Origin of the sequence: Parashewanella curva (assembly GCF_003675895.1) — a bacterium.
Lineage (GTDB): Bacteria > Pseudomonadota > Gammaproteobacteria > Enterobacterales > Shewanellaceae > Parashewanella > Parashewanella curva.
Map to the genome: position 1 here is coordinate 1 of NZ_ML014778.1, position 57,671 is coordinate 57,671.

The window sequence follows — 57,671 nt, forward strand, 5'->3', positions numbered from 1 at the left end:
GGTTGGCACGAAGAACGATTTGCTTTTCAAAGTTAGAGAGTATGCACGACACTGTAATTGGTTTGTTAATCAATCGTGTAGAATTTGGAATTGATATTCATGCATATCACTAAATTAGGACACTACCGGCTAAATTTACTGAGCACTAGCTGAATTTTGAACAAAATTGTTTTATGGTAGATAACCATTTGTCACAAACAGAGACTTACTAATGAGTAACGGTAACAAACAAAGTTCCATTTCTGTGATCTCTGCCCTATTGTTAGCTTTGGGCATTGCTTGTGCAGGCTATTTTATAAGTGAAACCGTATATAAATCAAAGGTCGCATTGAATACGGCACAAGTAAAAGGCTTAGCGGAACGACGAGTCAAGGCCGATACAGCTTATTGGACAATACAATATAAGGTGAGTGGCACTTCTAAATCGAATATTAAGCAGATGTACCGACAATCAGAAAGTGACCAAAAGATCATTATTCAATTACTTAATCAAAGTGGGTTTTCCAGTGACGAAATCAAACCCGGCGTCATAGATTATCGAGCACAAGAGTTTAGAGATGAAAATCAGAAGCTAGTAGACACCAACTATTTCCTCACCGGAAAAATTGATGTTGAAACGGATAAAGTCAGATTAGTTTCAAAAGTCAGGGCCAAGCTCAATGCTCTAATTGCTCAAGGCTTAGATATTCAAAACCAAGAACCCAGCTACTACTTCACAAAGCTAAATAATATAAAGCCTGCCATGCTCAAAGAAGCTACCCAAAATGCCCGTTTAGCCGCTAACGAATTTGCGATAAATGCAGGTGTTAAAGTGGGAGGGATTCGAAATGCCAGCCAAGGCAGTTTTATCGTTAGAGATGTAGGACAAAGCTATGGCGACTCCCGAAAAATTGAAAAAGACGTCAGAGTCGTCACCAGTGTTACTTTCTTTTTAACAGATTAATAAATAAAAGACATGGAAGTATAATGAGGCAAAATTCAACAGAAAAACTCGCCACAATTTTTGCCGTTATTTTAGGAATTATTTATTTCACAGCGGGCATCAGTAAATTTTTTCACTGGTTTCCCCATATCATCGGCCCAATTTGGTTAATTGATGCTTTAGCAAAATATAACCTCGCTTTATTTGGCTATTTTATTGCACTCTCTCAAACCATAGTTGGAGCTTTGCTACTTACATACCGTTTCCGGCTTATAGGCGCACTGATGCTTTTGCCTATGCACTTGTGCATATTGATTATTCCCATATCGCTTGGTTGGCAAGGTACACCATATGTTAATGCGGTATTACTCTCAATGTTAATGTTAGTGATTTATGCGGATAAAAACAAACTATCAGGATTAGTCAGAAGCTCTGAAAATGAAACGACTGAAGTACCGTTTATTAGGAACTTCGCATTCAAATCCTATTCCATTAGCTTTATTGCAGTAACAGCTTTGGCTGTCTTACTAAAATATGGGCACCTTTTATTTGCATAAAATGCTAAAATCTCCCACCGATATTAAGAGAGCGATGTTGATAGGAAGGTTTTTTATGTCTGGAAAAGGCATTCATTGGTATCCGGGGCATATGCACAAAGCCCGCAAAGAGATTGAAAAGGTACTGCCACAGGTTGATTTAATCATTGAGGTGCTTGACGCTCGTATTCCGTATAGCAGTGAAAACCCGATGATCCAGCAACTGCGTGGTGATAAACCTTGCATCAAGTTGCTTAATAAAAGCGATCTCGCCGACCCAGAAGTTACTGCACAATGGATTGGATACCTTGAGCAAGAGCAAGGTGTTAAAGCCAGCGCCATTACTACTTTACAATCCGCTATGGTGAAAAAAATCCCCGATCTCTGTCGTAAATTAGTGCCTCACAGAGATACAGTAGAGAAAGATATTCGCACCATGATTATGGGCATCCCTAATGTCGGAAAGTCTACTATCATCAATACCCTAGCAGGACGTGTGATAGCTAAGACAGGTAATGAACCTGCGGTCACTAAAGCTCAGCAACGCATCAATCTTCGTAATGGTATTGTGCTTTCTGATACTCCCGGTATTCTTTGGCCTAAAGTCGACAACCCTGCCAGCAGTTATCGTCTAGCCGTCACAGGTGCGATTAAAGACACCGCAATGGAGTATGATGACGTTGCTATGTTTGCCGCAGAATACTTCCTTGAGGCTTATCCTGAGGAAATCTGTAAACGCTATAATCTTGATGAATTGCCAAGGCAAGACATTGAATTATTAGAAGCCATTGGCCGCCGTCACGGTGCTCTGCGCTCTGGTGGCACGATTGATTATCATAAAGCTTCTGAAGTTTTACTTCATGATTATCGCAGCGGAAAAATCGGCCAACTAACACTAGAAACGCCTGCAATGGCTGAAAAAGAAAAAATTGTAGTAGCAGAAATGATAGCGATTAAAGAAGCTGAGAAAAAAGCTAAAGATGAGGCTCGACGCAAAAAACATTCTGGGAAAAGACATTAATACTTACCCCATCTGTATAGAGCCTATATAGAGACACACTTTTGAGTGCATCAATTTATAAAGAATCCAATATTTCTATATTGATGCACCTCACACTCTAACTATACATGTAACCCTGATAACAAAATTTTATATTGATTAAGCTATGAGCACAATCAACTCTTAGTCTGTGATTGTGTATAAAAAGGATAGCCAAGTTGATTAAGAAGATCTGTCAAAACCACCTCTTCAAGTCTATGTAGTCCAACTTCTGTTTTCTCTACAGCCTTTGTTTTAAACTTGAGTTGTCCCTCTTCATTCAAGCAAGGCCTTAGACGTACTTTACAAGGTGCGTCAGCCAATTCCATTGTCACAGTATCTAGGTAATTTGCAAATATATATTGTACTGACCCATCATAATCACTCTCTTTAAACGGCGGAGGCACTTTACCATTTTTCTTGTCAATCATAACTCTGCACACTTCATCGACGTTTATTGCTCCCTGCTTTATTTTTTCAAACAAAAATTTTGCCACACTCTCTTTATCCATGGGTGTTGTTGCGAATACTTGCTCTCCAGAACCAACCCGAAGCAACGCCTCATCATCATTTAATAAAAATAGAGGATCACCTTGCGCGATTAACTTAAAACCTTCTACGTCAGCACATGAACTTAAACCCACCTTAGATAAATCTATAGAAATATCGTCTGCCTCAGGCTTTGAATTAGAGTAAGCAGAACAAACAACTTTATCATATGCCCGTTCAGGTAATGGCGAAGCTGCTGCTTCTACGGTTTTGATATCAAATAACTTAATCTGCTCTTCTTTTGATAATGCATCAATTTCATTTAACTTTTCCTGCAACTTTTCAGCATTCACTCTAGGAAAAAATAGCGAATAACATACAACCTGTGTCAACGACTCTACAACCTTACAACATATATATTTCGAATCTTTATATTGCTCGAATCCTAATCTATCAATAAACCTAACCGTTAACTGTGAACTGCTCTTCATTGTATGAAAGGTAATAGAATTAAAAAAAACGGCTTTTAGAAAACCCTCACTTGGACTTACCATATAATTGATTAATAAGGTTCCACCCAAGTGACAAAGTTCTCTTAAAATTCTCTTATTTTCTTGTCTAAAGTGAGTTTTATCTACGACAAAGTTTATGGCTGGTTCAAACATAGCTTGACTGCCAAATCTTCCCGCAACCGCCATTGCTGTAGAGGCTACTAACGGGGAACCTCCTAAATAAGCCATAATAGATAACGGTAATAGTGTGTCGATAGTAGCCTTTACTGCAACAGAAAAAGCTTTACTGTTGATTATAAGCTTTTGAACATCAGGCTCTTCTCCTTCAGGAACACCTAAGGCTAAATAAAAAGGTTTTAAAATTTGAGGAGCAGGGTATGGAGTAATAATGATTATTTGCCATTACAAAATCAACTTGATGATATTTTAGGCAAAAAAGCTAAACCATAACTGAATGAAGTATTGAAAATCACAAAGCCTCAGAAGTCCTCCACCACAACCACCGAAGTGGCAAAATCGGCCAGCTCACTATGGAAGCACCAACAATGGCTAAAAAGAAAAAGTTGAAGTAGCAGAAATGCTAGCGATAAAAAAAGCTGAGAAAAAAGCCAAAGATGAGGCTAGACGTAAAAAGCATTCAGGAAAAAGACATTAACTCTCTGGTAGATTGGCTTCATTTATAAAATAATGAAAACATCTTATGGCCAAGCCTATAGAAGTTATTGAAGTCACTGTTTGGTACAGCTACCAAGCAAGTTTTCCACAGAAAATAGACGCTGGAAACTTGCTTTATATAAAAGAATTGCTCCGCAAGGATAAAAATTGGGTTTTAATCAAGTTTAAAGTCAACCCTGTAGGGGGAGCAAAGAAATCAAAAAACCTTAACTTTCAAGTGGGCATTTTTCATGAAAAAGGTAAGTTCGAAAAGCTGGATTACGCTCCACAAAAGATAACTCACCAATTTAATATTACAGATGAGTTTCTTAGAATGCTCAATGCGAAAAGAAGATGAATCAATTAAAGACCTGATACTTGAATGAAATCTGCTATCAGGTCGTTGGTTTATTTAAAACTCGTCCTGTTTAAACTCAGCGATGGTATCGCCTTTAAACTGCTTTTTTAACTCAGACTTAGACAGCTCATTAATCTGTCCTTCTGAGCCAATAGTAAAATGATCAGTTTGTTCCAAGTGACGAGCTTGATATAGCATAACCACTTGCAACGCATGCTCACGCTGCTCTTCAGTTAACGCCACACCATTTTCCCATTTACCTAATTCCATCGCAGAGCGCATACGTTGGTACACTTCCTCTGGCATATCATCAATGATTTTATGCAAATCCATTAGACGCTCCTACGTTTGTGTAAAATGATTCGAACTCGAGTGATCAAATAGCCAATAAAGCCAAATGTGAAACACACTGCACCCGCATACATGCGATTGCCTTCAGCTGGCTCACCACCCCAAAACCAAATCACCACTCCGGCTACAAATAAGGTCATGGCAATAAAGCTATGAGTTTGAAGTTTACTGGCTTGATTGATTTTAGCGATATTCAATCTCGCTTCATTGTCACCCGTCAATTTAGCATCACAATGTTGACATTGCTTAGCCAAACTTGAGATCTGCTTTTTACAATATGGGCAAGGAATGAGTGCCATCTTATTTTCCTAATTTATTTACAACCGCTAGCATCGCCAACAATGATGCTTCACCAATATATACGCTTCGCTCTGGTGACCAGCCCATAAATGGATCTGGTAAGTTGTCATTATCTTTGAATGGCATTTCTAAAGTATTAGATAAACAATCAAAGGTATGTGCCACCCAGTTAGAAGCGACTGTTAGGTTAGCTTGACCAGGTTCGTCTTTGTCATAACCAAATTCAGTTTGAAAATCTGCTGAAGCCATTTGTAATGCAGATACAAAATCAGCTTGGAGGTTAGCTAAGCGTTCACTGTAATTTGGTACGCCTTCTGCTCCAGCAAGAAATACATAAGGCAAGCCTTCATCACCGTGTACGTCATAAAATAAATCCACACCTGTCTGCTTCATTTTTTCAGTAACGTAATACACCTCAGGGCTTTTTTCTAAACTTGGTGATTGCCACTCACGGTTTAGGTTTACACCCACAGCATTAGTACGCAAATGGCCACGAACACTGCCATCAGGATTCATGTTTGGTACAATGTAGAAGTTAGCTTTGTCTAATAAACTCTTAGACGTTGGGCAGTTTTGATCAAGTAAACGGTGTAGAAGACCTTCTACTGTCCACTCAGCCATAGTTTCTCCCGGATGCTGGCGAGCCGTGATCCAAATATTCTTTTTAGAAGCATCACCATCACCGACTTTCACTAGCGTCATATCACGACCATCTAGCGTCAAACCTAAGTGCTCTAATGACACTTCAGGATGTAGTTGCACTGAACTTAATAGGTCTAAATGACGTTCATAGCTGTAAGGAGCAAAATAAGCTATTTGGATGGCATCACATTGTAGTTCTAACTTAATGGTTAGCTTGCCATCTTTGAATTCAGTTGGAACACGGAACCAGTTATCACGGTCATAACTTGCAACGGCATCATACCCTTCCCAACCTTTTATATAAGAAGAAGTACCAGCGTTTAGGATATTGAACGAGTATTCACTACCCACTTGCCCCTGAAAACGAAAGTTAAACCACTGATAAAACTCACCACCTTCATCAGGGCGAATATTTAGCTCAATATTGTCTTTATTTTCAATGCTGATGACTTCAATATTGCCGCCATCGAAATTATCGGTAATACGCATACGTTTATTCTCTTTTAATTTTTAGCGAATATTATACCCGTGATGCTTCAATATGCACGGCTATATCACTGAACTTGAGCAATAGCCTTGCAAATAACCGGAATATTACTTGTGGTCATTCCAGCAACGCTTATTCGACCTGAGCCAACAATGTAAATGGCAAACTGTTCACGAAGTTGCTGAACTTGTTCTATATTCAAACCTGAAAAACTGAACATCCCCATTTGCTGTTTGATAAAGCTGAAATCTTGCTTCACCCCTTCAGCCATTAAGGTTTCAACAAATAGTTCACGCATTTGAGCTATACGAATACGCATTTCTGCTAACTCTTGTTGCCATTGTAGGTTTAACTCAGCATCACTCAAAATAGTACTCACAATAAGAGCACCATGAGCTGGAGGATTAGAATAGTTGGCACGAATCACACGCTTTATTTGGCTGTACGAACAAGCCGCGACATCAGAGTTTTCAGCAACAAGGGTTAATGCACCGATGCGTTCATTGTACAAACCAAAGTTTTTGGAAAATGAATTAGCCACAATTAGCTCAGGCACTTTAGCAGCAACAATACGTAAGCCTTGTGCATCGTCTTCAATGCCACGTCCAAAACCTTGGTAAGCAAAATCAAAAAATGGTATCAGCTCTTTTTCAAGACATAAGTCAGCAATTATTTGCCACTGTTCATCATCTAAATCAATACCTGTAGGGTTATGACAACAGCCATGAAGAAGTACCAAATCCCCAGCATTGGCATGTTGAAGATCGGCAAGAAAAGCGTCGAAATCTAAACCATGAGTGCCTTCGTTGTAATAACCGTAGGTTTTGACTTCAAGTCCTACCGTAGTGAAAATATTTTGATGATTTGCCCAAGTTGGGTTACTCACCCAAATAGTACGAGATTGAGTGTGGCGTAAAATAAATTCAGAGCCAATTCTTAATGCACCTGTACCTCCAGGGGCTTGCACTGTTACCGCACGTTTTTGTGCGATGACCTCAGCATTGTCACCAAACAACAAAGTTTGAACAGCATGATTAAACTGTTGAACACCTTCGATTCCCAAGTAGTTCTTACTTTTTTCTATTTCTAATAACTTAGCTTCTGCCCTTTTCACCACATTGAGAATTGGCGTTTGCCCTGCGTCATCTTTATATACTCCAACGCCAAGGTTTACTTTCGTTTTGCGAGTATCGGCTTTAAAGGCGTCATTCAAGCCAAGAATAGGATCCGCGGCCGCTTGTTCAATATGGGTGAAAATCATGGACTTTTCCTAAGAAAGGTAAAATTGATACTATTTTAACATCAAGAAAAAATGAGTTGGAACCTGAAAAGGTTATGAATGCAAAAAAGCCTCAACAAATGTTGAGGCTTTTTCACTTATGATGGTACCCGAGGCCAGACTTGAACTGGCACGCTGTTACCAGCGAGGGATTTTAAATCCCTTGTGTCTACCGATTCCACCACTCGGGCAAAACTGTTGTTTCAACGCTGAAGCACTAAAACTTAATTTCTCATAATAAATCTGGAGGCGCGACCCGGAGTCGAACCGAGATCGACGGATTTGCAATCCGCAGCATAGCCATTCTGCCATCGCGCCTTTCAAATCCAGTCTGGTTCTAACTTCACTTTCGTGCCGCTGTTCCCTGACTGCGAGATGCATTCTACGGTTTTCGACTTAAGAGTCAATCAGGATTTTATAAAAATTCAGAAAATCGCGTTCATTTGAAGATTAATGCATCAAAAGCTTTATTTTTTCATCAAGTTGTCGAGGATTTAGGCAGCCGTTGATAAAGTGCTTTTACGTAATCCTCTCTTTGACCTGTTTCTTTCAAGTATTTACTCATGAGATCTAACCTTTGAATGTATTCTGATTTATTCTTTGTTTTTACTTTTCTTGCTGCTTGAGCAATAACTTCTTCTCTTATAGCTTCTCGAGTAGCACTTATATCTGCGTGATACATTTGAACTCTAGTTTGATAGTCAATTTCTGAAAGGCTGTTCGTATCGTCTAATTGCTCTAGCTTACGCGGAGATATAGTTGGGACAACACTCATAGTTTCTGAGGGTTTTCGCCTTTTCTTCGGATTAATCGAACCTAAAGCAAATGGTGTTTCTTCGAGCGAACGAGCATCATCTCTATGCCTTCGAGAATACCTTAATGCTTGCAATTTGGATTCTTTAGCACATGGGTTCTGTGCATGAATTGATGCTGGTTTATAAAAAACCCCTAAAGCCTCTCCTTTTTTCTTTTTAAATTGAACTAAAGTTCGACTGGAAAAATGGCTAGGCAGGCTTTGCTCTCGTTGAAATAGACACTCCGGCGAAGTAGTGACTCGCTCAAGTTGATAAGAGGCTAACCTTCCCTGTCTGTGTGGTGGCGGAGAAAAAGGAAGGTTACCCCATGATGGGCCAGCTTGCTGAGAAGGTGATGTGGGACTTGCCATGACATCCTCCTTCAGATAAATTTTCAGTAAGTTGATTGTTCAACCTAACTTAGTTCATGACAAGTTAAAGTTTGTCAATATAGCTTAACCCCATGTTTTATAACGATCAGTTATTAACCTGATGCTGCTTGAAGTGTTACTTTCAGTTAGACATTACCACTGCATTTACCACTCTATGACTAATCAAATTGTCGCTGTGCCAAACAATTCTCAACAGTATGTGGAAACTGCAATGACTGTTGCTATCGGTGCTGCAGTTGGAGCAAGCGTTGGGACTGTTGTGGCTCCTGCAATGCTAACGGGGATGTTATGGGGTGCCGCTCAAGCTTATTTAGTCAGCCAAGTTAAGCAAAAAGGGTTTGAATTAATAAGTCATTTTTTTCAAAGTGTTGAATACTCACTGCCCAAACATACTGCAATACATTACACGCTTAATATGACCGAAACGGCTGTTCAAGGCGTCTTAGTTGGGTACTTTTTAGTTGAAAATACTTTGTATGGCGTCGTTGCAGCCACAGCTGGCATAGTCACAGGGAAAATATCAGTCCAAATCAGTGATGCAGCTATGACTAAGTTAGGGCTTTCAAAAGATAGCACAATAAGAACTGTTGCTAACTGTTTTACAGGATTAGCTGGCGGGTGTTTTGGAACTGTTGCAGCAAAAAAAGGATTAGATTTTTTCTATCCTAAAGACGCGACAGATACCCCTTCCGTAAAACCCTCTACAAGCTCGGGCTCATCAAATTCAAGTTTTAACTCTACTCAAGGTGAATGGCATGGCGGAGACACGTTTTATGATGCACCTGAACATCAGGGTTGGATGAATACCTCAACAAAATCCAATTCGCGTTTACCTTTCGGGCATCAACATTCAAAGCCTGATTTGGAAGGTATAAAAAGAGCAGCAAGGCAAGCTCTACCACCAATAAACCCTGAATGTGATTGCGCATATGATGAACCATCTATCAACATTAGTAGCAATCATAACCTTTTCACTGGCAATGAGCACGAGTGTAATGATGTTTTAATCTCTGGTAGATTCACAACTGTTACATATAGAGGTTATTCGGCAAGGTGTGCAAGAATTTTAACGAGAGATGACCCTTTAGTTTGGTTTCATGACGAATCAGGTGAAAAAGTCCGCTTGATTGCGAGACAAAGTGATGACTTTATATTCACAAGTGGCTCTTCAGCATATGATGGATATTTTGAAATCAAATTTAACTCAGAATTACACACTTCTGATAGCTCATGCAATAGATGCTATGTCAATGTTAATGAAAGAGGGCTTGCATGGCTATCGGATACATCAATGAATAACTCTTTCATTGAATTAATCAACGGAACTGTTGAAGTATATGGCTCTGCTGGCTTAAACGCTAAGTTAGTCCTCAGAGGTGGAACGTTAAAAATCCTATCTCAAAGTGCATTACAAAATGGCACTGTCATTTTGTGTCCAAATGGAAATATTGAAGGCTCAAACCCCAATTATCAATTGATGAATATAACGAACGAAAGTGACTGCCCCCCTCCTTATGCTCCACCATCAAAACAACCATCACCCTCAACAAGTGACATAAATATCACACCTTCAACCACATTAAGTGATAGTGCAAGTTCTACTTTCGAGTTTACTCTTGAAACAAGCTCAAAATCTGAGAGCATTACGATAACAATGGATCACAAAACTCAATTTGTAACAAAAACGTCTACTTCGAGTTATTCAAATAATCCCTCTCAGACCCCAAGTACAACTATATTTATGGAGCCTAGCACTAAGCCTGATCCGACTAATTCAAGTCAAGTAGCCCCCTATGTGGTTCCAGTCTCTATTATTGGAGCTACTGCTGGCATCGCGGTTGTTATTATCTTTGGAGGTTTTGTACTTTACTGCGTAATTGATAAGTGCCCCAAAACCAAAAACTACACTTTGCGAGTTGTAAAAGCCGTTCGAAGAATTGGTTATGATGACACTACTATGTTGCAAGGCGATGGAGATACAGAATCTATTGAATTGAATCAACTTAGAGACAGTGACGGGCGTTTCCATATTTCAATAAATCCAAGAGTTACAGTAAGTCCGACTATTACGATAAATCCAAGTTTCAACAATTACGGTACTGGCAACCTTCCATTCCCTGAAGATAAACGAACCGATTATCCTGGACATCGCGCTCACCCAAAAGCAATTTCAGATAGTACTAATTCAGAACATTATGATACTTAAATAAAAAAAGCGCCTCATTGAAGCGCTTTATCAAAAAAGAAAACTCTTAGCTATTAGGCAAAGAAAGCGTGGTTAAACCAAGCATCTTAGCCATTACACTAACAACTTGACAGCTATAGCCAAATTCATTGTCATACCAAACGTATAACGTTGCACGTTTACCTTCAGCAATAGTTGCTTGAGAATCAACAACACCGGCATAACGTGAACCCACTAAATCGCTTGATACGATTTCAGTCGATTCAGTGTAGTCAATTTGATGTTGAAGATCAGAATGCAGAGCCATATCACGAAGATAAGTATTTACTTCTTCTTTGCTGATTTCTGAGTTTAGGTTCAAGCTAAGAATCGCCATTGAAACATTTGGTGTAGGAACTCGAATCGCATTACCCGTTAGCTTACCTTCCATTTCAGGTAATGCTTTAGATACCGCTTTAGCTGCACCCGTTGATGTAATAACCATGTTTAGTGGAGCGCTGCGACCACGGCGATCGGCTTTGTGATAATTATCAATCAAGTTTTGGTCATTGGTGTAAGAGTGAATTGTCTCAACGTGACCGTTATCGATACCATACTTGTCATTTAGCGCTTTAAGCACTGGAGTAATGGCGTTAGTTGTACAGCTTGCCGCAGACATGATGGTGTCTTCAGGTTTGATGTCATCATGGTTAACACCATAAACCACATTTTTAATACTACCTTTAGCAGGTGCAGTAAGTAATACTTTAGAAGCACCTTTTGATTTTAGGTGAAGACCTAAGCCATCTTCGTCTTTCCAGATACCCGTGTTATCAACAACAAGAGCATTGTTAATGCCGTACTGAGTATAATCAACTTCATCTGGAGAGTTTGCATAGATAACTTGAATATAAGTACCGTTAGCAATAATTGCGTTGTTTTCTTCATCAATATATACAGAACCATTAAATGGACCATGTACAGAATCACGACGTAACAAGCTTGCACGCTTTTCTAGGTCGCCTTTACGGCCACCGCGAAGAACAATCGCACGTAAGCGAAGTAAGTTGCTGCTGCCGGTCTTTTCAATTAATAGACGAGCAAGCAGACGGCCGATGCGACCAAAACCATAAAGTACTACGTCTTTAGGTTCTTTATCTGAATCATTATTGATGCCTTGTGCAAGCTCAAGAGCCATGTAAGCTTCGATGTTGCTAGCATCTTTATGATTACGCCAGTAGTTTACTGCTAGTTTTCCGATATCTACTTTACAGTGTTTAATATCTAGCTTGCTTAACGCTTCGACAAAAGGGAAGCTCTCACGTAAACGAAGTTTGTCCCCCACAAAGCGGCGAACCAAACGGTGAGCTTTAATGATTTCGATGGTAGAAGCATTAAGAAGCGGCTTACCATACATTACTACTTCCACACCTTGGTTTCGATACAGCTTACCTAGTAAAGGCTGCATAGCTTCTGCCAGTTCGAAACGTTCTTGCCAACTTTTTAGGTGTTTATCAGCGTTCATTTAGTAATCCTTTATTTCACTTACCACCCTATCGAAGATAAAGCAGTGGAAATCTATAAATGTAGAGTTAGAGGGATTTGAGTTTACAGCCTCAAATTCGCGGCAATTGTAATGAAAACAAGCAGGATATGCCAGTCAGGCAAGGCAACGTAAGCATGTAATTTAATTATAAAAAAAGTCGAAAAAAGATATAAACGATACTTTTTTTAGTAATAAAACATCAAAACAACTTTATTAGATATTGATCTTTAATTTGCTCACCAAAAATCAAATGGTTACAAATTGATTTTGTAAAAATAATTCAGAGATTTTTTTAGAGGAAGTAAAAAATAGTTTTATTGAACAGCATGCTGTCAAGGGGGGGTTCAGTGTATTCATGATAAATACTCAGACACGTATTTTCTATTTTCATTGCAATCATGAGCAGTCATCGAGCATCTTCTGAACATAATAACTGGCAATTAGAGCACAATTCATCACAGTACTATCAACAAGGAATGCTACCACCTGCTCATCAACCACATTACTTTCATAGTAGTGCTCAAACTTATCAAGTAGAAACTAACAGTGAAGCTGCAACGGCTCCCTCCCCCGAAGCAGCATATCCCTTAGCACCCCAGCCTGCATTTTGGTTACAACAGCCTCCACAATCACATCAACCAGAATACCCTGTTAGATTTGAACATCCCGCTACTTATCCAGCTGTTACCTTAGTGCCTAATCAAAGAATGCTTACTATCAGCCAGTTACCTTTATTAAAAGAAGAAATTCAAGCATCTCATCTTGTAGAATACTTTAAACCTCAAATAGGCCTTATTGCATCTAAAGGAGCTATAAAAGAATTTATTAAAAAGCTAGGACTAACTAACAATTGGGAGCTACAGAGAATTTTAGCTAATGCCCCAGACAAAAACTTTTCAAAATGTACGGACCCTGCATCCTTTGAATCAGTATTAACTGAAGCAATAAAATTGTGGCAGAACAGAAGCGATCTTGGGTTTAAACACCTTGAAGATGCAATTAGATTTTGGGTAGAGAAAACTCAGCATCAGCAACCTCTTTCAGTTTATGCTTTGCTTGCTCAAGACCGTATAGCTCAAAAACTTCCACTTACACAACATCTGGAGGCACAAGTCGTAAGTTTGCACCATCAACTTCAGCAGTATCAATTTAACTGCAAGGCACTACAAGCCGAAAACCATAGACTGAACGAAACATTAAAGAGCCAAAGTTCTCACCGCAAATATAACTACACAACCTCTTCACTTGAAGCTGCTTCAGATAAAAATACGAAATTGGAAGATGAATTAAAGTCACTCTCAACTCAAAATAATCACTTAAAAACTGAATTAGGTCGATTGAAAAAAAACTTAGAACAAAAAGAGCTCGAATTGGAGGGGAAAGAAGAGCTAGTTCAAGAAATGAGTCAAAAAATGACGCGAATTCAACAAGACAACATCGAACTATTAACTCAAAAAACAGCAAGCATGATGCCTCTCAAAGAAACCAATATTGCTGCCAACAACAATCAAGGGAACATGGCTATTACAGTCAATACCTCAAATATAGTTGCGCCTTCAAAAAGGCAGTTAACAACCCCAGAAAAGAAACTATTGCAGCAAAAGGTAGACCAAGAAATCCTAGCTGAGTTTATGAGCCCATATTGCCAAAAAAAATACATCCATCGTGAGCTAGGGAGAAATTTTAGATTTACGGATGATCAAGTATGGGATGTAGAACACGACGAAACAAATAAAAGAACACCCGGACCTTACTCAAAAAGCCTCGACATAAGGAAATACGAAACATGGGAAGAATGCTTCGCTAGAAGGGCCATACATTATTGGGTAGAATCTGATGCTGGTTCGAAGAACTATTTAAAGTTTTTAACTGTATTTTCTCAAACAACGGGTGAAGATTACAACGAGCTAGCTTTCAAATTATTGCTTCATTTTCCAATTTAACGGCAATATAAGTGTCTTGCATAAGATTACCAATTTACGCTGTCTTCGATGCTTTTGAGCACTTCCTGTTCTGTGTTGTGACCAGTTTACTTAGATGGCTAAGCTTCACTGCTCACGCCTTGAACAAAAAGTGCTCGAATAGCACAAAATTTAATCCTAAAAGATCAACACGCCCTAGTAAAAATGACGAATTAAAGAACACCATTCTGTTAAGGGTGAGTTCAGTGTATTCATGATACACATATCGCTATGAATCCGAATTTTTTTAGTAATCATGAGTGCTGAACATGCATCGCTAGCCTATCAAGGCAGGCAATTGGCCCCCAATTTTCCTAATACTCATCCACAAGGAATGCTACCGCCTGAGCATCAACCACAATATATTCAGGGTGGCGCCCAAGAATACAATATAGAAACAGCCCCTCTTGCAGCATCGGCTCCGCCCCCCAGCGCTGTATCAACAACGGCTTCCAAGTCTGAATTTTGGGTACAGCAACCACCACAATTACAACTACAACAACCTGCATTCCAAGTTAAAGCAGGATATTACGATCCTTATGTTGCAACGTTTAATCGATCTTTTAGCCAAGGAATCTTTCCTATAACTCAGCTACCCTTAACAAAACAAGATGTTTGTGCATCTTCTCTTGCCAAACATTTTGAACCCCAGATAGGATTACTTGCTAAAAAAGGGTGGTTAAAGGAATTCACACAAAAGTTGGGGCTGAAAAATCATTTTGAACAAGAGAAAATCTTAGCCAAAGCCCCTGATAAAAACTATTCAAAATGCACAAGCCTCACTTCTTTTGAATCAGTATTAACTGAAGCGATAACACTGTGGCAACACAGAGGCGATCTTGAATTCACACACCTTGAAAATGCAATAAGATATTGGATAGAAAAAACTCACGACCACAAAGCTGTGTTAGTTTATTCTTTACTTCCACAAGACCGCGTAGTTCATAAACTCCCATTTACCCAGTACCTAGGAAGTCAAGTCGCTAGCTTGCACCAACAACTTCAGACACAGAATCAACAGCATCAATTTCACTACCAAGCACTGCAAGCCGAAAACCATAAGATAAACGAAAAGTTAGTAAGTCAAGAATCACCTCTTACATATAAGCATGCAACTAGTTCGTCTGAAACTGAAGCACATGGAAAGCTTGTAACTCAATTTATTGAAACAAGTCACCAAAGAGATGAAGAACTGGAAAGATTAAAAGAGGAAAATCAACAACTAAAACTTGAATTACAAAGCCAAAGAACGCGCTTAAAGAAACAGGAGCAAGACTCTGAGGCTATAGACAAGGAAATTCAAGAGTTGAAAGAAACAAATGCGAAACTACAAAAGGATAACTTTGAGCTTTTAACTCAAAAGATGTCAACAATGATGAATGCCCCACAAGCAAATATTGTTGCAAACGATAATCAAGGCATACTTTCAATTAATGTCAACTCAACTCACTCAAATACAGCTTCACCGGAAATATTAACAGAGAGTGAAAAGCAAAAATTAGCTAAGCAAGTAGACCCCGAAACGCTATGTTCTTTTATGGGCGCATACGATAAACATTGGTGGAAGTTAGGAGAAAGCATAGGCATGTATCACGTACTATATTCTATATCCACGAGTGATAAATGTCCCAGATTGGGAGAAAGCTATGCCTCATTACACTTCAGAACGCTTATGCAATACTGGGTTGGGTCACAAGCAAAGCTAAAAAGCTATAATGTTATTCTCAACGAATTATCCAGAATAACGGGCAAGAAATTTTATGATTTAGCTACAGAGTTACTGCGTTATTTATAAATTCTATTACTTCACTTTGTCCATGTAGAGGATCATGGTGTAGCGATAAAAATCACAAATCTTCCACTTACTGGCATGGCATGGTACTTATATCGGCTCAGTTGTTCATAGAATCGTTATATCAACTTCATTTCGATGAAATTATCAAAAAATGAGATTCTCGTTAAAAGCTTTCAACTATTATCACTTGCTTACCCAAATGTTGAGTTCAAAGTTTCACAAAGCTCGCCTCTTTGTAGTCTTAGAAATGATTTGCTTTATTTTTATTTTAGAGTGATATCGAATTCGCGGAAATTGTAATAAAAACAAGCTAGAAATTTCAGCCGACAACCAAACTTAACCACCTTGTTTTATTATAAAAAACCGAATAATTACAAACTGATTTTATCAAATAATTCAGAGGTTTTTTAAAGGGAATGTAAATGATATTTTATTGAACAACATTCTGTTAAGGAGGAGTTCAGTGTTTTCATGTTAAACCCTTCACTATGCCCTTTGATTTTTAATAGTTTTCATGAGCGCAAATCAAACATCAACTGACCATAATAGCCGGCAATTAGAGCACCATTCATCACAGCACTATCAACAAGGAATGTTACCACCTGCTCAACAACCACAATATTTTCATGGTGGTACTCAAGATTACTCTGTAAGTGCTACGCCTCTAGCAGCAACAGCTCCGGCTCCTTATGTCGGTTCACATTCTGCATTTTGGATCTCCCCCACAGCGCCCGAACCTACTTTTTTGGCACAGCAGCCGCATCAACCAGAATACCAAGTAAACACTGGACATTATCCTCCTTATCTTGCAGCGTTTACTCCACCCTATAGCCAAGGGATAATGCCTATAGGTCAATTGCCTTTAACGAAAAGTGAAATTTGTGCATCTTCCCTTGTTAAATATTTTGAACCCTACATAGGTTTTCTTACTTCTAAAGGGGCTTTAAAGGAATTTACAAAAAAGCTGGGCCTGAACAAAAATTCCGAACAAGAGCAAATTTTGGCTAAAGCCCCTGATAAAAACTATGCAAAATGCACTGATGTATCTTCTTTTGAATCAGTGTTAAATGAAGCATTAACACTGTGGCGACAAAGGGACGATCTTGGATTTACTCACCTTGAAGCTGCGATAAGATATTGGATAGATAAAACTCATAACCGACAGCCTTTGTCAGTTTATGCTGTACTTTCACAGGATCAAATGGCTCAAAAACTGCCGCTAACACAACACCTACAGAAACAAATAGTGAGTTTGCATCAGCAGCTTCAATCACAACATCAGTATCAACTTGATCAACTAGCTCTGCAAACCGAAAACCTTAGGTTAAACGAAACATTACAAAAGCAAAGCATTCCCCGAGTGTGTAGCGACACAGCCCCTTCATCCAAGGCTGGTTCAGATACAAAACTGAATGATGAATTAAAGATGCTTTTAAGTCAAAATGACAAGCTAAATGCTGAATTAACCCGAATGAAAGAATGCTTAGAGCTAAAAGAGCAACAACTGAAAGTTAAAGACGAGCAAGTTCAAGAAATGAGTCAGAAAATAATTCGTCTCGAAACAGAGAATATCGACCGATTAACTCAAAAAGCAGCCAACATGATGCTTTCACCATCTACCAATATGCAATCTCAAGAACACTGTCAAAAAAGGAAACGTCCCGATACAGAGAATATCGACCGAGAAACTAAAAAAGCTGCCAATATGATGACTGCACCGTCCACCAATATTGTTGCCGATCATAATCAAGGACATATGGCTATTACTGTCAATAACACACATATAGCGTCCCCCTCAAAACCACAGTTAACTTCAGAAGAAAAGAGGGTACTGCAGAATCAAGCAGACCAAGAAATTCTAACCGAATTTATCAGTCCATATTGCACAAAACGAAACTTCTTCGAGCCGTTAGGAAAAAACCTTAGACTTTCTAGCGATCAAATGTGGGATGTAGAGCACGATAGAGTAGCGAAAAGAACACCCGGTTCTTGGCCAGAAACCCTCGAAAAAAGAATATCTGAAACTTGGCCAGAATGCTTCGCTAGAAGGGCCATTCATTATTGGAGGAATTCAGGTACTGGTTCTAAGAGCTATGCAATATTCTTAAATGCATTTTCTAGAACAACGGGTAAAGATTACTACGACCTAGCATCCGAATTATTGCTTCATATTCCCACTTAGCCCAATTTAAGTAACCATATAACTGTCTGATAAAAACCCTTAAGAGGCTTATGGTCAAGTAGTTACCCACTTTAGTACTGGAAAATTTAGGGAGCATTCCCAATACCATTTTTGATTTGTTACGCTGTCTAGAAGTGATAAAAATCACAAATCTTCTCTTGCCGACATGATACAGTGCTTATCGGCTCAGTTGTTAATAGAATCGTCATATCAATTTTATTTTAATTAAATTATCAAAAAATGAGATTTACGTTAAAAACTTACAATCATTATCCGCTTTCAACCCCATTTTTGAGATTAAAACTTGACTAAAGCCCGTCTATTTGTAATTTTATAACCAATTTGATTTACAACTACTTTAGAGGGATATCGAATGACTATCCGCGTTGCTATTAACGGTTACGGCCGTATCGGTCGAAATGTTCTACGTGCTCTATACGAGAGCGAAAAAGATTACCCAATCCAAATCGTTGCTATTAACGATTTAGGTGACGCTGCAATTAATGCTCATTTAACCAAATTTGACTCTGTTCATGGTCGTTTCAACGCTAAAGTTGACCATGATGAAGAAGCCATTTACGTGAACGGCGATAAAATTGTCACTTTCCAAGAACGTGATCCAAGTAAACTACCTTGGGCTGACCTCAACGTTGATGTTGTATACGAATGTACTGGTATCTTCGCATCTAAAGAAGCGGTTCAACCTCACCTAAATGCAGGCGCGAAGAAAGTTATCATTTCTGCTCCAGGTAAAAACGTTGATGCAACTGTTGTGTACGGTGTAAACCACGACGTTCTAACTTCAGACATGACGGTTATTTCGAATGCGTCTTGTACTACTAACTGTTTAGCTCCATTTGCTAAGCCGTTAAATGACGAGTTAGGTATCGAATCTGGTCTTATGACTACGATCCATGCTTACACTAACGACCAACGTCTATCAGATGTTTATCACTCTGATTTACGTCGCGCTCGTGCAGCTGCATTATCAATGATCCCAACAAAAACTGGTGCAGCTGCCGCTGTTGGCCTAGTAGTTCCTGAGCTACAAGGTAAATTCGACGGGATGGCGGTACGTGTGCCTACTGCTAACGTATCTTTAGTTGACCTTTCATTTATTGCTTCTCGTGAAACCACTATTGAAGAAGTAAACGACATCATCAAACGTGCAGCTGCTCAATCTCCACTTTCAGAAGTACTTTCTGTAAACGAGCAGCCTTTAGTGTCGATTGACTTTAATCATGACCCTCATTCTTCTAACTTTGACGCAACTCAAACACGTGTTAGTGGTCGTCTAGTTAAAGTGATGTCTTGGTATGACAACGAGTGGGGTTTCAGCAACCGTATGCTAGACAACACTGTTGCTCTAATGAACGCAAAGTAATTATTTGACCTAAAATAAGGTTATTTTGAAGAAGCGCGACTGAGTTCGCGCTTTTTTATTTGGGCAAAATAAAGTAAAACTACCGTTGCAAAAACGGATAATAAGATCCCCGGCAATACTTTAAGTTCAGGTAATTGCCCTCCTAATATCGCCACTTCAATAGCAACAAGCACTGGGCTTAAATAGATATACGTGGTTACTTCAATAGACAGTAATTTTTGACTGGCTTTTTGGGTCAAATAGGAAGTCATAAGCGAAGTTGCGACTGCGATATAAAACAATACCGTGAAATCATGCGTCGACAATCGCAACCAACCTAACTCTACTCCCATAAAAAAAGCGGCTAACGAAGTCACAATCAAACCACCTAAAAGAGAACTAAAAGTCATAACAATAGCATCTTCACCTTTATGTAAAATCTTCATCGACAGTATATATAAGCTCATACAGACCACTGCTCCTAGGTAAATCCAATCCCCGGGATTTAAATGAAACCCTAAAATCAAATCGATTTTGCCTTTAAAAACTACCCAAGCCGTACCGATTGAGCCAATTGCGTATGCGAGTAATTCGTAACGATTAATTCGATATCGCCAAACTACAAAACTTAATACTGCCGTAAGAAAAGGTGTCAGCGTATATAAGGTGCCTGTATGTAATGGTGTGGTTTGTTTTAATGAAATAAACAAAAACTGAAAGTAGGCACTGTAAAAACCACCAATGATCATCCCTTTTAACCAAGTTTGTTTTAATTGCTTTCGGTATTTCGGCTTAAATAATACAAAAGGTGCCAAACAAACAACTGCAATCACAAATCTCAAAATATTGAGTGAGATAACGGAGTTATTGAGATCTAACATTGCGGTGGCAGGGAAAGAGCTAGCAATCAATACTTGCGATAAGACAAGAAGAAGATGTGGAGTAAAATGAGTACTTTTAATATTCAATGTAAAGAGTTCAATAACTTAATTAAAGTGATGGATACAGAGATTGATAACTTGGTTTTTCTTGTTGTGTATTATGGGTTTCCTTATGTTTATATTCAACATCAACGGTAGCTTCTAAACAACAAAAACCCTCATTTAAGACCACAAAATCAGCTAGCCACCTTGTGCTTTTTATTGGCTCATCGAGCCCGCCCTCTGCAGCCTTGCCTTCCCTATATTTAGACATTACCTCTAGCTTAAAGCAAATATCTCCGTTGATTTTTTTTGAAAAATTATACACAACAATAAATTATGTAGATATGAATAAGCATCATTCCGAATTGATCTAAAGTGATGAATTAGCTGTTGAAATCCTAGGTTTTGACAGTATTCTTTAATCGTAACATTATCAAAAAAAGATGTTGCTGCTTCCAGTTTTTCCTGAATGGTTCGACCGTCTGTTGTAAAAAAATGTTGATATGATATTCGTGCATTAGAATCATCAAACGTATATTCCGCTCTATTGAGATCAGTCTCAAATTTAGTTCTTAAATGTTCAGCATCTCGATTTTGGCAATATTCTTCGTGCTCAGAATCCAACCGTTGGGCAAGTTCAGGGATCTTCATTGATGCTAATTCAACATCTTTATGGCCATTCTGCATAAAGTGAAATTCTAAACATTTATGCCCCGCAGTCCTTTCTAGTTTTAGTTGGAACCAGTGGTGATAATTCGGCTGTAGTAAACTGATGAATTGGTAATAACTGTCCACTCTCATCTTGGTCGATACTTGAGTATTTTGGCAAGTTTGCAGATGTTCCCAGGCTTGTTCAGCTTTTGTTTTATCCTGCAAGTAGCAATTCAGATCACGAAAGTCTATGTGCTTAGTGGCATCAGTGCGTTGATTATTTAATCTAGTACTTGCTAGATAAGCTTCAAGTTGGTCAGCTGTGTCGCCTGTAGGAACAGTCATCATTACCCATAATCAAATAATGTTTCAGCCAGTATAGGGGATTTACTTTTGAGCTATTCCATAATTAACAAAGCTTAACTTCTAGATTAGAGGAATAAATTAGAGTTGTTACTTGAAGCCCTTGAGTTAGCATGACATCCTACCACTATATTTTCACAGTAAGATTAAAATCATTTTATGTTTAGTAACACCCCGCTTGAGTCATTAACTACTGGCACTATTTTTTTACTCATCGCTGTTGCCATATTGGCCTTTTTATTTGGCATGTTAATCAACCAGCGTTTAACTCGAAAACGTTGGGAACATGTCATGGAAATCAAACAAGAACTGCACGAAGCTGAGTTGTTGAAAACCCAAGAAAAATATACTCACTTGCAAGAAGACTATCAGATCAATATTCAAGCTCTAGGTAAGGCACAAGCTTTAACCGAGAACTTTGCAAAAGTCGAAGCTGATTTAAAAAGCACCCAACACAAAATGATGGAAGCACAGTTGGCATTATCAAAATCCAACTCAATGCAAAAAACATTAGTCGCAACTCATGAAACCGAAAAAAAAGCACTTGAAGATAAAATAGCTTTGCTCGAATCTGCCGAGATTCGCCTTAAAACTGAATTTGAAAATCTAGCCAGTAAAATATTTGATGATCGCAACGAAAAATTCAATAAACATAATTCTGAACAGATCAATCACCTGCTTTCACCTTTTAAAGAGCAACTTGAAGGTTTTAGAAAACAAGTAAAAGAATCCTATACCCATGAACAATCTGAGCGAAGTGCACTCAAACATCAACTTGAGCAACTTCAAGCTCTGAATCTAAAAATGAGCCAAGACGCTATCAACCTTACCAACGCTTTAAAAGGTGATAATAAACAGCAAGGTAATTGGGGAGAGGTTATTTTAGATAGAGTATTACAAGAAAGTGGTTTACGAGAAGGTCACGAGTACGACACTCAAACCGATCTTAAAAATGACGATGGTAAACGCTTTAAACCTGATGTGATTGTCCACTTACCTGAACAAAAAGATGTCGTTATCGATTCGAAAATGTCTCTCGTCGCTTATGAGACTTTCTTTAATAGCGAAGATGAATTAATACAAAACCAGGCAATTCAAGATCATGTCATCTCGATTCGTAACCACATAAAAGGGTTAAGTAAGAAAAACTACCAGCAACTCCATGGCATCACTAGCCTTGATTATGTATTGATGTTCATTCCAATCGAACCAGCATTTCTCTTGGCTTTAGAGCATGATCCTGAGCTGGTAAACTTTGCATTGGATCATAATGTGATGTTGGTTAGCCCGACGAACCTATTGGTCGCTTTAAGAACCATTCATAATATTTGGCGTTATGAATACCAAAACCAGCATGCTCAACAAATTGCTCTACAAGCAGGAAAAATCTACGACAAGTTATGTGGTTTCGTCACCGACATGCAAAAGCTTGGCCGCGCGTTAGATACAGCAGACAATACTTATAAAGCTGCAATGGGTAAGTTAGCGGAAGGGAAAGGTAATTTACTTCGTCAAGCTGAGCAAATGAAACAGCTTGGCGTTGACAGCTCTAAACAACTCGACAATGTACTGCTTGATAAAGCAATGAATAAAGGCTTAGACGGTCAAAGTTCATAACGAAAAAACCGCCAGTTATCTTGGGATAGCTGGCGGTTTAACTAACACTAAATTATTGCTGTTGTCTTACATAAACTTCAAACTTAGTTGCCGTTGAATTTGGAGCAACTGAAGTCACTTGCTTTGACTCTTTGCCGTAAATAGTTAATGGCTGCCACGTTTCACTATCAGATTCTATTTCGAAATTATTTGCATCAAACCACATAAAGCGATACTGAACATTTTTAGTTCGGGAAGAATCACTGACGATTGTAACTGCACCTTGCAGCTGTTCACCCACTTGACGAAGCTTATTGTTGGTTAGGGTAATATCTCTGGCAAATCGTTTATTGTCTATCTTGAATGAACCTTCAGAGTCAAGTTTTACGCCCGCAGTTCTTGATGCACAAGCCACCAACATTAAACAAGTAAAAGCTACACCTAATAATATACTGAGTCGTTTCATGATCTTCCCCAATCAATTACCTGTAGGATAATGAGTGTAGCCTATTTTTCACTATTCAATTAAGAAATGAGCCCTTGCCGTAGCAATTAACTGCTTGCGACTACTTTGCCAGCAATTGATATTCACGTTCGCTACTCTACGCCCTTGTCTTGTAATGTGGCACTCGACAAAGGTGTCTTTATGGTAACCAGCCCGCAGATAGTCAATTGAGAAATCCACAATCTTTGGTACTTTTTCCGTATGCATGAATACCATTAATTGCACAATGGCAGACATTTCCATAAAGCCAGCAATCACACCGCCGTGGATAGCTGGTAAAACTGGGTTACCGATGTTGCTGTCTTTAGCTGGTAATCTGAACACCAACTCATAACCAAACCGCTCAACGTCCATGCCAATCCATTTAGCATAAGGAACATGAGCAAGTAACTGTTCAAAGTCATTGGTTTCCGAGGCTTTTTGAACGATGTCTTTTACCGCTAATGGTGTTTTAGGCGCTTCAGCAGGCTTCTCTGCTTTTTCAAATTGTGCTTCTTCTTGCATACGAAGCTGATTAAATTCAGGTCCTTCGCTTTCTCCCATGAGTGCCGCTCTAAACTCATCACCAATCATTTCTGGGCTGATACGCATGAACGCACCAACGGCATGAGCGATAGGATTATCAATACTGTCTTGGTAAGCAATAGCACGAGTAAAAGCAATACTAGACGTTAAGCGGTAACACTCTGCCAACACAAACACCGACTGACCAGGCTTGGCGGATTTCATGTAATCGACTCGTAAATCCAAAGTCGGCGAAATCTCTAACGAATCATATTTCTTTTTAATGGCACAAATGGTGGCACAGCCACAAGCCGTATCCATAAGCGTGGTGATCACACCGCCATGAATAACCCCTGTTTCAGGATAACCGATATGCTTTTCGCTATATGGCAACTCCATAAGTACATGATGCTCGCTGGCTTCATGTACTCTTACATTTAAACGGCGACATTGAGTCAACTGATTGACAAAGCGCTCAGCCAAGGTGGTTAACGGAAAAAACTCTGGATTAACGGGAGTAGTACTGCTCATTATCTATCTGTGTTCCGAATTTAAATTGAAAGCATTGGGCCAACGTCCTGACCACCAATTAAATGCATATGAATGTGAAAAACTTCCTGACGACCATGTTTGTTGCAGTTCATGATCAAGCGATAGCCGTCTTCAGCAATCCCCTCTTGCTCAGCAATTTTAGCTGCAACCGTCATCATTCTGCCCAAAGAGGCTTCATCAGATTCAGTGACATCATTAACAGTAGGGATTAATTTGTTTGGAATGATTAATACATGCGTTGGTGCACGAGGGGAAATATCTCTAAATGCAGTCACCAACTCATCTTGATAAACGATATCAGCAGGTATTTCTTTACGGATAATTTTACTAAAAATGGTTTCTTCAGCCATGGTAGTTTCCCCAGTCATATAGTCTTTTTATTATCACTCAAAATATAATTGATAACCATTATTAACCGACTTATTCTGCCGCTTCAGGCCAACTTTCAGCCTCTACTTCAGCAAGAGCACGCGCCGCTCTTTGCAAGGCAGGCAAAAAGTGTAAGGCGCTTTCTGGCTTCAACCTCATAATCGGTGCCTGAATAGCAAGACATAAGTTTGAGCGGCCTTTATCACGAGGCACCATTACAGCCACACACAACAAGCCCGGAAGAAACTCTTCGTTATCAATGGCGTACCCAGCATATTTCACTTTATCAATTTCATTTTCTAATTCATCGATATCGACAATGGTCTTTTCAGTGTATTGGGTGAGTTGAGCATGAGAAAGCATACGCTTACGCTGTGATTTACTCATTTGCGCTAAGAATAATTTACCACTTGCAGAGCAATGTAGCGGTACTCTTGAACCCGGATGAAGATAAAACCGTAAAGGCGCAGCCGTTTCAATTCGGTCTAAGTAGACAATCTCACCGTCAGACATAGCGGTAATATTACAACTCTCACCGACTTCATCCACCAATTGTTGCAAGATCAGGCGACGAGCACTGTGTGTTGTGCTGTTTAAAAGTAGATTTTCGGCCAGTCTGCGTAAGCGACCACCTGAACTAAAGTGACGTTCGTCGCCATCACGCTGAAGAATGCCCGCTGACTCAAGCTGATTTAACATTCTGTGTACGGTTGGCTTAGGTAAGCCCGTTTCTTCAACTAATCCTTGTAACGAAAAAAACTCATCCCGCTGCGCAATGACTTCAAGTAGAGAAAAAAGACGAAGTGTTGGGGTATCTCCTTCAACCTTTTTTTTGTCCATTTTATTTTCCTAGCTGCCTTATTTTTACTCAAGGCAGCCATTATAACGATTTTTTTTGAGAATTGATTGACCAAATCAGCCTAAAACGCATAATATTTTCAAAAATTATACTTTATGAAACTTTTTGTCTCAAAATATAGAGAGGCAAAATAATATAAAAAGAGAAGTATTATGAAAGTCATGGATCTGATCATACATAAAGCCAAACAGTCACCTCGAACCATTGTTCTGTGCGAAAGTGATGATGAGCGTATTATCCAAGCTGCAATAAAAGCAAGTGAAGATGGCATTGCCAATATTATCTTAGTGGGTAATCTCAAAACGGTTTCTCAATTACTTTTGAAACACCAACAAAATGGCAGTAACGATGAGTGCCAAATAGAAATAATGGATCCAAATTCGTCTCCATTAATCGGCCAGCTAGCTCAAGCGCTATTTGACAAGCGCAAACACAAAGGCATGACGCTAGAGCGTGCTCAAAAAGAAGTATTAAAGCCACTTTGTTTTGCCAATATGCTGGTAGAGCATGGCATTGCTGAAGGCTCTGTAGCGGGTGCCGTATACAGTACAGCCGATGTTGTCCGTAGTGCAATTCAAATTATTGGAACCTGCCCAAGCTCAAAAATTGTATCTAGCTTCTTTTTAATGGTCATGTGTCAGCCTTTTCACACCTTTAAAGGTGGGATGATTTTCTCTGACTGTGGTCTGGTCATTGACCCTAATGCAGAAGAACTGGCCGACATAGCCATGGCTGCTTCAAAAAATGCACAAGCATTATTGGGTAAAGAACCAAAAGTCGCCATGCTGTCATTTTCCACAAATGGCAGTGCTAAACATTCAGCGGTAGATAAAGTGGTTCAAGCTTCAAGGATCGTAAAAGAAGTCATGCCAGAACTTGCCATTGATGAAGACGTACAACTCGATGCAGCGTTAGTGGCTGATATCGCCAAAGTTAAAAAGCCTGACTCAAAGGTAAAAGGAGAATCCAATGTATTAATTTTCCCTAACTTAGAAGCTGGAAATATTGCTTATAAAATGGCAGAAAGAATGGCACAGGCAACAGCCGTTGGCCCGCTTTTGCAAGGTCTAGCTAAGCCAGCGAATGACTTATCCCGAGGTTGTAACGCAGACGACGTTTACAATGTGATTGCTGTTACTGTCGTTCAGGCTCAGTCTGCAACATGATAACTACTTTCATTTTGCTATTGCTGATCATCGTTATCGGCACTTATTTTCAAACGGCTACGGGATTTGGGTTAGGGATTATTGTTACGGGTTTAGCTACGGCTTTAGGGCTTGCAGAGCTTAGTTTTATCGCAGCTGTTGTGAGCCTTGTAACTCTAGTGAACTGCTTAACGATTGTTCCAAAATCTTTGTATAGTATCGATTGGAAAATCGCTATTTTTGCTGGTTTGGCAATCATTCCCGGAGTCATTCTTGGTGTTCAACTGCTTTCGTATTTGAGTGATTCTGCAACAGCGATGTTGCAAGCTTTACTTGGTTTGATGATCATTATTAGTGGCATCAGCTCGATCAGCCAAGTATCACACAATCAAGACAAACCTCGTGGCCATATATCCACATTTTCGATTGCTGGTTTTGCATCAGGTTTTACAGGTGGCTTATTCGGTATGGCTGGACCACCTTTAGTTTTCCACTTCTATCGACAACCTTTTTCTATTGTCTCTATACGCAATCTACTACTGCTTTTATTTGCTTGCTCCTCAGCAAGCCGTAGTCTGTTTTTGTGGAGCCAAGATCTGCTCACTACTGACATATTGTTGCTCTCTGCATTAGCGATTCCTTTGGTATCGATTACAACAATGGTTGCAATGAAATACCCCATACCTCTAAAGCCGCAAGCTATGAAAAAAGTGGTATTTGTATTATTAATGGTATTAGGCGGTTATTTAGTGACTAAATCTTTAGTGACTTTTAGCTAAGTCACTAATTTCTATAGCTTGCATCTTATAAAAATTTCGTATGAATTAACCGAAAATTAACCTTCTCTCATAGTTACAGACAAGTAGGCTTAGTTGATCTATTTTCATATGACTTGAAATGCTTTTTTAGTTATGTGTGCAAACGAGAAGGTTAAATATGGCGAGCAGTAATGGTTATATCGGGCCAAACGGCTACCCTGAACAATCTTATGATTACCAATGGCAGTATGTGGGTTCATCACAGAGTCGTGGGTATCAAAGGTATCCCGAATACCAAAGACAGCCACATGATTATAATAACCAATATGGCTATTCAACGGACGATTATAGAGCCAGAGATCAGCATTCTCCATATCCTCTAACTCAATCACAATATGAACCCAATGATTCAGAAGAAATTTTCGGTTCAAAAAGCAATCACCCATGCAACTATGCGGAGCGTTACTATTATCTACGCCCTGGAGATTATGAGCATTTTACAACTGGAAGTAAACATAGCTTTTTTGTTCGGCACCAGTTAAGGTTCTCTTCTCTCGAAACAAAAATAGCGATTACTGAGTTTTTTGACTCTATGGCTTATCTAGACGATATCGCAGAAAGTCATACAAAAGAGTTTTCAGATAAAATCTATGGTATTTACAGTCAATTGCAGCTACAAAAACCATGGTTTGCAATGGTTTTAAGGGGATTTACGCCCAATGCCCGACAAGTTATTCGAAAAATAAAGAAGGAGCATGAAGAATTGAATTTTAGTACCCCTTGTCCACATAATGGACATACAACCCGTAGTAGACCTAATAGTCAAGAACATCAAACAACTCGGTTGCTTGTTAATTTAGCTCCACAACTTGAGCCGGAAACTCCGTTTCAACAAGCAAACGAAACAGGGCAATTTTTACCTGTTCAAGAAACCAGACAGTTAGCACATGTAAAGCAAGCTGACGGCAAGCCTATCCCAGCTCCGAGAAAAAAATTTATGAGCAACAAGATACCAGCCAATTCCTAATGTACATTTTTTGAAAATGAATACTATAAAGTAGTCGTTTGAGGTTAATAAGTGATTCCACAAATAGTCAGGATTGAAACTTAAATATTTCGATATAAATTGAGCGATCGTAACTTCTGTATTTTTTTTTCGTTTTTCACCAAGCCATGATATAAGGCGTTAATATATTGCTCAAATCGTTCACTATTTGTTTTAGAGGTCAATGAAGGTTCAGACCAAAACCTTTCAATGATATAGACCAACTTGTCTTCAGAACATTCTCTATCTACACCAGACACAAAACTTAAGTTAAAACCTAATTCCAAGCTAATATCCTTCCAGCATCCCTCATCATCACTTGAGCAGCTCAAAATATTAGTTATGATTTCAGCTTTCACAGAAAGGGGCATCTTAAAAAATTTCGGATTGGGGGTTAAGCTCTTTTTCAAATGAAAAGCCACAATATCACTATCTACCTGAACTAATGGGAAATTTTGCGAAGCTCTTTGAAGGCTGTACCTTTTACCATAGCCTCTTGTTTGAGTCGTTCTTTTATCTTGGCTAGAAGCAAAAGACAGCTGTAGGGCTGAAACATATCCCGGATCTATTCTGCGAATAATAGTGATTAGCTTTTGCTCGGTAGCATCAGTAGCCAATACCCATTGTTTTAATAATGCTAATAGGAAGCTTGATTCTGGTGAAGTTTGTGATTCCTTTACAATATCGTCTCGGAGACTCCAATCAACGTCAAACACTTCAAACCATCGAGTCTTCGAAACTGAAGGCTCTATCTTTTGTAGCACTTGATATACTTTTTGAGCATCAAGTGCTTTAAAATCAAATGAGTATTGACCACACAAAGCATCGTAGCGCGGTGAATTCATACCATAAGCGGCTGCCATAAATAATGTTCTTCAATCAAAACCTTAGTATCTCAAGCAAACACTAAAAAATCATTTGAACTAAAACAAAATTAATCTCTGGAAAACCTATCAACTAATTGTTTAAGCATCATAAAATCAAATTTACTTTGAATGTCAATGGCCATATTTTTCTCATAATATGGACTTAAATCTACCCCAACGCCAAGTCCTAACATCTCAATGCCAACTTGATACTGTTGAGCTATAACCGCTTTCAAATGATTATCTAAATAAAATTTATCATTAGCTTGATTAGTAGCGGTATCCATTGGGCAGCCATCAGACAGCACCACCAATATTTTTCGCGTTGTATCGATGTTTAATAATCGTTGACTCGCCCATTCAATGGCTTCGCCATCGATACCTTCTTTGTATAAATCGAGCTTTTGTAAACCGACGATGCCTAATCGCGCTTTTCTCCAGTTTTGTTCACTGTGCTTGAATATCATGTGACGAATTGAATTTAAACGCCCGGGGTTTTCAGGACTGCGCTGACGACGCCATTGTTTAAGCACTTGCCCGCCGTTCCATTCACCCGTGGTAAAACCAAGGACTTCCGTTTTTACTTCAGCGATATCAAACGCACGGGATAAAATATCCAGCAACAAAGTGATTTTCTTGGCGTGGGTTTTCATTGAGCCTGAGCAGTCCACTAAAAACGATACTGCGGTGTCGACTTTTGGTATTGGACAAGCTTGATAAAAGAGCGATGTTTCACTTGGCGAACATATCATTGAGTTTAAGCGTTTAGCATCAATATAACCTTCTTCTAGTTCTGTCTGCCGACCTTCCAACACTGTTTGATTAAGTTTCGCGGTGATGTATCTAGCTAAACTTCTAACATTAATTTTTTGACTGAGAATTTTGTCATCCAATTGCTGGCGATATTCTTTAAGGAGCTCTTCTCGAATGAGCTTTTCTGGATAAACCGATTTATCAAACTCGGTGGTAAACACCTTATATTGATAACTGGCCGCTTCAAACACTTTACTGGTACCTGTTTCAGCTTTAGCTATTGCCTCAAGCGTTTCTGCTTCTAACTCCAGTAATATTGCAAAGCCTTTTACAACTTTTTGTTGTTGCTCATCGGTTTCTTCATTGCCTGATTCATCTTCGGCCATGGCTTCAATCAAGTGTGCAATTTCTAAAGCATGTTGAGCATAATCAGCTTGATTTGAAAATGACCATCTCATTGCATTTAACGGCTTGCCGACTTTGCCAGAGAGCGTAAATCGAGTGTGCTCAATAAGGTGTTCCGTTTCTTCTGAAACAGCAATTCCTAATAACCTTGCACGACTCATTTGAGCCAAAGTATATAAAAGAATACCTAAACTGGACTCGGTTAACCCTGATGAATGAAAACAATGACTCCATTGTTCAAATAAATGGTTGATGTTGGACTTCATGCCTTTGTGAGCATCAGAAATCAAACATTCCACACGTAACTGCTCCAACATCTCAAATACCAAGCCAGATATTGAAGCTTTTGGTTTTAGTTTAAGATGCAAGCTTAAGTCTGAATATTGTAAACGAAGTGCAAGAGCATCAATTCGTCCACGATATTCCAGCCTTAATCTTTCTGCATCTGGCTCAGGGAAGATCTCTGAAATAGATGATAGCCATTGCTGTTGGGTGTGTGGAGCATAAAACGGTAACCTAGCAGTACCTTTATACAAGTTGCCTTGCTGGTACTTATAGCCAACTTGACCTTTTGAAGTAGAATTGAGATCGCTAGCAAAACTACTGATCAAAGCTGACGCTAACGAATCCCTTGCTTGTTGCTCAGAAGCGCTTATTGGCTCATTCATATTGCTAACTCATTAACTAATTCTTTATCAAAGCAACGTTGGAAATATTCTGCGACTAACGTCCTTTCTTCCTCTTGGCACTTATTTAAAAATGACAATTTGAACGAAAGTTCAAGGTCACCAAATATCTGGTAATTTTCAGCCCAAGTGATGACAGTTCTCGGTGACATCACTGTCGACATTTCTCCTGTCACAAATCCTTTTCGAGTAAAGGTTGCCAACGAAACCATACCTTCTACGATGTCTTTATTCACTTCAACTTGCGCTAAAACCATATTGGTTTCATCTTCTTCAGGCAGATAATTTAAAGTAGCAATGATATTCCAGCGGTCAATTTGTGCGTGGTTTAATACTTGTACGCCACGATAAAGCCCTGAGAAATCCCCTTGTCCTACTGTATTAGCTGTAGCGAATAGTCGAAAATCGGCATGAGGTGAAATCACTTTGTTTTTATCTAACAGGGTTAACTTTCCATCTCGCTCTAACACTCGCTGGATCACAAACATCACATCAGGTCGCCCTGCATCGTATTCATCAAAAATCAGTGCGACTGGACGCTGCAGTGACCAAGGCAAGATCCCTTCTTGAAACTCAGTAACCTGCTTTCCTTCTTTTAGCGTTACCGTATCTTTACCTATCAAATCTAAACGGCTGATGTTTCCATCAAGGTTGACTCGAAGACATGGCCAGTTTAAACGAGCTGCGATCTGCTCAATATGAGTAGACTTACCCGTACCATGCATCCCTTGCAACATCACGCGTCGATTATGTTCAAATCCAGCTAATATCGCCAAGGTCACTTCTTTATTAAATTGATAGTTTGGATCAATTTTTGGAACATAATCATTCGATTCTTCAAATGCGGTTACCATCATATTTGATGAAATATTGAAAACATCTCGAACAGATACTCTTTTTTTAGATGAAGTTTGAATTGATACTTCATTAGAAAACTCACCCATCAGCCACAACCTCTTATCTTATTGTTTTAGTTAACTTAAAACCGCTAAACAACACTTATTCTTTTTCTTATTTCAAGCTGTAAATTTATCACAAATATCACAATTTAAAACAAAATGTATCATTTTTTTAACTTTTTGTTTGACATGATAACTGAATCTCAATAACTTATTTGCATATCAATTAGTGGAACTTTTTATTCCACAAATGCTTCACCAGATATCACTCATACAAGGAATTAGCATTATGAGCAATGTAAATGACCGATCTTATGTACAAGGTCCCGCTAAGATGACCCCATCTGAAGCCTTCGTAGAAACTATGGTGGCCAACGATGTAACCAATATTTTCGGCATTATGGGATCTGCGTTTATGGATGCCATGGATATTTTCGCACCAGCTGGCATTCGTCTAATCCCAGTGGTACATGAGCAAGGTGCTGGCCATATGGCAGACGGCTACTCTCGTGTTTCTGGCACTCATGGTGTTGTGATTGGACAAAACGGCCCAGGTATTAGTAACTGTGTTACTGCAATCGCAGCGGCTTATTGGGCGCACAGCCCTGTTGTTATTGTTACTCCAGAAACTGGCACAACGACTATGGGTCTTGGTGGTTTCCAAGAGTGTAACCAGTTACCAATGTTCCAAGAATTCACTAAGTACCAAGGCCACGTAACCCACCCAGGTCGTATGGCTGAATATACGGGTCGCTGTTTTGACCGTGCATTAAGTGAAATGGGCCCTACTCAGCTAAACATTCCACGTGATTACTTCTACGGTGAAAGTGTATGTGAAATCCCGAAACCTTCTCGTCTAGACCGTGGTGCAGGTGGTGAGCAAAGCCTAAATGAAGCAGCTGACCTACTTGCTGAAGCTAAATTCCCAGTGATCATCTCTGGTGGCGGCGTGGTCATGGCTGACGCAGTAGAAGAATGTAAAGCACTTGCTGAGCGTCTAAATGCACCTGTTGTAAACAGCTACCTTCACAACGACTCGTTCCCTGCAAGCCATGAGCTTTGGTGTGGCCCATTAGGCTATCAAGGTTCTAAGGCGGCAATGAAACTGATCGCTCAAGCGGACGTTGTCGTTGCACTTGGTTCTCGCTTAGGCCCATTTGGTACGCTTCCACAACATGGTATGGATTACTGGCCAAAAGACGCAAAAATTATTCAAATTGATGCTGATAACAAGATGCTTGGTCTTGTTAAGAAAATCTCTGTGGGTATTTGTGGTGATGCAAAAGCGGCTGCTGTTGCACTAACTGAGCGTTTATCTGGTCGTACTCTAGCTTGTGACTCAACCGTTGCAGAACGTAAAGATAAAGTAGCGACTGAAAAAGCGGCTTGGGAAAAAGAACTGGATGAGTGGACGCACGAAAAAGATGCATTCAGCTTAGACATGATCAAAGAAAACGCAGAAGAAACACCATTCTCGGGTGGTGAATACCTGCACCCTCGTCAAGTTTTACGTGAGCTTGAAAAAGCAATGCCTGAAGACGTAATGGTATCAACGGACATCGGTAACATTAACTCTATCGCAAACAGCTACCTTCGCTTTGAAAAACCACGTTCATTCTTCGCAGCGATGAGCTTTGGTAACTGTGGATACGCTTTCCCAACCATTATTGGTGCCAAAGTTGCTGCACCTCATCGTCCAGCGATTTCTTATGCGGGTGACGGTGCTTGGGGCATGAGCTTAATGGAAACCATGACTTGTGTTCGTCATGACATCCCAGTAACGGCTGTTGTATTCCACAACCGTCAATGGGGCGCAGAGAAGAAGAACCAAGTAGATTTCTATGACCGTCGCTTCGTAGCAGGTGAGCTTGATAACCAAAGCTTTGCTGAAATTGCACGTGCAATGGGTGCAGAAGGTATCACAGTTGACCGTCTAGAAGATGTTGGCCCAGCGCTAAAGAAAGCGGTTGATATGCAAATGAACGAAGGAAAAACCACCATTATCGAAATCATGTGTACTCGTGAACTTGGTGACCCATTCCGTCGTGATGCGCTATCTACACCAGTACGTCACTTGGATAAATATAAAGATTTCGTCTAACTCCCGACGACGTTAAAAGCCTGACTCACTGTTGAGTCAGGCGCTATTTTCCAACTTGAGGTATCAGCAACAATGAGTACAAAACAATTACAAAAACCACTCTTCGATTTCAGTTCAATTCAGCTGATCCTTCCCGGCTTTATTCTTTGCTGTGTGATTGCTGCAGCAGCAAGTTTTGTTTCTAACCAATACGGTGGCCCTAAGTTTCTTTACGCGCTACTTATTGGTATTTCATTCCACTTCTTAGTCGACAACCCAAAATGCGTAAAAGGCATCGAAATATGCGCTAAAAAATTGGTTCGTGTTGGTGTTGCACTATTAGGTGTTCGTATTGCTATTAGCGATATCAGCGATCTTGGTTTACTTGGCGTTGTCGCCTTAGCTGGCGGTGTAGTGCTAACCATCAGCTTTAGTATGCTACTTTCCCGAATTCTTAAACTGCCTTACATGCTGGGTTTATTAGCCGGTGGGGCAACAGGTATTTGCGGCATTTCTGCTGCGATGGCAGTGTCTTCAACATTGCCACAAAACGAAGATAACGAAAAATATACCTTATTAACCGCAATCGGTGTTGCCGCATTCTCAACAGCAGCCATGGTGTTATACCCGCTTATTGTTGGCACTTTTAATCTTTCAGTTTCAGAAGCAGGTTTATTCTTAGGTGGCTCCATTCACGACGTAGCTCAAGTGGTTGGTGCTGGCTACATCATTTCACCTGAAGTTGGTGATGCCGCAACGTTAGCGAAAATGTTCCGCGTTGCCATGTTAATGCCAGTGATCATGTTTCTAGTGGTTGCCCTTCGAAGCGAACGCGAAAAGTTCGATGGCAAAGAAGGGAAGCGCCAACCACTAATCCCATTTTTCTTAGTGATGTTTGCGGTATTCATCATTATCAACCAGTTCGGCTTTATCCCTGAAGCAGCGGTAACTCAAATTTCTCAGCTGTCTTCATGGTGTCTAGTTATCTCAATTGCGGCCCTTGGCGTTAAGACCTCATTTGAAAAATTAATTGGTTTGGGTTGGAAGCCTATCGCCCTACTGTTTAGTAACACCATTTTCATCGCTTTATACATGTTAACAATGGTTTATCTAAGTCGTGTGATTAACGCTTAAAAGTACAAAAACATCAAACATATGTTTGAAACAGCACAGTATGTAAGCAACAGAACAAATTATTGAAATAAATTGCTTTAAAAAATTGCTAGGGTTTAACAAATGAGATACAAGTTAGTTTCATTTTGTTAAACAGATGGAAGTCGGTTCAATCATTGAACTGCATAACAATAATAATTAGGAGTCAACAAAATGAATAATCAAGTCACTACAGAGTTTTTAGATACCTTTTCTAAAGCTTGGAATGACCATGACATCGAAACACTAATGAGCTGCATGACTGATGACTGTGAGTTCCACGCTCCTGCCGGCCCTGAACTTCTAGGCGCTAGTTTCAAAGGCTATGACGACGTTAGAGCCGCATTCCAAATGGCATGGACTAATTTCCCTGATGCTCAATGGCTAAACGCTGAGCACACCATCATGGGTGATACTGCTATCACTGTTTCAACTTTCTGCGGCACTAATGCTGACGGCTCTCGTGTTGAAGCTCGTATGGTTGATGTATTCACTTTACGTGATGGCAAGATCTTAGTTAAGAATGCTTTCCGTAAAGCTCGCCCTGCTATCTAGTTATTGATCATGAGAGAGTATTCCGAATTCGGAGTACTCCCTTAGCAATTTTATTCAGTCAAATGAATTAAGGATGATTATGAGCATTAACGTAGAAGCAACAGGCTTAAATTTAAATCCTAACGCCGCAACTCGGGATCCTTATAACCCTCAATATGATCCCTTAGTACATACCACACCAGGGAAAGGGCAAGACTATGCCCCCACCTATTGGATTGGTACGGCAGGAGAAGCACCGGAAGATGATGGCCCTGTAATGGGTGATATGAGTGCAGACGTTGTTATTGTTGGGTCAGGATATACCGGTTTATGTGCTGCAATTTATTTGGCTGAACATTACGGTATTAAAGCAACGGTACTTGAAGCGAACCAAACAAGTTGGGGTTGTAGCACCCGTAATGGTGGTCAAGCTCAGTGTGCATCAGGTCGCCTAAAACGTTCTCAGTGGATTGAAAGATGGGGTGAAGAAACAGCCCTAAAAATGCATCAAGAATGTCTTGATGGCATGCAAACTTTCAAAGATTTGATCAAAGATATTGACTGCGAACCACAGTTTGGTGGTCACCTCTATATTGCTCATCGCGATAAGATCATGCCTACCCTTGAGAAAGAAGCAAAGCTGCTAAGAACCAAGTTTAACTATGATGCACAAATTTTAGATACTGACACAGTTAAAAATCTATACGTTGGCGATGCTGAAGCCGCAGGTGCAATGCATGAACCTGAAGGCATTGGTATTCACGCTGGTAAATTGGCTTTTGGTTATTTGAAAAAAGCACGTGCGCTTGGTGTGAAAGTTCATACCTCAAGCCCCGTATTAGGCATTGAGTCCCGAAATGGCAAACATTACCTAAGAACACCAAAAGGAACGGTTGAAGCACGTTCAGTTGGTTTAGCGACGGGTGGTTATACATCACAAAACTTACACGCTCAGACTAAAAACCGTCTGCTTCCTGTTCTATCAAATTCAATCGTTACTCGCCCACTTACTCAAGATGAGCTTGACGCCTGTAATTTCAAGACCACTCGAGTGCTTACCGATACTCGCGTTCTACGTCATTACTATCGCCTGCTTCCTGATAATCGTGTGCAAATTGGTAGCCGAAGTGCCATTAGTGGTCGACATGCACCTAAGGGTAAGTATCAACAATTCCTTGAGAACGATTTAGCTAAAAAATTTCCTGCTCTGAATGGTATCGACATCGACTATTCATGGTGGGGATGGGTTGACGTCAGTCATGACATGATGCCCCGAATTTATCGTCCAGATCCTAAACAAACGATTTACTACGCAATGGGATACGGCGGTAATGGCGTGATGTATTCAGCACAAGCTGGAAAACGTCTCGCACAATGGATTGCTGGTGAAGAAACACAACTGGATTTACCGATTTTCCAGTCCAAGTTGCCTTTTCCAAATGTCCGTGAAGTTGTTGAATCCGAAGTTTTTGCCCCTTTCAGACGTATTGGGCAGCGATTTTTGTACAACTGGTATCACCTCAAAGATGAGGTTTTGTAATTGGTATTCCAATTAACAAGATGCAAATGAAATATCTGTAAACGTATTCCAGTCAGATTAATTGCGTAAATTGAGAACAGTATTTGGCGAGCGGTATCTAGATTTCAAATGCTTAGGGGAAACGAAGTTAATCAAAGGGTGTGTTGAACTTTCAGGATTAAATTTTGTGCTGTTTGAGCACCTTTCTGTTCAAGGCACGAGCAGTGAAGCTTAGTCATCTAAGTAAACTGCTCGTAACACAGAACAGGAAGTGCTCAAAAGCATCGGAGACAGCGTAAATTGGTCACTTTTTCTGCGTTATCGTTTGTTTATGTGGGGCAACCACACTTCACAAACTCTGCCTTGTAAAAGATAACCAATTTATCGCTGCAAAACTAATCTCGAAAGTTCAACACACCCTAATAATGGAATTATAAATATAACAAGAGGATACACCTATGAAATTTGTAAAACGCATCGTTCTACCATTTATTACTAGTATCAGTCTGCTCTCTGCGCCTGCTGCTTTAGCAAAAGATTATAAAATGGCATTGGGGGATGCCGCAGGAGGAACACAGTGGGAACTAGGCACAAAGTTTGCTGAACTGCTAGATGAAAAATCTAAAGGCAAGCTTAAAGTAAACTTATTCCCTAATGGTCAGCTTGGTAACGAGCAAGATACTGTCAATAACGCGTCACTGGGTTTATTGGATTTTTCAGTTCTTGCAATTAACAATGTTACTCCATTCTCGCCTACTGTTGGCCTGTTAACCATGCCATACGTGATTTTGAGCCCTGAAGAAGCAAAATCATTGACTCAAGGCAAGATTGGTGAAGAGCTTGTAAAGAATACCGTTCGTGATGCCAATGTACGTATTGTTGGTTGGGCTTACTCAGGTTTCCGCGTACTAACCAACTCAAAGCGTCCAATTAAGTCTCTTAAAGATCTTAAAGGTCTTGTTATTCGTGTTCCTCGTAACGAAATCATGATGTCAACGTACCAAGCTTGGGGCGTAAACCCTACTCCTATGGCTTGGTCTGAAACCTTTACAGGTCTTCAGCTTGGTGTTGTTGATGGTCAAGACAACCCATACATCACTATCGATGCTATGAAGTTTAATGAAGTTCAGAAGTACGTGACTAACATTCGTTATATCTTCTCTATCGAGCCCCTCATCGTGAGTGAGTCTGTATTCCAATCTCAAAAGCCTGAAGTTCAAGCGATGATCCTTGAAGCCGGTAAAGAAGCTACCGAGCACAGCTATAAGTTTCTGCTTGAGTCGGAAGAGAAAATCAAACGCTCTCTTATCGCAAAAGGTATGGAAATTCACACGCCGGTTAACGCTGAGAAAGAATGGATTGACCTAGCGAAGAAAAAAGTGTGGCCTAAGTTTTATGACAGCATTGGCGGTAAAGCTAAGCTGGATGAAGCGCTAGCGACTCTTGGTCGTAAGGCTCACTAATCTCTGCATATAGGGATTCATCTCATTGAATCCCTTTTTTTTATTTTGAGGCGAACGCGATTAATTCATATCTAACGGCATATCAATTATTCGCGTCGATGATACCAATCACACAAATTAAGTTGCTTTAGGTTTTATACCATTCACATTAATTAACTGTGTTTATAGAGGAGTCTTAGCAAAGAAAATACAAGGCGCGATGACGAATCATAGCAGTAGCTATGGTGAGGAATTGAAACGATGTAGTTTCAATGCTAAGGCTCAATCTAAGGCATAGTTAATTGATACGAATGGTATTCGTCCTAAGTTAATTGGTTTGATTGGTAATAGATGTTTGATTAAGGACAAGAATATGTCTATTAAGCGTTCATTGATAAAGCATATAAATAACGTTGAAGAGTATTTATGCGCATTATTATTGGCCCTTTTTGTGTTGTTATTATTCGTGCAAATTGTTTTACGCCAATTATTTCAATATTCATTACCTTGGGGTGATGAAGTCGCAACTTATATGTTTGTTTGGTTTGCTTACTTAGGCGCTGTTGTCGCCGCAAAAATGTCAGCCCATAACCGTGTAACGTTTCACTTTAGTTTCTTTCCTCCGGTAGTAAAAACCGTCAGTGAGACCATTGCGGATTTACTTTGGTTGGTATTTAACGCTTTCTTTGTTTATTTAAGTTACGACTTTGTATTCAACAAGATGAATCTATTTTGGAAGTCCCAGACCACAGGGATCCCAATGAAATACTTCTACATGATCCTTCCTATCGCTTTCACTCTGATGTCTATCCGTATTTTATGGAATCTATATCTCAGATTATTTAAAGGTGTAGATGTGATAGACCCAGAAACCGAAGAATTAAAAAACAATTCTAAAAACAACTCTCAACAAAAGATTCAAGGCGAGGTGTCGTAATGGAAGCCTATCTTACTCTTATTCTTTTTGGCGGCTTTATTTTAATGCTAATTTTAGGCGCGCCAATTACCGTTTCATTAGCTGGCGCCGCCATGGTGTCTTATCTGGTATTAGATAAAAACCCAATTGCGCTAGTTCAAATCGCGTTTACCTCTGTCGGAAACTTCCCACTAATGGCTCTGCCCGCTTTCGTTCTTGCTGGAGCATTAATGGAAGCCGCTGGAATATCAAAACGACTCGTTGATATTGCTGAGCACCTTGCTGGCCCTATCACGGGTGGTTTAGGTGCAGCGACAATCATCGCCTGTGTATTCTTTGGTTCGATTTCAGGCTCTGGCCCTGCAACTACCGCAGCTGTTGGTATGTTGATGATCCCTGCAATGGTAAAGCGTCAATATGACCGCAACTATGCATCAGCGGTTACTGCTGCATCTGGTGGCTTAGGCATTTTGATCCCACCGTCAATTCCGTTGGTTATTTTTGGTATTTCATCAATGGGCTTAAAGCCACCTGCAGAAGCGATTGCACTGCATGGTCAATTTGCCAGTGTTTCTATCCCTAAGCTGTTTGTTGCGAGTGTCATTCCTGGACTGATCATCGCTGGTAGTTTGATCACCATGAACTATTTCATCTCTAAAAAGAATGGCTACAAAGGCTTAACCGACACATGGTCGTTCTCTGATATCGGCACTGTGATGAAACGAGGTGTGTGGTCACTTCTTGCGCCAATTCTTATTCTTGGCGGTATTTACTCAGGTATCTTCACCCCAACTGAATCAGCCATTATTGCCGTATTCTACTCATTGGTTGTTGGATTCTTTATCCATAAAGAAATGAACATCAAGCAACTGTTTAAGTCACTTTCCACCACTACTTGGATCACTGGTCGCGTACTGCTTATTTTATTTGCAGCCACCGTATTCGGTCGTCTATTAGTAGAACAACGCATTCCTGCAATGATTACAGAAAACCTGCTTAGCATGACCGACAGCATGCACCTAATTTGGTTACTGATGATCGGTTTCCTTATTTTCGTAGGCATGTTCATGGAAACCCTTGCTGCCATTATGATCATCGTTCCTGTTTTATTGCCAATCATGTACATGCTGGGTGCTGATCCAACCCATGTGGGTATAGTGGTTGTGGCTGTTCTGTCTATTGGCTTTGCAACACCACCTTTGGGCGAAAATATCTTTGTTGCCTCGGGTATCGGTGGTTCCAGTGTTGAGCAAATTACTTCAAGAATCCATCCGTTTGTCATTGCTTCAGTTATTGGAGTCATCATCATCGCCTTCTTCCCTCAGTTGACCTTATGGTTGCCGTCGTTAGTAGGTTATTAGGTGGGATTTCAGGCATGGTTCATTTTCAATTTAGGAGTGTGGTATGAACAATAAAATAAAAGAAAGTCTATTCATTGCTGGCTTAACTTTAAGCGTGCCTGTTGCCGCTGATGCCGTAAATAAGGAGCAACAAATGTTAGCGACTCATATAGAAACCCATGAAGAACTCAGAGCGAAGAAATTACTTAATTCAGCGGTTGAACACCTAATAAAGAATGGTGCCACTGCGGTTAAAGATTTCAACAACAAAGAAGAGTTCATAGATAACGAGCTATATGTTTTTTCTTTAACCCTAGATGGCAAGTTTCTAGCTAGCGGCGGTTCGTCATTAGTGCTTGTTGGTGACACGGTATTAGATACCTTTGATATGTACGGCAAGTACTTCTTCAGAGAAATGGTACAAAAAGCCAAGCGTGATGGTGGTGGTGATGTTGAGTATCACTGGCATAATCCCACTGACCGTGTTGCTTCACCGAAAAGAACCCTATTCAAAAGAGTTGGAGACATTATTGTCGCTGTTGGATATTACCCTGTCAGAGCTAATGCTTTTCAAGCCAAAACATTATTAGATAAAGCCACTGTTGAATTAAAAGAAAACGTGAAACAAGCCTTATTTAAGTTTAATAATTTAGATGGCCAATATGTTGATGGTGATTTGTATATCTTTGTAGTTGATACCGATTCTAAAGAATATTTAGCTCATGCTATTAGCCGCAGTTTCGTGGGTCAAACCTATGAAGATGCATTAGATGATTCTGGTGAAGCCGCTATATCTAAAATGCTTGATGTCGTAAAAGAAAAGCCTGAGGGTGAAATTGATTACATTTGGATTAATCCAATCACCAACCGTAAAGAAACCAAACATACTTATTTTCGTTTAGTGGACCATTATTTATTAGGGGTCGGGTTTTATAAACCTAATTAATAAATATAAGTAATACCAAGTGCTGAAATTAATTTCAGCACTAGAAATTATGGAGGATAAATCACACGGATTAATTAATAAGTCGAAAAGTTTTTAACAAAAATCAATTAAACAAAATGATTAACGACTCTATTCTTACTTCTTTTCAATAAAGAGGTTAAAGGTTCGCTGTGTCTGAGTTATTAATCGAATACTCGTGATACTTGAGGATGCAACTTTCAGGGCTTTTTCAGCGTTGCATTTTTCAAGGCGCGAAAATGAAGAACTAGCGGGCTAATTCAAAGTTTCGCAACAAAGAAAAATCAAGGCTGAAAAGCCCACGAAGTGCGAGTTTAATTGCTATTTACACTGCGTTACTTACCCTTGAAATAGAATTCTATTCCTGCGGATAAGCGCCTTGTTTAAATAGCAATTAACTCTCGCTGAAATATTGCATCTTCAAGTATCACGAGTATAGAACAAGGATAATAAAATGATGAAAAAACGAATTACACTTCCACTGTCTCTGACAGCACTGAGCCTAGCCGCTATGGGGTTCTCAACTTCTGCTTTAGCAGATCATTCTCATAGTCACACTCTCGAAAAGAAGATTGAAACATTAAATAAACGTATTGAGCAATTAGAAGGCAAAAAGTCAGCGTCTAAATTTAAAAATACCAAATTCACTTTATACGGTACGGTTCGCCCGACACTTCAATATAAAGCCGACAACAGTAAAGGTGATAAAGATTGGGATTTAGGCGATGCCCTTTCTCATATGGGTGTATCGGCAGAAACTGACTTATTTGATGGTTGGACAGCAATCGCCAAAGGCGAATGGAGTATCGATCTTTCCAACAATGGTGATTTTGGCAAAGCTCGACAAGTATACGCTGGCGTAGCAACTCCTTTCGGTACTTTTGCTTTTGGTAAGCAGCGCCCCGCTGAGTATACTTTGATTGCAGAATATTTGGATATTTTCAACCACGCTTCAAGCCCATTTGCGTTTGATAGCAATGGCCCATTCTTCGTAAATAACTTTGCAACTTATAAGCTAGTTGCTAATGACTTTACGATTATGGCCGCCGCTCAAGTTGATGGTGATAAAGATACTCACCTGATCAACACTGGTGTGGGTTACGATACTGATAACCTACATATTGGTGTGGCTTACCTAAACCAAAATGACAGTACCAATGCGAATGGTACTGAAGTGATGGGTGATAAGAAAACCATGGCTGCAACCGTAGCTTATACCTTTGGAAACGGTCTTTATTTAGCAGCGAGTTATGCTGATATTGACTATGAGTTTGATGTAAAAGGTTATGATAGAAGTGGCGGCACCTTGGATACAGCTTTAGCTTATCCTCTAAATGACGAGTACAAAATCAAATTAGGTTACTTTGATTTCGATGATGGTAAAAAAGATCCATCAAGCCAAAACTACACAGGTTACAACACGACTCTAGAGTGGAACCCTGCGAATAACGTTAGGCTTCACCTTGAGTATCTAACAAGAGATTACGACAACCTAGGTGATGATAAAATTCTTGCCCTTGGTGTTCGTTATGACTTTAAACTTACTTGGTAAACAAGGTCTGATTTCTAGTTAATCCCCCTTGAGCGATAATCGAAAGATATCGCTCTTTTTATTTGTTTGGATCTCAACATGTATAAGAATTTAAAAAGCTTAGCTGTCTTAATCTCCTTCTCCCTATTATCAGCCCAATCAATAGCAGCCTCTCAATGCGATAATATGAAAGTACAAACACTCGGTGCAGGTGGTCCTGAAGTCTCGGATGGTTTAGCGTCTGCTTCATTCCTTGTTTGGATAAATGACAAAGCTAAAGTCATGGTAGATGCAGGTGGTGGCAGCTCACTTAATTTTGAAAAATCAGGTGCCAAATTTTTTGACTTAGATGTCATGTTATTTACACATTTGCACGTTGATCATAGCGCAGCTTTACCTATTTATATAAAAGCCGGATATTTCACAAATCGCAGCCAAGCACTTAATATTTATGGCCCAACTTCTTCTGGAGACTTTCCAAGCACGACAACTTGGATAAAAGGACTATTCGATAATAAACCTGCCCGTGTTTATTCCTACTTAAACGACAACATCAATCAGAAAAAATCAACGCAGTTTCTTGTTAAGCCTCATAATATTCAACCCAATAACAATGTTTGGACACAGAGCTTAAATAACGGAATCAAAATCTCAGCCATCAATGTCAATCACAACCCTGTGCCTGCCCTAGCTTGGCGAGTCGACTACAAACAGTGCTCTGTAACCTTTAGCGGCGATATGAGTGGCACCAGTGACAATTTACCCAAACTTGCCTATAAAACCGATTTACTTGTGGCTAATAATGCCATTCCACAAGATGCAGGCCGAATTGCAAAACGCTTGCACATGACACCAGAAACTATCGGAACACTGGCTAATCAAGCTAAAGCAAAACAAGTCGCTCTTGCTCACTTTATGAACCGAACAATTAATAGAAAAGATGAGTCGGTTTCGATTATTAAAAAGGAGTATTCTGGTAACGTTTCTTTGGTGAAGGAACTTGAGTTTATTGAAGTTAAGTAAAGATAATCTATGCTCAATATCTTAACTTACGCTGTTGCTTGATATACTCAGAACAATCAAAATAAAACCGTGAGACATCAATGATCCATTACCGAATAATCGCATCCGATCCAAAAGCCCATTTATTTTCAGTCGAAATGACCCTTAACCAGCCTAAACCAAAGCAGCAACTTTGCTTACCAAGTTGGTTACCCGGCAGTTATATGGTAAGAGATTTTTGCCGTAATATCATTGGCATCAACGCCAAAGACTCTAATGGAAATATTGTCGAACTGGAACAATTCGATAAACAAACTTGGCAAGTTCGAGGTGAGCCAGAACAACTCATTATTAGCTACCAAGTTTATGCATGGGATTTATCGGTTCGCAGCGCTCACCTTGATACCACTCATGGTTTCTTTAACGGTAGTAGTGTATTCCTTGCTGCTAAAGGTTTTGATAATTCTAAGCATACGGTACAAATCGACAAACCTTTTAGTGATGAATTAAAAAGCTGGCGCCTTGCTACCAGCATGACGCGCACATCAGGCGAACACTTTGCGTTTGGTTCATTCAGTGCTGAAAACTACGATGAACTTATCGACCACCCTGTTGAAATGGGCGATTTTACTTCAACCACTTTTGAAGCCAATGGCATTCCTCACGACATTGTTTTAACAGGAAAGCACAGCGCTGATTTAGAGCGATTAAAAGTCGACTTAAAAGCCATTTGTGAGTACCAACTTAACTTATTTGGTGCTCCTGCGCCGTTTGAACGCTACTTATTTTTAACCACAGTGTTAGGCAATGGCTTTGGCGGATTGGAACACAGAGCGTCTACCGCCTTGGTATGTTCTCGCAGCGACTTGCCATATCAAGGCATGGACAAAATGAATAAAGGCTATCGTACTTATTTGTCTCTTTGCAGCCACGAATACTTCCACAATTGGAACGTAAAGCGCATTAAACCTGCGGAATTTACCCCATATCAATTAGATCAAGAAAGCTACACTCGTCAGCTTTGGGCTTATGAAGGCATCACATCGTATTACGATGACTACCTCACCTATCGATCAGGTTGTGTCGATAAAAGCACTTACCTTGAGATGTTCAGCGAAACTTTTACCCGAGTTTATCGAGGCCAAGGTCGCTTTATTCAAACGCTAAAAGATTCAAGCTTTAATGCGTGGACCAAGTTCTATAAGCAAGATGAAAATGCAGCGAATGCGATCGTCAGTTACTACACCAAAGGTGCACTATTTGCTTTGTTTTTGGATTTAACCATTCGTAAAGAAACCGACAACAAGCACTCCCTCGAAGACATTATGCGTCAGCTTTGGCAGCAGTTTGGTGTGACTCAGCAAGGTACATTAGAAAACAGCCACCAGCAATTAGTTGAACAACTGCTAAACCGAGATTGCAGTGATATTTTTGCTTATTTAGATTCCACTGACGACATTCCTTTAGCGCCTTTACTGGACCAATTTGGCATTGAATTAAAAGTCAGAGCGGCTAATGGTTCAAAAGACACAGGCGGTGGTGACGTTCAAGGCGATAAAGTTGACTTCGGCGCCAGGGTGAAAGCCGAAGCCTTCGGCTTAAAAGTATTAGCAGTTGCTAATAACAGTGCTGCCCACCAAGCAGGTTTGAGTGCTGGAGATTTGTTAATAGCTGCTGATGGCCTTCAAGTTAATGGTGAATTTGAAAACCTACTACAACAGCAAGTGATTGGGTTAGAAATAGAGCTACATTGGTTTAGGCGTGATGAACTCATGACTGGAGTTTTACCCATTCAAGCAGCACGATTGGATACGGTTTCTTTGCTGATAAGTGATGAAGCTAAGGCTAAATTGTGGTTAAACCTAAAAACATCAGTTGAACGCTAAGCTAGGTATTAACCTGATAAGAGATAAATAGTTTTTTGTTGGTTCACCCATTAGGTGAACCGCTTCACGCTCACAGGCTTGCTAAAATTGCCCCTAACGGCGTTGAAGCTTTTGCAAGTAGCACAACTACTTGCTACAATTTTCGCTTTGTTATCAACAATTTAATCTAAGCCTGAGAACGTGCCCAACTGATATTTTTAGGTTGTATAAATAGCAGACCTTCGTACAAAATATAGACTTCCCTTTATTCACCTGATACCGTTTAACAATCAGAAAAATAAAGGGATTTCTTATGCGCTTTTTCATACTGTTAATACTGATTTTTACAACGACAACTGCCTCTGCCGCTCAAAAAATATCCATTGGAGAAACATTCACACTCCACTCCAAAATCATTGGCGAAGACAGACCCTTATCAGTATTTATTCCCAAGGGTGTAGAGAAAAATGAATCCCTTTACGTCATCTACTTACTCGATAGCCAACATCACTTTCATACCGTAACGGGAATAGTGCAATCCTTAGTGGATTATGATCAAATTCCAAAGACGATGGTCGTTGGCGTTGAAACCACGAATCGTCCGCGTGATTACCTTCCTGCAATTAATGGCGAGCCTAAAACCCAATTTCAAAAATTTAAGCGTTCAAAATGGCCTGATGAAGGGCAAACTAATTTTATTAAATTTCTTAATGATGAATTATTTCCCTTTATTGATGACAAGTACCCAACCTACCCACACAGAACTCTGATAGGACACTCGAATGCTGGAACCTTCGCACTTTCTGCATTATTCAATCACCCTAATTTGTTCCAAAACTATTTAGCGATCAGTGCCAACGGTTGGTGGAGTTATGATGAAACGGTACATAACGCTAAATCTATGGCTGATAAAAACCGTAGCAACAAACGACTGTTTATCTCAGTAGCAGGTGAAGGGAGTACTTTCTATACAGGCACATTGAATTTGCTTTCTAATATGGAAACACACAAGCCTACGAATTTGGCTTGGCAATATAAACAATACCCTAACCACACTCATATGAGTGGTATTTTGCCGGCTGTTACAGATGGACTGACATTTTTGTATACAAACTACCAATTTGAAATCACGCCTGCGCTTGCTAAGTATTCAACGGTGTCAGCTCTTAAAGATTACTATGCTGATTTATCCAAACAGTATGGTTTTGCAGTTCCTGCTCCAGTCGGCACCTATGTAGACTTTGCTGAAGCACAACAAAACAATAAACGCTCTCAAGAAGCCATCATCACGCTAAAGCAGTTCGTTGCTGACTATCCCAAACATTCATACTCACATATGAAATTAGCTCAAGCTTATGCCTTATTAGATCAACATGAAAAGTCACTAAACAGCTATTTGCAAGGGCTGAAGGTGGCGAAAGAACAAAAGTTGAGTGCTGATATTATTGATGCCTTTCAAGATATGGTTGATAGAGCGCAGGCGAAATTAAACGCTAATGCCAAATCGCTATAAAAATACTTCTATCAACTTAGCTATGGAACAGGCTCATGCTGCTATTACCTATCAGGATCGGTTCATCTCGAAAATGTCGTCGATGCGAGCTTCAGATCAATGATCAAAAAGCTGCATGCCCTCACTGTCATCACCTTTCAGAAGATGAGGCAATGCAATTAAAAGCATTACTGAAACAGGAATCGAAAGTAGTCCATTCAGGGCTAAGGAAATGGTTTATTGTGATATTTATTTTGTCAGTACTTTTGGTGTTAGTGACTTTTATCTAAAACAAATTACCAACTCATGGAGCTTTTAATATGGGTATTAAGTGCTCATCACCTGATTAATCTTTTTCATATCACAATATTTTTCAATCGTATCGGCGATTCGATTCAGCTGTTGCTCGCGTATTTTCTCAATATTGAATTCGATATTTGAACTGAATCCAGCCCATTTAAGTATTGTCGCCAAAGCCTGAGGTTGATCAAAAAGCCCGTGAAGATAAGTACCAAGAATTTGTCCATCATTAGAAATAACACCATCCAATTGAGTATTATCAGCATCATTTAATTTAACCGCAGGTTGGCAGTTTTGAGTATAACTAGAAGCACCACAATGGATTTCATAGCCTGTTACTTCAACGGTTTTATCGCCCACCAGCAATTGACCTTTGACATTTTTAAGGTGCTTTTCAGGCTGAAGCTGAGTATCAATAGGCAAATAGCCTAAACCATCTACCTCGCCTTTTTGCGTTTCAATCTCATGAGGATCAGAAATACTTTCTCCTAACATTTGGTAACCACCACAAATACCAATCACTTTACCGCCATACCGCAAATGTTTTTGGATAGCGTCGTTCCATTTTGACGCTTTCAATGCTTGTAAGTCTTCAATGACATTTTTAGTTCCGGGGAAAATAATCACATCAGTGGGATAATCAGCAGGATCATCAGTCAGTCTCACATATTGAAACTCAACATCAGGATGTAATCGTAATGGTTCAAAGTCGGTATGATTGCTTATTCTTGGATAAACCAACACCACTACTTTTAGTTTTGTTTGAGTCTTAGTTATTGAATTTAGTGGAATGGCATCCTCGGCATCAAGATGAAGATCATTTAAGTAAGGTAAAATGCCAAGTACAGGTTTACCAGTCCTCTGTTCTAACCAATTTAGCCCAGATTGTAACAAGCTAATTTCACCACGAAAACGATTGATCACAAAGCCTTTGACTCTGGCTTGCTCTGATTTTGATAATAGTTCTAGCGTTCCAACTAAATGAGCAAACACGCCACCTTTATCAATATCAGCAATAATAATGACTGGGCAATCAGCGGCTTCCGCAAAACCCATATTGGCAATATCACCTTCTCGTAAATTGATTTCAGCAGGGCTACCTGCCCCTTCAATAATAATCGCATCGAATTCTTGCTGTAATCGTTCATATGAATCCAACACCGCTTCCATGGCTTTGGCTTTATACTGCAGCCCTTTTTTACCCCAAAAATCTTTCGCCTCTAACGTCGTTAACGCTTTACCTTGCACGATAACTTGAGCGGTTTTATCAGAGCTCGGTTTTAGAAGAATGGGGTTGAAATCAATACGAAGTGACTGATTAGCGGCTATAGCTTGCAACGCTTGGGCTCGACCTATCTCTCCACCATCGTCAGTCACCGCGCTATTGAGTGCCATATTCTGTGGTTTGAATGGCGCAACATTCACTTTTTGTCTCGCCAAAATTCGGCAAAGCCCTGCGACTAAGGTACTTTTACCTGCGTCCGATGTAGTTCCTTGTACCATTATGGCTTTAGACATAGAAATCGATTCCAAAAAAATCAGCTGGTGATAATACCAGCCCTTTTTTAAAGAGGAAATAGAGTTACGAATAATCGTTCTGTAGCGGAAATAGGATCATTTCACACTCTGAGTAAAATCATCTAACTCAGCCACAAGGTGCCCATTTTTTACTCGATAATTACAGGAATGAATATTTATCCATCCCGAACCCAGTGCTTCTTTCGCTTGCTGCTCTCTGAACTTAATTCGCTCATTGATAAATTGCATTAACGCATTTGCGGTAGTGTGTTGATTCACGCTAACATCTGGACTGTTTTCTCCTATTTTCCCCCTTATTACATATGTAGCCTTGAAGTCCCAAATAGCTACAGCGTAACTGTGAGTAAACCACCGAGCTTTAACTGTGAAAACATCAAGTGCCCACCTTCCTTCTTTCGAAGAAGCTTCAGCAAGTACCTTATCTATTTTGTTTCTTGTGCTTTCAGGTACGGATAAGTAGGCATTGTATTTAATCATGATTTGTTTTCTCAAAGCTGGGCCACTTGATTAACTTACTCTTTTTTTATCTATTTTATAATGGTCTAAAAAATATTTAATTTGTATTTAACCCCTACAATTATTAAGGTTGGTCAACCATTGTTGAAGGAGCGAAGTTTTATTTACCTTCAATATTCATCCTGTTTAATAGTTTGAGGCTAAGTATGTCTTTAGAAGAGGGAATTGGCGTAGGTTCACCTGCAGGTTTTCCAAACCCATGGGCTCATGCTGCACCAGAGACAGAAGCACTAATCGCTTCTTCAGATGGTAATAGCTATGGAGTAAATTCCCCAAGCCAAAATGCAACAACTTCATCAGTATCCGATTTTCATAATTCACCAAGTAAAACAAGTCCTACAAAGGCGTTAGCAAAGAAGGTGTGCTGTTATGCGGTAATAGGCCTCGCTTGTGCAGGGGTTGCTGTAGCTGGTGTTGGTACATTAGCAGTAATAGTTTTAGGTGTGGCAGAGTTCTTTGCGTTGCCCGACCATACATAGTTATAAGTATGGGTGGTCGTTAGTTCTGTATTGTGAACAGCTCACTTAGATGGCTAAGCCTCACTGCTCACGCCTTGAACAAAAAAGTACCCAGACAGCACAAAATTCAAGCATGATAGTTCAACAGGCTCTAAATACAAAATAGTGATCTTAGCTTACTCTTTCTAGAATCTATAGGATGCTCAGTAACCGTAAAGACTCGATCCCTCCGCTTTTCTTTAATATCTGAGATCGTAGACTCATTCAAAAATTTACTCAGGCTCGTATAAAGGTTCTCCTGCGGAGGTGTATGTAGCTTTGTTTTTCGTCGATACAAATAAGCATTTTTTTTTCTTCCTGTATTTAGCTTTATTCTTAGCTCTTGGAAGTCACGATCCTGTATATTGAAAAAGTTACAGCGAGTTACCCTTTGTTCTACATCACAAAAAACAATTGATATTTTGCCTGCATCTTCAACCATGACTCCTCTCCTTTTTCAATCAAGAAGACAATAATTCTGCCTAGGCTTAGGTCACTTAAACAAAAATCTATTCACTTGGCTTTCTAGCAATTCCTGCTGCCCTGAAGCTGGCCTTGGATTGATGTTGGTGTTTACTGCTTGTTTAGCTAGCGCTTCTAGTGATAAATCGCTTCTTAGAATTTTACTGCCTAAATCACCATTCCAACCTTGATAACGCTTAGCAACCGCATCGGCTAAAAAGTCGTTTTCAATCATATCTACCGCTTTTTCAAGTGATTTAGCTAAAGTGTCCATCGCTCCGATATGACCATGGAACATATCAGCATTATCAATGGATTGGCGGCGTAACTTAGTATCGAAATTGAATCCACCTGTAGTGAAGCCACCCGCTTTTAGGATCTCATAGATGACTAGACTATTTTCCTCTACAGAGTTGGGGAATTGATCGGTATCCCAGCCCAGTTGAGGATCGCCTCGGTTTGCATCAATGGAACCTAAAATGCCTAATGCGGTAGCTGTGGCCACTTCATGTAAAAAACTGTGACCTGATAGGGTTGCGTGATTGCCCTCTATGTTCACTTTGATTTCTTTTTCTAAACCGAATTGCTTTAAGAAACCATAGACGGTTGCAGTATCGTAATCATATTGATGCTTTGTACGCTCTTGTGGTTTAGGGTCAATTAATAAGGTGCCTTTAAAACCGATTTTATGCTTATGCTCGACCACCATTTGCATAAAGCGCCCGATTTGTTCACGTTCTTGACGTAAATCGGTATTAAGCAAGGTTTCATAACCTTCTCGACCACCCCACAACACGTAGTTTTCACCACCTAGACGCTGGGTGGCTCCCATAGCATTAAAGACTTGAGTCGCGGCACAGGCGAACACTTCTGGATCTGGATTGGTCGCAGCACCAGCCATATACCTTGGGTGCGAAAACGCATTAGCCGTCCCCCAAAGTAACTTTAATCCCGTTTCTGCTTGTTTTTGTTCCAGCACATCCACCATGTGTTGGAAGTTGTTCACATATTCCCTTAGGTTACTGCCTTCAGGGGCAATGTCGGTATCATGAAAGCAGTAGTAAGGAACTCCAAGCTTTGAGAAAAACTCAAATGCGGCATCGGCTTTTATTTTTGCTTTTACCATTGGGTCAGCACCGTTAAACCACTCTCTGTTTAACGTTGGAGCACCAAAAGGGTCATTACCTTGCCAACAGAAGTTATGCCAATAGCAGGCGGCAAAATCGTAGATGTTCAGCCATGGTTTTTCCATGGAGTATCTTGTTTGCATCATAAAACTTAAAAGATAAGGGGTTATTGGAATCTGCGCCCTCAAACTGAATCTTTTCTATACCATCAAAATAAGCTGCCATTACTTTTTGCCTTAACAAATTTGTATAGGCTTATTTTTGACCTCTCTTAACCCACTAGCAATTACGATTTTTGATAGTAGAGTTGATCTATTTCATTTCTTTAATCAACGGAACGAAATAATCAAATTTCATAATAACGTTATCAGTTAAAATAATGTTTTTGTTCAGTCACTTGTACCAAGATAACAGCATTTACCTCTGCGATTTTGAGCACTATGAGCAAATCTTTCAGCGTTATTCATCTTACTATTGTGGTTGCTCTCGGCGGTTTGTTATTTGGTTATGACACAGCCGTCATTTCAGGGGCAACGGAGGCCTTACAGCAGTTCTTCAATCTTTCAGCCACTGAGCTTGGCTTTGGGGCATCATCAGCCTTAATCGGCTGTGTCATTGGCGCCATAATGGCTGGTCCGTGCAGTAGCTCAATGGGGCGGCGTGGCTCGTTGATTTTGGCTGCAATTCTGTTTCTGATCTCTGCTATTGGTTCTGCCATACCTGATCAGTTTTGGGTGTTTGTGATTTATCGCATTATTGGTGGTGTCGGCGTGGGTATAGCATCAATGGTGTCCCCCATGTATATCGCTGAGATTGCACCTCCAGAAAAACGGGGGGCCTTAGTTTCTTGTAATCAGTTTGCCATCATTTTTGGAATGTTAGTGGTGTATTTTGTCAATTATGGTATTGCCTTAATGGGGACTGAAAATTGGCTAAATATCACTGGCTGGCGATATATGCTCGCCTCCGAAACACTCCCTGCCCTGTTATTTTTAGGTTTGTTATTTACCGTACCAGAAACACCCCGCTGGCTAGCATTGAAAGGTCGTGATGATGAAGCTCAACATTTGCTTACTGTATTAAACAAAGGGAAAAACATAGCAGCGCAATGGCAAGATATTCGCTCTTCAATCCATTCCACGACTCAAAGCAGTATTATTGCTTCTAAAATGATGGGAGTGCTTATCATAGGTATTATGCTCAGTATCTTGCAGCAAGTTACTGGTATTAATGTTTTTTTGGATCATCAAAATCAGCAATGATCCCGTCTACATTCAGGTGATGTGGCTTTTCAAGGTGAGTGGTAAAGTCTTCAGGTATAAACAATTCCCAATCACAATCAGAGGATTGTACATACTCACCAATGCCTTGAATGATCTGGCGGTCATAAACCTTATTGGCGTTAAATAATAGTGTGACTCTGTATTTCTGATTCATATCAACTGCTTTTTACAACTATGCATCATATAGCATAGTCGTAAAGCATCCATAATCAGCTTAAATATCATTAGGGCCTGTTGATCTTTCGTGCTTATTTTCGCAGCGATAAATTGGTTATCTTATGCAAGGCGGAGTTTGTGCTGTGTAGTTATTCTACATAAACAAACGATAACGAAGCAGAAGTGACCAATTTACGCTGTCTTCGATGCTTTTGAGCACTTCCTGTTCTGTGTTGTGACCAGCTTACTTAGATGGCTAAGCTTCACTGCTCACGCCTTGACCAGAAAAATGCTCAAATAGCACAAAATTTAAGCCTGAAAGATCAACAGGCCCTAATTAAATCAGTGAAATTAATAATCAAATTTCATAATTGTTAGCATCCGGCTCAGCGTTGATACTTGATAAACCTTGTGTAAAACAGTGAGCCATCATGTATTTGGGAATCGATTTAGGCACTTCTGGTGTAAAAGTCCTCATCATTTCAACTTCGGGAGAGAGCATCACAACAGCCTCTGCTAGGTTAACAGTTTCAAGGCCTTATGACCTTTGGTCTGAACAAAACCCTCAAGATTGGTGGGAAGCCACAAATGTAGCCATCGAAAAATTATCGAGGCTCGTTGATTTATCTCTAGTGAAAGGCATTGGGCTTTCAGGACAAATGCACGGTGCAACTTTATTAGATACTAATGGCCATGTATTACGACCAGCAATACTATGGAATGACGGTCGCAGCAAAGATGAATGTAGGCAGCTAGAAAACAACATTGAGGATTGTCATAAACTCACTGGCAAACCTGATCATGCCAGGTTTTACTGCGCCTAAAGTAAAATGGATAGCGAATCATGAGCCTGAAGTCTTTTCCCAGTTAGGAATGGTGTTACTGCCGAAGGATTACCTACGCTTTAAAATGACAGGCAATTTCGCAACCGATCTTTCCGATGCTTCTGGAACTGCGTGGTTGGAAATGAAACATCGTCGTTGGAACAATAAATTAGTGTCGGCTACTGGTTTGACGATAAACCAACTGCCTGAATTATATGAAGGCTCTGAAATTACAGGGTACCTGTTGCCCAGCATAGCTCAAAAGTGGGGAATGTTATCTGTACCCGTGGTTGCTGGCGGTGGTGATAATGCCGCAGGAGCCATTGGAATGGGAATAATAAACCCGAAGCAAGCCATGCTATCTCTCGGCACTTCTGGAGTATTTTTTTCTGTAAGCGATGGCTTTGCTTCTAATCCAGAATCAGCACTTCACAGTTTTTGTCATGCACTACCTAATACTTGGCACACAATGTCGGTAATGTTAAGTGCAGCCTCTTGTTTATCTTGGGTTTCGAAGTTAGTGGGTTTCGACGATGTTTCTTCCATGCTCACTGCTGTAGAGCAATCAAAGAATAGAAATTCAGATGTGATATTTTTGCCCTATTTATCTGGAGAAAGAACCCCTCACAATAATCCGAATGCCAAAGGCGTGTTCTTTGGCATGACCCATTCAACAGATAGAGTTGGACTGGCTCAAGCGGTATTGGAAGGTGTAGGGTTTGCCTTGGCTGATGGGCTGGATACAGTTCATTCTGTATCAGCGACGCCTAACGAAATATCTCTTATAGGCGGTGGCGCCAAAAGTAAGTATTGGCGACAACTACTGGCAGACATTTTCGGGTTACCCTTAGTTTATCGACAAGGTGGTGATATTGGACCAGCCTTAGGCGCGGCGAGATTAGCGCAATTAGGGGTTGATAAGAGCAACGATATCAGTCAAATCTGCCCTACTCCAATGCTGATCCAGTCCCACTTTCCTGATGTTCAATCCCACAACATGTTTAAAGTAAAACGTGCAAAATTTCAAAAACTTTATGCTCAGTTAAAAGACTGTTTTTGAACTAAGGGCTATTAAATAACCCTATTGCGCTCGCTGTCATGGCCTCAACCCCAGTTTTGATCGCTAAAGGATAATCCGGTGCGAATTTACTGGAATGCAATGAAGGTAATTCTGTACCGTTTTTTACACTTTCAGCGTATTTTTTAGGGTTTACAGCTCCTAGCCAAAAGAAAGTTAATGGCACTTGCTCTTTGGTCAGTGCGTATTGTGATACGTCCTCTCCCACCATAGATTGTTCAGCATGAACCACATTACCTTTACCTATGGCCGCCTCAATAAATGATTTCACTTTCGCTGTCTGACTAGGATCATTAAAAACAGCATCAGCGGTTTCCGTTGTTAACACCTTAACATCTGGTAATAAATCATCACTCAAGCCGACACTCTTAGCAATACCTATCGAAATGCGCTTGATTGCACTTAATAACTTTTCACGAACATCTGGTTTATAAGATCTTACTGTTAACTGCAATAACACTTTATTACCTATGATGTTTCTCTTGGTTCCTCCATTGATCACGCCAACAGTAACGACGGTAGGATCTAATGGCGATATTTCACGACTGGAAATAGTTTGTAAGGCTAAAACGATGCGAGACGCCAATACCACAGGATCGACAGTTTTACTAGGATAAGCACCATGACCACTGATCCCTTTAACGGTAATATCCACCGAATCCACATTCGCCATAATATAATCAGGCGCAATCGCCACTTTTCCAGCAGGCAAGCCTGCATGATCGTGTAAACCAATGATGTGATCGGGTATAGGAAAATCTTTATACAAACCAGCCTTTAACATAGCTTTAGCGCCTGCACCATACTCTTCGGCTGGCTGAGCAATCATAATCAAAGTACCTCGCCATTGGTCTTTCTTATTCATCAACATGGTTGCTGTACCGATGAAGCTGGTCATGTGAAGATCATGACCGCAGGCGTGCATCACTCCAACTTTCTCGCCTTGCTCATTTGTTGAAGTCACGGTTGAGGCATAAGGTAGCCCTGTTTGCTCTGTTACTGGTAATGCGTCCATATCTGTACGAATCATTACTGTTGGCCCTTTGCCATTTTTAAAAACAGCTACCACTCCATAACCACCGTAATGATCAGTTACCTCGAACCCCAATTTATTTAGTGTTTGGCTCATCAATTGGCTAGTTTGATTTTCATGAAAAGACAGCTCTGGGTTCTTATGAAGGTGAAGGTACATGGTTTCGAGCTTTGGCATTAATTCATTCATAGTTTTGCCCTCCTCTGCATAAGGTTCAGCAGCAATTTTATTTACAGTAATGAACGATAAAACCGAAAGGAAAAGTAAAAAGTAAAAAGTAAAAAGTAAACATTTCTAACCATTAGTAACATAACGCCCCCTTAACAGAGCCTAAATATTAATCGATTTTTGTTTTACAGGGTATAGAGTTTTAT

At 39.9% G+C, this 57,671-nt stretch carries 49 protein-coding genes, 2 tRNA genes and 3 pseudogenes; 29 read left to right on the forward strand and 25 right to left on the reverse strand.

The window, feature by feature from the left end; all coding sequences use genetic code 11:
- The 4 genes and pseudogenes from D5018_RS22395 to ylqF form a co-directional block, all read left to right on the forward strand.
- Positions 1–113, forward strand: a pseudogene (locus D5018_RS22395) (IS1 family transposase); the annotation flags it as partial.
- Between the two features lie 98 nt (positions 114–211).
- Positions 212–943, forward strand: a complete 732-nt coding sequence (locus D5018_RS10795; RefSeq protein WP_121839020.1) for an SIMPL domain-containing protein — start codon at positions 212–214, stop codon at positions 941–943.
- Positions 944–966: 23 nt separating this feature from the next.
- Positions 967–1,479: a hypothetical protein gene (locus D5018_RS10800; RefSeq protein WP_121839021.1), complete on the forward strand. Its 513-nt coding sequence runs from the start codon at positions 967–969 to the stop codon at positions 1,477–1,479.
- A gap of 55 nt (positions 1,480–1,534) precedes the next feature.
- Positions 1,535–2,479: a ribosome biogenesis GTPase YlqF gene (gene ylqF / locus D5018_RS10805; protein ID WP_121839022.1), complete on the forward strand. Its 945-nt coding sequence runs from the start codon at positions 1,535–1,537 to the stop codon at positions 2,477–2,479.
- A gap of 155 nt (positions 2,480–2,634) precedes the next feature.
- On the opposite strand, the gene D5018_RS10810 is transcribed toward ylqF, so the two are convergent.
- Positions 2,635–3,726 carry a hypothetical protein gene (locus tag D5018_RS10810; protein ID WP_133309275.1) on the reverse strand — a complete coding sequence of 364 codons (1,092 nt, stop codon included), beginning with the start codon at positions 3,724–3,726 and terminating at the stop codon, positions 2,635–2,637.
- 472 nt (positions 3,727–4,198) lie between these two features.
- Here D5018_RS10810 and D5018_RS10815 point away from each other — a divergent pair, with 472 nt between their 5' ends.
- Positions 4,199–4,510 (forward strand): hypothetical protein, encoded by a 312-nt coding sequence (locus D5018_RS10815; RefSeq protein WP_121839024.1) that lies wholly within the window; start codon positions 4,199–4,201, stop codon positions 4,508–4,510.
- Positions 4,511–4,564: 54 nt separating this feature from the next.
- On the opposite strand, the gene D5018_RS10820 is transcribed toward D5018_RS10815, so the two are convergent.
- From D5018_RS10820 to D5018_RS10850, 7 genes are all read right to left on the reverse strand, one after another.
- Entirely contained in the window at positions 4,565–4,843 is a 279-nt protein-coding gene (locus D5018_RS10820) for a YeaC family protein (RefSeq protein ID WP_121839025.1), read from the reverse strand.
- The gene (locus tag D5018_RS10825; RefSeq protein ID WP_121839026.1) at positions 4,843–5,160 is read right to left on the reverse strand and encodes a zinc ribbon domain-containing protein; all 318 of its coding nucleotides are present in this window, start codon (positions 5,158–5,160) and stop codon (positions 4,843–4,845) included. The genes D5018_RS10820 and D5018_RS10825 overlap by 1 nt, the downstream gene beginning before the upstream one ends.
- Position 5,161: 1 nt before the next feature.
- Positions 5,162–6,292 carry a M14 family metallopeptidase gene (locus D5018_RS10830; protein ID WP_121839027.1) on the reverse strand — a complete coding sequence of 377 codons (1,131 nt, stop codon included), beginning with the start codon at positions 6,290–6,292 and terminating at the stop codon, positions 5,162–5,164.
- Positions 6,293–6,357: 65 nt separating this feature from the next.
- Positions 6,358–7,551, reverse strand: a complete 1,194-nt coding sequence (locus D5018_RS10835; protein WP_121839028.1) for an amino acid aminotransferase — start codon at positions 7,549–7,551, stop codon at positions 6,358–6,360.
- 122 nt (positions 7,552–7,673) lie between these two features.
- Positions 7,674–7,760, reverse strand: a tRNA-Leu gene (locus D5018_RS10840).
- Positions 7,761–7,813: 53 nt separating this feature from the next.
- A tRNA-Cys gene (locus tag D5018_RS10845) sits at positions 7,814–7,887 on the reverse strand.
- Between the two features lie 160 nt (positions 7,888–8,047).
- A complete protein-coding gene (locus D5018_RS10850; protein WP_121839029.1) occupies positions 8,048–8,734 on the reverse strand; it encodes a hypothetical protein in 687 nt (228 codons plus the stop codon).
- A 232-nt stretch (positions 8,735–8,966) separates the two neighbouring features.
- On the opposite strand from D5018_RS10850, the gene D5018_RS10855 reads away from it, so the two are divergent.
- Positions 8,967–10,961 (forward strand): hypothetical protein, encoded by a 1,995-nt coding sequence (locus D5018_RS10855; protein WP_133309276.1) that lies wholly within the window; start codon positions 8,967–8,969, stop codon positions 10,959–10,961.
- Positions 10,962–11,007: 46 nt separating this feature from the next.
- On the opposite strand, the gene D5018_RS10860 is transcribed toward D5018_RS10855, so the two are convergent.
- Entirely contained in the window at positions 11,008–12,444 is a 1,437-nt protein-coding gene (locus D5018_RS10860) for a glyceraldehyde-3-phosphate dehydrogenase (RefSeq protein WP_121839031.1), read from the reverse strand.
- A gap of 419 nt (positions 12,445–12,863) precedes the next feature.
- On the opposite strand from D5018_RS10860, the gene D5018_RS10865 reads away from it, so the two are divergent.
- The 4 genes from D5018_RS10865 (at position 12,864) to gap (ending at position 19,787) form a co-directional block, all read left to right on the forward strand.
- Positions 12,864–14,408, forward strand: a complete 1,545-nt coding sequence (locus tag D5018_RS10865) for a hypothetical protein (RefSeq protein WP_121839032.1) — start codon at positions 12,864–12,866, stop codon at positions 14,406–14,408.
- Between the two features lie 274 nt (positions 14,409–14,682).
- Complete coding sequence (locus tag D5018_RS10870) at positions 14,683–16,221, forward strand: hypothetical protein (RefSeq protein WP_121839033.1); 1,539 nt, start codon at positions 14,683–14,685, stop codon at positions 16,219–16,221.
- Positions 16,222–16,735: 514 nt separating this feature from the next.
- Positions 16,736–18,403, forward strand: a complete 1,668-nt coding sequence (locus tag D5018_RS10875) for a hypothetical protein (RefSeq protein ID WP_121839034.1) — start codon at positions 16,736–16,738, stop codon at positions 18,401–18,403.
- Between the two features lie 373 nt (positions 18,404–18,776).
- Entirely contained in the window at positions 18,777–19,787 is a 1,011-nt protein-coding gene (gene gap / locus D5018_RS10880) for a type I glyceraldehyde-3-phosphate dehydrogenase (protein WP_121839035.1), read from the forward strand.
- Between the two features lie 20 nt (positions 19,788–19,807).
- On the opposite strand, the gene D5018_RS10885 is transcribed toward gap, so the two are convergent.
- The 3 genes from D5018_RS10885 to D5018_RS10895 are packed head-to-tail and all read right to left on the reverse strand — an operon-like array spanning position 19,808 to position 21,688.
- On the reverse strand, positions 19,808–20,734 hold the full coding sequence (locus D5018_RS10885; RefSeq protein WP_121839036.1) for a DMT family transporter: 927 nt from the start codon (positions 20,732–20,734) through the stop codon (positions 19,808–19,810).
- Positions 20,735–20,756: 22 nt separating this feature from the next.
- The gene (locus D5018_RS10890; RefSeq protein WP_121839037.1) at positions 20,757–20,960 is read right to left on the reverse strand and encodes a hypothetical protein; all 204 of its coding nucleotides are present in this window, start codon (positions 20,958–20,960) and stop codon (positions 20,757–20,759) included.
- A 5-nt stretch (positions 20,961–20,965) separates the two neighbouring features.
- Positions 20,966–21,688: a hypothetical protein gene (locus D5018_RS10895; protein ID WP_133309277.1), complete on the reverse strand. Its 723-nt coding sequence runs from the start codon at positions 21,686–21,688 to the stop codon at positions 20,966–20,968.
- Positions 21,689–21,862: 174 nt separating this feature from the next.
- Between D5018_RS10895 and rmuC the strand changes: the two genes are divergently transcribed.
- Positions 21,863–23,320 (forward strand): DNA recombination protein RmuC, encoded by a 1,458-nt coding sequence (gene rmuC / locus D5018_RS10900; RefSeq protein ID WP_121839039.1) that lies wholly within the window; start codon positions 21,863–21,865, stop codon positions 23,318–23,320.
- 52 nt (positions 23,321–23,372) lie between these two features.
- Here the strand turns inward: rmuC and D5018_RS10905 are convergent, their stop codons facing one another.
- The 4 genes from D5018_RS10905 to D5018_RS10920 form a co-directional block, all read right to left on the reverse strand.
- Positions 23,373–23,765: a YcfL family putative periplasmic lipoprotein gene (locus tag D5018_RS10905; protein WP_121839040.1), complete on the reverse strand. Its 393-nt coding sequence runs from the start codon at positions 23,763–23,765 to the stop codon at positions 23,373–23,375.
- A gap of 51 nt (positions 23,766–23,816) precedes the next feature.
- The gene (locus tag D5018_RS22400; RefSeq protein WP_121839041.1) at positions 23,817–24,839 is read right to left on the reverse strand and encodes a PaaI family thioesterase; all 1,023 of its coding nucleotides are present in this window, start codon (positions 24,837–24,839) and stop codon (positions 23,817–23,819) included.
- A gap of 20 nt (positions 24,840–24,859) precedes the next feature.
- Positions 24,860–25,210, reverse strand: a complete 351-nt coding sequence (hinT, locus tag D5018_RS10915) for a purine nucleoside phosphoramidase (protein ID WP_121839042.1) — start codon at positions 25,208–25,210, stop codon at positions 24,860–24,862.
- Positions 25,211–25,280: 70 nt separating this feature from the next.
- The gene (locus tag D5018_RS10920; RefSeq protein ID WP_121839043.1) at positions 25,281–26,069 is read right to left on the reverse strand and encodes an IclR family transcriptional regulator; all 789 of its coding nucleotides are present in this window, start codon (positions 26,067–26,069) and stop codon (positions 25,281–25,283) included.
- Positions 26,070–26,240: 171 nt separating this feature from the next.
- Here D5018_RS10920 and pta point away from each other — a divergent pair, with 171 nt between their 5' ends.
- The 3 genes from pta (at position 26,241) to D5018_RS10935 (ending at position 29,018) form a co-directional block, all read left to right on the forward strand.
- Positions 26,241–27,254: a phosphate acetyltransferase gene (gene pta / locus D5018_RS10925; protein ID WP_121839044.1), complete on the forward strand. Its 1,014-nt coding sequence runs from the start codon at positions 26,241–26,243 to the stop codon at positions 27,252–27,254.
- Positions 27,251–28,012, forward strand: a complete 762-nt coding sequence (locus D5018_RS10930) for a sulfite exporter TauE/SafE family protein (RefSeq protein ID WP_121839045.1) — start codon at positions 27,251–27,253, stop codon at positions 28,010–28,012. Before pta ends, D5018_RS10930 begins: the two co-directional genes overlap by 4 nt.
- Positions 28,013–28,169: 157 nt before the next feature.
- On the forward strand, positions 28,170–29,018 hold the full coding sequence (locus D5018_RS10935) for a hypothetical protein (RefSeq protein ID WP_121839046.1): 849 nt from the start codon (positions 28,170–28,172) through the stop codon (positions 29,016–29,018).
- A gap of 80 nt (positions 29,019–29,098) precedes the next feature.
- On the opposite strand, the gene D5018_RS10940 is transcribed toward D5018_RS10935, so the two are convergent.
- The 3 genes from D5018_RS10940 to D5018_RS10950 form a co-directional block, all read right to left on the reverse strand.
- Positions 29,099–29,899, reverse strand: coding sequence for a hypothetical protein (locus D5018_RS10940; protein ID WP_121839047.1), 801 nt, complete (start codon positions 29,897–29,899; stop codon positions 29,099–29,101).
- A 71-nt stretch (positions 29,900–29,970) separates the two neighbouring features.
- Positions 29,971–31,728 carry a cobaltochelatase CobT-related protein gene (locus D5018_RS10945; protein ID WP_121839048.1) on the reverse strand — a complete coding sequence of 586 codons (1,758 nt, stop codon included), beginning with the start codon at positions 31,726–31,728 and terminating at the stop codon, positions 29,971–29,973.
- Positions 31,725–32,690: an AAA family ATPase gene (locus D5018_RS10950; RefSeq protein WP_121839049.1), complete on the reverse strand. Its 966-nt coding sequence runs from the start codon at positions 32,688–32,690 to the stop codon at positions 31,725–31,727. Before D5018_RS10950 ends, D5018_RS10945 begins: the two co-directional genes overlap by 4 nt.
- Before the next feature lie 244 nt (positions 32,691–32,934).
- On the opposite strand from D5018_RS10950, the gene xsc reads away from it, so the two are divergent.
- The 12 genes from xsc to D5018_RS11010 all read left to right on the forward strand — a co-directional run bounded on the left by xsc (position 32,935) and on the right by D5018_RS11010 (position 48,503).
- A complete protein-coding gene (gene xsc, locus D5018_RS10955; protein WP_207819273.1) occupies positions 32,935–34,746 on the forward strand; it encodes a sulfoacetaldehyde acetyltransferase in 1,812 nt (603 codons plus the stop codon).
- A 72-nt stretch (positions 34,747–34,818) separates the two neighbouring features.
- Positions 34,819–35,859, forward strand: coding sequence for a YeiH family protein (locus D5018_RS10960; RefSeq protein ID WP_121839050.1), 1,041 nt, complete (start codon positions 34,819–34,821; stop codon positions 35,857–35,859).
- Between the two features lie 192 nt (positions 35,860–36,051).
- On the forward strand, positions 36,052–36,432 hold the full coding sequence (locus D5018_RS10965) for a nuclear transport factor 2 family protein (protein WP_121839051.1): 381 nt from the start codon (positions 36,052–36,054) through the stop codon (positions 36,430–36,432).
- Between the two features lie 79 nt (positions 36,433–36,511).
- Entirely contained in the window at positions 36,512–37,951 is a 1,440-nt protein-coding gene (locus D5018_RS10970; RefSeq protein WP_121839052.1) for an NAD(P)/FAD-dependent oxidoreductase, read from the forward strand.
- Positions 37,952–38,388: 437 nt separating this feature from the next.
- On the forward strand, positions 38,389–39,393 hold the full coding sequence (locus D5018_RS10975; RefSeq protein WP_121839053.1) for a TRAP transporter substrate-binding protein: 1,005 nt from the start codon (positions 38,389–38,391) through the stop codon (positions 39,391–39,393).
- 352 nt (positions 39,394–39,745) lie between these two features.
- Entirely contained in the window at positions 39,746–40,309 is a 564-nt protein-coding gene (locus D5018_RS10980; protein ID WP_121839054.1) for a TRAP transporter small permease, read from the forward strand.
- Positions 40,309–41,649 carry a TRAP transporter large permease gene (locus tag D5018_RS10985; protein WP_121839055.1) on the forward strand — a complete coding sequence of 447 codons (1,341 nt, stop codon included), beginning with the start codon at positions 40,309–40,311 and terminating at the stop codon, positions 41,647–41,649. The genes D5018_RS10980 and D5018_RS10985 overlap by 1 nt, the downstream gene beginning before the upstream one ends.
- A gap of 43 nt (positions 41,650–41,692) precedes the next feature.
- A complete protein-coding gene (locus tag D5018_RS10990) occupies positions 41,693–42,574 on the forward strand; it encodes a cache domain-containing protein (protein ID WP_121839056.1) in 882 nt (293 codons plus the stop codon).
- Positions 42,575–43,046: 472 nt separating this feature from the next.
- A complete protein-coding gene (locus tag D5018_RS10995; RefSeq protein ID WP_121839057.1) occupies positions 43,047–44,144 on the forward strand; it encodes a porin in 1,098 nt (365 codons plus the stop codon).
- 165 nt (positions 44,145–44,309) lie between these two features.
- Positions 44,310–45,146: an MBL fold metallo-hydrolase gene (locus D5018_RS11000; RefSeq protein ID WP_165905044.1), complete on the forward strand. Its 837-nt coding sequence runs from the start codon at positions 44,310–44,312 to the stop codon at positions 45,144–45,146.
- Positions 45,147–45,226: 80 nt separating this feature from the next.
- Positions 45,227–47,011, forward strand: coding sequence for a M61 family metallopeptidase (locus D5018_RS11005; RefSeq protein ID WP_121839059.1), 1,785 nt, complete (start codon positions 45,227–45,229; stop codon positions 47,009–47,011).
- 292 nt (positions 47,012–47,303) lie between these two features.
- Positions 47,304–48,503 (forward strand): alpha/beta hydrolase-fold protein, encoded by a 1,200-nt coding sequence (locus tag D5018_RS11010; protein ID WP_121839060.1) that lies wholly within the window; start codon positions 47,304–47,306, stop codon positions 48,501–48,503.
- Between the two features lie 306 nt (positions 48,504–48,809).
- Here D5018_RS11010 and D5018_RS11020 read toward each other — a convergent pair whose 3' ends face one another.
- Both D5018_RS11020 and D5018_RS11025 read right to left on the reverse strand, forming a co-directional pair.
- On the reverse strand, positions 48,810–50,300 hold the full coding sequence (locus D5018_RS11020; protein ID WP_243637425.1) for a cobyric acid synthase: 1,491 nt from the start codon (positions 50,298–50,300) through the stop codon (positions 48,810–48,812).
- Positions 50,301–50,396: 96 nt separating this feature from the next.
- On the reverse strand, positions 50,397–50,798 hold the full coding sequence (locus D5018_RS11025; RefSeq protein ID WP_121839062.1) for a hypothetical protein: 402 nt from the start codon (positions 50,796–50,798) through the stop codon (positions 50,397–50,399).
- A 185-nt stretch (positions 50,799–50,983) separates the two neighbouring features.
- Here D5018_RS11025 and D5018_RS11030 point away from each other — a divergent pair, with 185 nt between their 5' ends.
- Entirely contained in the window at positions 50,984–51,316 is a 333-nt protein-coding gene (locus tag D5018_RS11030; RefSeq protein ID WP_121839063.1) for a hypothetical protein, read from the forward strand.
- 130 nt (positions 51,317–51,446) lie between these two features.
- On the opposite strand, the gene D5018_RS11035 is transcribed toward D5018_RS11030, so the two are convergent.
- On the reverse strand, positions 51,447–51,776 hold the full coding sequence (locus D5018_RS11035) for a hypothetical protein (RefSeq protein WP_121839064.1): 330 nt from the start codon (positions 51,774–51,776) through the stop codon (positions 51,447–51,449).
- Positions 51,777–51,827: 51 nt separating this feature from the next.
- Positions 51,828–53,148, reverse strand: a pseudogene (gene xylA / locus D5018_RS11040) (xylose isomerase).
- Positions 53,149–53,363: 215 nt separating this feature from the next.
- Here xylA and D5018_RS11045 point away from each other — a divergent pair.
- Positions 53,364–54,185, forward strand: a complete 822-nt coding sequence (locus D5018_RS11045) for an MFS transporter (RefSeq protein WP_121839065.1) — start codon at positions 53,364–53,366, stop codon at positions 54,183–54,185.
- On the opposite strand, the gene D5018_RS11050 is transcribed toward D5018_RS11045, so the two are convergent.
- Positions 54,151–54,360 carry a type 1 periplasmic-binding domain-containing protein gene (locus D5018_RS11050; RefSeq protein WP_121839066.1) on the reverse strand — a complete coding sequence of 70 codons (210 nt, stop codon included), beginning with the start codon at positions 54,358–54,360 and terminating at the stop codon, positions 54,151–54,153. The two genes, D5018_RS11045 and D5018_RS11050, sit on opposite strands and share 35 nt — an antisense overlap.
- A 433-nt stretch (positions 54,361–54,793) precedes the next feature.
- Between D5018_RS11050 and xylB the strand changes: the two are divergent.
- A pseudogene (gene xylB, locus D5018_RS11055) lies at positions 54,794–56,246 on the forward strand (xylulokinase).
- Position 56,247: 1 nt separating this feature from the next.
- Here the strand turns inward: xylB and D5018_RS11060 are convergent.
- Positions 56,248–57,522 (reverse strand): M20 metallopeptidase family protein, encoded by a 1,275-nt coding sequence (locus D5018_RS11060; protein WP_416351540.1) that lies wholly within the window; start codon positions 57,520–57,522, stop codon positions 56,248–56,250.
- Positions 57,523–57,671: the final 149 nt, after the last annotated feature.

Coding starts and splice junctions, on each gene's coding strand:
- rmuC (WP_121839039.1), top strand. CDS start 21,863: ATGTTTAGTAACACCCCGCTTGAGTCATTAACTACTGGCACTATTTTT.
- D5018_RS10850 (WP_121839029.1), bottom strand. CDS start 8,734: ATGGCAAGTCCCACATCACCTTCTCAGCAAGCTGGCCCATCATGGGGT.
- D5018_RS10875 (WP_121839034.1), top strand. CDS start 16,736: ATGAGCGCAAATCAAACATCAACTGACCATAATAGCCGGCAATTAGAG.
- D5018_RS11010 (WP_121839060.1), top strand. CDS start 47,304: ATGCGCTTTTTCATACTGTTAATACTGATTTTTACAACGACAACTGCC.
- D5018_RS11050 (WP_121839066.1), bottom strand. CDS start 54,360: ATGAATCAGAAATACAGAGTCACACTATTATTTAACGCCAATAAGGTT.
- D5018_RS11030 (WP_121839063.1), top strand. CDS start 50,984: ATGTCTTTAGAAGAGGGAATTGGCGTAGGTTCACCTGCAGGTTTTCCA.
- D5018_RS10870 (WP_121839033.1), top strand. CDS start 14,683: ATGAGTGCTGAACATGCATCGCTAGCCTATCAAGGCAGGCAATTGGCC.
- D5018_RS10815 (WP_121839024.1), top strand. CDS start 4,199: ATGGCCAAGCCTATAGAAGTTATTGAAGTCACTGTTTGGTACAGCTAC.
- D5018_RS10920 (WP_121839043.1), bottom strand. CDS start 26,069: ATGGACAAAAAAAAGGTTGAAGGAGATACCCCAACACTTCGTCTTTTT.
- D5018_RS10855 (WP_133309276.1), top strand. CDS start 8,967: ATGACTGTTGCTATCGGTGCTGCAGTTGGAGCAAGCGTTGGGACTGTT.
- D5018_RS10830 (WP_121839027.1), bottom strand. CDS start 6,292: ATGCGTATTACCGATAATTTCGATGGCGGCAATATTGAAGTCATCAGC.
- D5018_RS10820 (WP_121839025.1), bottom strand. CDS start 4,843: ATGGATTTGCATAAAATCATTGATGATATGCCAGAGGAAGTGTACCAA.
- D5018_RS10800 (WP_121839021.1), top strand. CDS start 967: ATGAGGCAAAATTCAACAGAAAAACTCGCCACAATTTTTGCCGTTATT.
- D5018_RS10965 (WP_121839051.1), top strand. CDS start 36,052: ATGAATAATCAAGTCACTACAGAGTTTTTAGATACCTTTTCTAAAGCT.
- xsc (WP_207819273.1), top strand. CDS start 32,935: ATGAGCAATGTAAATGACCGATCTTATGTACAAGGTCCCGCTAAGATG.
- D5018_RS11020 (WP_243637425.1), bottom strand. CDS start 50,300: ATGTCTAAAGCCATAATGGTACAAGGAACTACATCGGACGCAGGTAAA.
- D5018_RS10930 (WP_121839045.1), top strand. CDS start 27,251: ATGATAACTACTTTCATTTTGCTATTGCTGATCATCGTTATCGGCACT.
- D5018_RS10950 (WP_121839049.1), bottom strand. CDS start 32,690: ATGGGTGAGTTTTCTAATGAAGTATCAATTCAAACTTCATCTAAAAAA.
- D5018_RS10975 (WP_121839053.1), top strand. CDS start 38,389: ATGAAATTTGTAAAACGCATCGTTCTACCATTTATTACTAGTATCAGT.
- D5018_RS10980 (WP_121839054.1), top strand. CDS start 39,746: ATGTCTATTAAGCGTTCATTGATAAAGCATATAAATAACGTTGAAGAG.
- D5018_RS10935 (WP_121839046.1), top strand. CDS start 28,170: ATGGCGAGCAGTAATGGTTATATCGGGCCAAACGGCTACCCTGAACAA.
- D5018_RS11005 (WP_121839059.1), top strand. CDS start 45,227: ATGATCCATTACCGAATAATCGCATCCGATCCAAAAGCCCATTTATTT.
- D5018_RS11035 (WP_121839064.1), bottom strand. CDS start 51,776: ATGGTTGAAGATGCAGGCAAAATATCAATTGTTTTTTGTGATGTAGAA.
- D5018_RS10940 (WP_121839047.1), bottom strand. CDS start 29,899: ATGGCAGCCGCTTATGGTATGAATTCACCGCGCTACGATGCTTTGTGT.
- D5018_RS10835 (WP_121839028.1), bottom strand. CDS start 7,551: ATGATTTTCACCCATATTGAACAAGCGGCCGCGGATCCTATTCTTGGC.
- D5018_RS10970 (WP_121839052.1), top strand. CDS start 36,512: ATGAGCATTAACGTAGAAGCAACAGGCTTAAATTTAAATCCTAACGCC.
- D5018_RS22400 (WP_121839041.1), bottom strand. CDS start 24,839: ATGAGCAGTACTACTCCCGTTAATCCAGAGTTTTTTCCGTTAACCACC.
- D5018_RS10905 (WP_121839040.1), bottom strand. CDS start 23,765: ATGAAACGACTCAGTATATTATTAGGTGTAGCTTTTACTTGTTTAATG.
- pta (WP_121839044.1), top strand. CDS start 26,241: ATGAAAGTCATGGATCTGATCATACATAAAGCCAAACAGTCACCTCGA.
- D5018_RS10865 (WP_121839032.1), top strand. CDS start 12,864: ATGAGCAGTCATCGAGCATCTTCTGAACATAATAACTGGCAATTAGAG.
- ylqF (WP_121839022.1), top strand. CDS start 1,535: ATGTCTGGAAAAGGCATTCATTGGTATCCGGGGCATATGCACAAAGCC.
- D5018_RS10960 (WP_121839050.1), top strand. CDS start 34,819: ATGAGTACAAAACAATTACAAAAACCACTCTTCGATTTCAGTTCAATT.
- D5018_RS10945 (WP_121839048.1), bottom strand. CDS start 31,728: ATGAATGAGCCAATAAGCGCTTCTGAGCAACAAGCAAGGGATTCGTTA.
- D5018_RS11045 (WP_121839065.1), top strand. CDS start 53,364: ATGAGCAAATCTTTCAGCGTTATTCATCTTACTATTGTGGTTGCTCTC.
- D5018_RS10895 (WP_133309277.1), bottom strand. CDS start 21,688: ATGATGACTGTTCCTACAGGCGACACAGCTGACCAACTTGAAGCTTAT.
- D5018_RS10985 (WP_121839055.1), top strand. CDS start 40,309: ATGGAAGCCTATCTTACTCTTATTCTTTTTGGCGGCTTTATTTTAATG.
- D5018_RS10990 (WP_121839056.1), top strand. CDS start 41,693: ATGAACAATAAAATAAAAGAAAGTCTATTCATTGCTGGCTTAACTTTA.
- gap (WP_121839035.1), top strand. CDS start 18,777: ATGACTATCCGCGTTGCTATTAACGGTTACGGCCGTATCGGTCGAAAT.
- D5018_RS10795 (WP_121839020.1), top strand. CDS start 212: ATGAGTAACGGTAACAAACAAAGTTCCATTTCTGTGATCTCTGCCCTA.
- D5018_RS10890 (WP_121839037.1), bottom strand. CDS start 20,960: ATGTCTAAATATAGGGAAGGCAAGGCTGCAGAGGGCGGGCTCGATGAG.
- D5018_RS10860 (WP_121839031.1), bottom strand. CDS start 12,444: ATGAACGCTGATAAACACCTAAAAAGTTGGCAAGAACGTTTCGAACTG.
- D5018_RS10995 (WP_121839057.1), top strand. CDS start 43,047: ATGATGAAAAAACGAATTACACTTCCACTGTCTCTGACAGCACTGAGC.
- D5018_RS11000 (WP_165905044.1), top strand. CDS start 44,310: ATGAAAGTACAAACACTCGGTGCAGGTGGTCCTGAAGTCTCGGATGGT.
- D5018_RS10810 (WP_133309275.1), bottom strand. CDS start 3,726: ATGGCTTATTTAGGAGGTTCCCCGTTAGTAGCCTCTACAGCAATGGCG.
- hinT (WP_121839042.1), bottom strand. CDS start 25,210: ATGGCTGAAGAAACCATTTTTAGTAAAATTATCCGTAAAGAAATACCT.
- D5018_RS10825 (WP_121839026.1), bottom strand. CDS start 5,160: ATGGCACTCATTCCTTGCCCATATTGTAAAAAGCAGATCTCAAGTTTG.
- D5018_RS11025 (WP_121839062.1), bottom strand. CDS start 50,798: ATGATTAAATACAATGCCTACTTATCCGTACCTGAAAGCACAAGAAAC.